A 55,773-nucleotide genomic window follows, 5' to 3' on the forward strand; every position below is an offset into this window, starting at 1 on the left:
GGGTTTCATCGGCCAGGTCGCCGGCAACGGGTTCTTCCTGATCGTCGCGAGCCTCGCGGTCTCGCTGCCGTTCTTCCTGCCGACCGCCATCACGGTGGTGTCGGGGGAGTCGCTGGCAGGCGAGGCGAGCCTCGGCACGTTCCGCAACCTGCTCACCGCTCCGGCCGGCCGGTCCCGGCTGCTCGCGGCGAAGATGGTCGCGCTCGCCCTGTTCTGCCTGGTCGCGACCCTGGTCATCTGGCTGTCCGGCCTGATCGCGGGCTTCGTGCTGTTCCCGGTCGGTGACGTCCTGCTGCTCTCGGGTACGACGGTCTCCCTCGGCGACGGCCTGGTCCGCGCGCTCGGCATCGCCGTACTGATCGGGCTGTCGATGCTCGGGCTGGCCGGGATCGGGTTGTTCGTCTCGTCGCTGACGTCGACCCCGCTGGCGGCGATGGCGGCCACGTTCGGCGCGTTCATCGTGTGCGGGATCCTCAGCGCGATTCCGCAGATCGACGTGATCCACCCGTGGCTGCTGATGTACGGCTGGCCGTCGTTCGCCGACCTGCTGCGCGACCCGCCGTACTGGGACGCCATCGGGCGCAACCTGCTCCTGCAGGGCGCCTACCTGGTCGTCTTCTACGCCGCCGCCTGGGCCCGCATCACCAGCCGCGACATCAACGGCTGAGACAATGGGCCGGTGGATGCCGACCTGGTCACCGTTCTGCGCTGTCCCGTGTGCAGCGACGCGTTGGCGCTGGCCGAGCGTACGGCGACCTGTCCGCGAGGCCACGCGTACGACCTGGCCAAGCAGGGCTACCTGAATCTGTTGCCGTCAGCATCGACTGGGATCGACGGCGACTCGGCCGCGATGGTCGGCGCCCGCACGGTGTTCCTCGGCGCCGGCCACTACGCGCCGATCCGGGACGCGCTGATCCTGGCCGCGGCCGGCATGGGGGAGAACGATCTGCTGGTCGAGGTCGGCGCCGGCACTGCCTACTACCTGTCCGGCGTCCTCGGCACCGCGCCCGGCCGCCGTGGGATCGCCTTGGACGTCTCCAGGTACGCCGCTCGCCGCGCAGCCAGGGTGGACCCGCGGATCGGGTCGGTGGTGTGCGACGCGTGGCAGGAGTTGCCGGTGCTCGACGACTCGGCGCAGCTGATGCTGAACGTCTTCGCCCCGCGGAACGCAGCTGAGATGGCCCGTGTGCTCGCGCCCGGCGGCACGCTGCTCGTGGTCACGCCGAACCAGGAGCATCTGGCCGAGCTCGTCGGCGTACTCGGGCTGGTGAAGGTCGATCAGGAGAAGGAACGCCGGCTACAGGAGTCGCTGGCCGGGAAATTCGAGCAGACCGGCACTGAGCTGGTCGAGTCATTGATGCGGCTCGACCGGACCGCGATCGAGCAGTTGGTGATGATGACACCGAGCGCGCGGCACCTGAACCACCACGAGCTCGCGGCGCAGATCGCCGTACTCCCGGAGCCCTCGGTCGTCACGCTGTCCGTCACGCTCTCCACCTGGCGGGTCGCCTGAGTGATGATGCCGGCTCGAGCTCGGCACCACCGCGAGGCGCTGTCAGCGGCAGGGGTCAGGCGGCGTTGGCCGTGAGCTCGCGAGCCACCACGGTCCCGTGCTGCTCAGCGGTGACGTGCGCCTCGGTCTCGGACACCTTCGAGGCGTCGATGAGCTCCTCCATGCCCGGGGTGACCGGGGCGAGGGTGAGCTCGGCAGCGGCGGTCCGGATGTTCATGCCGAACACGTCGCCGAAGATGCGCTCCAGGTACGGCGTGGCGTGGTCCCAGCCGTGCTTCGGGGTGCCGGGGCTGTAGCCACCACCCCGGGCGAGCGTGAAGATCGCCGGCCGGCCGGCGATCGGGCTCGGGCCGTAGACCAATTCGGGGTCGATCAGCAGCAGGTCGATCCAGGTCTTCACGTGCTGGGCGATGCCGTAGTTGTACAGCGGCACGGCGAGCAGGACCGCGTCGGCGGCCTTGATCTCGGCAGCGAGCTCCTCGGCCAGCGCCTTGGCCCCGGCGAGCTCCGGACCGGCGTCGCCGCCGAGCTTCGCGGTCACCAGCGCCGGCCACGCGGTCACCGGAAGCTGGTGCTGACCGAGGTCGCGGCGGACCACGACACCGTCCGGGTGCTCCGCTTTCCAGGCGGCCTCCGCGCTGTCCGCCAGGGCGCGGCTGACCGATCCGTCGAGCCGAAGGCTGGCGTCGACACGTAGCAGGGTGGACATCAGGTTTGTCTCCATCGTCGTGAGGGGGCGGCTTTTAATGAGCTGCTCTGAAGATAGTCTGTGTGGCAGAACATATTCAAGTCAGATCGTATTCCGGGTGGCGTACACCACGTACGATGGGGACATGACCAGTACTTCGCCCGACGTCAAAGGCCGGATCGCCCGTGAGGTGGCGCGCCGGGGCACTGGCGGGCTGGAGCCACGGGTCGCCAGCGGCGCACCGGTCGAGTCCGACCTGGGCTGGGCGCTGGGTGTGGTGTTCCGGCGGTACGCGAAGGCCGCCGCTGAGTCGCTCGACGACGTGCCCGGCGGGCCGCGGGGTTATCAGGTGCTGGCGACGACCGTCGCCGAGGGTCCGAGGCGGCAGCTCGATCTGGCTGCGCAGCTCGGCGTGGACCGGACCGTCATGACGTACCTCCTGGACGACCTGGAGAAGGCCGGCCTCGTGCAGCGTCAGGCGGACCCGGCCGACCGGCGGGCGCGGTTGATCGTGCCGACCGACGAAGGCAAGGAGACGCTCTGTGACCTGGAGCGGCGGCTGTCGACCGCCGAGGACGAGATCCTCGGCAGCCTGGACCAGGCCGAGCGCGCCAGCTTCCGGATGCTGCTTCAGCGGGTGGCGATGAAGGCCAACGCGGTCGACCCGCTGCACAACGCCTGCGCGCTGGCCGAGACGGACGACCCGGCCAGCACCTAGGCACCTAGATCCTGACGGCCTAGTGGAGCGGGACGAAGCCTGACTCGTAGGCGCGGATCACGGCCTGGGTGCGATCCCGGGCGTTCAGCTTGGCGAGCACGTTCGCGACGTGCGTCTTGACCGTCTGCAAGCCCAGGATCAGGTCGTCCGCAATCTCCGCGTTCGACAGCCCCTTGGCCATCAGGCGCAGGACCTCCTGCTCCCGCTCGGTCAGCTGGTACTCGTCCAGGCCGTTCTGCTTCGACTGCTCGGCGCCCACGTGCGCGAGGGCGAGCGCACGGATCGCCTCCGGGAACAGCAGCGACTCGCTGCTCGCGACGGTCCGGATCGCGGCGATGATGTCGTCCGGCGGCGTCCGCTTCAGCAGGAACCCGGACGCGCCGGCCCGCAGCGCGTCGTACACGTAGTCGTCGTTCTCGAACGTCGTCACGACCAGCACCCGCGGCGCCGGGTCGAGGTTCTCGAGCAGCAGGCGGGTGGCCTGGATGCCGTCGACGGCGGGCATCCGGACGTCCATCAGCACGACGTCCGCGCCGGTCCGGCGGACGATCGGCAGCACCTCGGCGCCGTCGCCGGCCTCCCCGACCACCTCCAGGTCGGGCTCGGCGTTGATGATGGCGCGCAGCCCGCTGCGGATCAACGGCTCGTCGTCGACCACGACCACCGACAGGTTCATCTCAGCCCTTCGTCGTCACTGCGACCGGAAGTGTCACCGCGAGCCGCCACCGGTCGCCGTCCAGGCCGGCGTCGACGGTTCCTCGCAGTACGGCGACTCTTTCACGGATCCCGGCCAACCCGCGGCCACCACCCGCGTGGTCCGAGCCGTCGCTCACCGGGTTGATCAGCTCGAGCCGCAGCCCGGTGTCGTCCAGCCGGATCGACAGGTCCACGGTGAGCTCGCCGGCCGGACGGCCCGCGTGCCGGATGGCGTTGGTCAGGCCCTCCTGGACGATCCGGTACGCCTCCCGGGAGACCGCCGCCGGAAGCCGGCCCAGGTCGCCGTCCTGCTGCACGTCGACCGTGATCCCGCCCGCCCGGGTGGCCTCGACCAGCCGGGGGAGATCGCCGAGAGTCGCCTGTGGCGCAGTCTGCGAACCCGGCCGGCGGTCGTCCCGGAGCAAGCCGAGCACGTGGTCGAGGTCGGCCAGCGCGTTGCGGGCCGACGTCTCCATCGCCGCCAGCGCGGTCTCGGCGAACTCCGGGTCGGTCGCCAGCACCCGGCGGGCGGCGGCCGCCTGGATCGTGACCAGGCTCAGCGCGTGCCCGACGCTGTCGTGCAGCTCCCGGGCCAGACGGTTGCGCTCGGCAAGTGTCGCCGTACGGCGCTCGAGCAACTCGATGCGCTCTGCCGACGTCGGCCCGAGGACGCGCGGGGCGAGGTAGGCGAGCAGCGCGCCGACCGCGGCGGACAGGAAGAACAGCCCGACGATCCCGCCCAGCGCGGCCGCAGGCATCCAGAGATCGGTCCAGTCGCCCTTGATCCGGTAGCTGAGGTCGGGCATCAGCTCGTGCCGGCCGGGGGAGCGGAAAGGGGCCGCGAGCAACACCGCGCCGAGGCCGAAGACGACCGTGCTGAGCGTGCCGACGATGCCGCCGGTGATCAGGTGCAGGCAGAACCAGGTCGTGGTCCGGCGGCGCTGCGCCCAGGTCCGGGCCGGGCCGAGCGGGCGCTCCTCGAACCGGACGCCGAGCAGCGACTCGACCGCGATGCCCTCGACCTCGCGGACCGCGGGCAGAATGCCGAGCGCGATCGGCGGGCCGACCACCAGGATGCCGATGAGGATGCCCTCGGCAACGACCGGCAGGTCCAGGTCCTGGGCGAGCGCGCCGAGCGCGCTGTCCACCAGGATGAACGCCAGCACCAGCGCCGCGCCGAGCAGCAGGTAGACCCAGCGCAGGTACGTCGACGCCCGGCCGAGGCAGCGGACGCCGCGGACCAGCGCGGACGCAGTACGCGCGAGCCTGCCCGCCGGACGCGCCGCTGCACGTCCGGAGGCCGCCGACTCAGGTACCAGCCCGTCCACCACCTCCCTATCGTCCCAAACCGCGGTTCGGCACACCTCCCTCCCCGGAGGGAACAGTTGTTCGAACGAATACGTGGGGTGCGTCACTCGCGACGGAGGGTTTACGTAAATTTGACGGGGGAAGGACCGGTTCGGAGCCGATCGGCGTCGCGATCTGCTGTCCAGGCAGGTACGGTCTGTGGTCGGGGCGGGATGCCCGTCCGGTGCGGACAGGTATGGGGAACGGCTCCAGGACGGGTGGCAAGCGGGCTCTGCGGGGACCCGGCGCAGTGGAGGTTAAGTCACTGTGAAGTCCCCGAGGGGCCGATTGACCACCTTTCCATATTTGATGTTTGATCAAATATCGGAGGAGAGAGGTCGATATGAGGTTGAGGCGTTCCGCCGTCGCTCTGATGGCGGTCCTGGGGCTCGCCCTGGTCAGTGCGTGCAACAACAGCGGCAACGAGGGCCAGAGCCAGGACTCGGGCCTGCAGAAGGTCAGCTATCTGACCTCGTTCAACACCTTCGGTCGTGAGGCCTACGCGTACGTCGCCCTGGAGAAGGGCTACTTCAAGGACGCCGGTTTCGACGTCACCATCAACCCAGGCTCCGGCACCGTCGACGTGATGAAGCTGGTCGCGGGCGGTCAGGCCGACTACGGCATCGGCGACTTCACCGCCACCGTCATCACGCTCGGCAAGCAGAAGCTGCCGATCACCACGGTCGGGATGATCCACCAGCGCTCGCTGGCCGCGATTGCGGTGCTCGAGGGCGGCCCGATCAGCAAGCCGCAGGACCTGGTCGGCAAGCGGATCGGCGACCAGCCGGGCTCGACCAACCAGGTCATGTTCCCGGTCTACGCCAAGGCCGCCGGCATCCCGGCCGACTCGGTCACCTTCGTCCCGTCGCCGCCGCCCGCGCTGCCGCAGCTGCTCGCCTCCAAGAAGGTGGACGGGATCGGCCAGTTCGTGGTCGGCGTCCCGCTGGTGGAGAAGGCGGCCAAGCAGAAGGTCATGACGCTGCCGTACGGCGAGAAGCTGCCGGACCTGTACGGCAACGCGATCATCACCCGCTCCGACCTGGCCAAGGACCACCCGGACCAGGTCAAGAAGTTCACCGAGGCGCTGCTCAAGGGCCTGCAGGACACCATCGACGACCCGGCTGCGGCGGCCGAGATCCTGAAGAAGCACGTGCCGCAGACCGACGTCACGGTGGCCACCAAGGAGCTCGAGCTGATGAAGAAGTACGTGAAGCCGGACGACTTCAAGGGCCCGCTGGGTGCGGTCGACCCGACCCGGGTGCAGAAGATCATCTCCGTGCTCGACGACGCCAAGGCGATCGAGCCGGCCGGCTCGGTGACGCCCGCCGACGTGGTCACCGTCGACCTCGCCCCGAAGGGCTGAGGCCGGCCCACGATGATTCGGCTGGACGGTGTGGGGCAGGTCTTCGACGGACGCGAGGGCCGGGTCGTAGCCCTCGAGGAAATCGACCTGCACGTCCGGCCGAACGAGTTCGTCACGCTGATCGGCCGGTCCGGGTGTGGCAAGTCCACCCTGCTCCGGCTGATCGCGGGACTGCTGCCGCCGACGTCCGGCACGGTCGCGGTGGCGGGGGAACCCGTCACCGGGCCGCGCCGGGACGTCTCGTTCATGTTCCAGCGCCCGGCCCTGCTGCCGTGGCGGTCGGTGCTGTCCAACGTGATGCTGCCGGTCGAGATCGACGGCGGCGAGGGCGACCGCGGGAAGGCGGCGTACCGGGACCGGGCGCATCAACTACTCGAGCTGGTCGGCCTGCGCGGGTTCGAGCGGCGGCTGCCGCACGAGCTGTCCGGCGGCATGCAGCAGCGGGTGTCGCTGTGCCGCTCGCTGATCCGCGATCCGCAGGTGATGCTGATGGACGAGCCGTTCTCCGCGCTCGACGCGCTCACCCGGACCGAGCTGTCCGAGGAACTGCAGCGGATCAAGATGGAGCTGTCCACCACGATCGTGTTCGTCACGCACTCGATCGAGGAAGCCGTCGTACTGGCCGACCGGGTGGTCGTGCTGACGCCGCGGCCGGGGCGGTTGCGTGAGGTCGTCGACATCGACATTCCGCGGCCGCGCAGCCTGGGCCAGAACTCGCACCTCACCGAGGTCGCGCAGATCAGCGGCCTGCTGCACGGGCTGCTGGCGGAGAAGGCCGGTCAACCGATGGATGAGCGCCCGGTCGACGAGGTGCGGCCGTGAAGAAGCGTTCCTGGCTGACCACGTCTCCGACCGCCGCCGTCCTGCTGCCGATCGTCGGCCTGATCGGTGCGATCGCGCTCTGGGGGGTCGCCACCGTCGTCTTCTCCATCGAGTCGTACCTGCTGCCCAGCCCGTCCGACGTGATCAGGACGTTCTTCGACCAGCCGGCGTACCTGCTGCAGCAGACCGGCATCTCGTTCCTGGAGACGGTCGAGGGCTTCCTGCTGGCGATCGTGATCGGCGTCCCGATCGCGTTGCTGATCGTCCGCTCGGTGATCCTGGAGCGCCTGGTCTACCCGCTGCTGCTGATGGTGAACGCGATCCCGAAGATCGCGATCGCCCCGCTGCTGGTGGTCTGGATGGGCTTCGGGCAGTGGCCCAAGGTCGTCATGGTGCTGCTGATGTGCTTCTTCCCGATCGTGATCTCGACCGCGCAGGGGATGAAGTCGACACCGGTCGAGCTGGTCGAGCTGCTCCGGTCGCTGAACGCGAGCCGGACCCAGGAGTTCTTCAAGCTGCGGCTGCGCTACGCGATGCCGCAGATCTTCACCGGCCTGAAGGTGGCCATCTCGCTGGCCGTGATCGGGTCGGTGATCGCCGAGTTCGTCGGCGCCACCCAGGGCCTCGGGTACGTGATCCAGCAGTCCGGTGCGAGTGCCGACACCGCGCTGGCGTTCGCCGCGATCACGCTGCTCAGCATCATGAGCATCATCTTGTTCTACGGCCTGGTCCTGCTGGAGCACCTGTTCCTGCCGTGGGCCCAGGAGACCCGATGACAGCGCAGGCTTCCGACGCCGATCGCCGGGTGCTGGTCCGGCCCGCGTGGCTCGAGGCCACCGTCTCGGCGGTGTTCAGCGCGCTCGGCTTCGACCCGGCCGACTCGGGCAAGATCGCCGCTGCCCTGGTCGAGGCGGACCTGCGCGGCGTGAGCTCGCACGGCATCATGCTCGTCCCGATGTACGTCGAACGGCTGAACGCCGGCGGTGTCACCAGGGAACGCGAGCTGGACGTTCTGTACGACGCCGGCGCCGCGCTGGTCGTGGACGCGCGGGGCGGAATGGGCCAGCTGTCGAGCCCGCAGGCGATGGGGCACGCGATCGAGCGCGCCGGCCGGTACGGGATCGGCCTGGTGTCGGTCCGCAACGCGCACCACTTCGGCGCGGCCAGCCGCTGGGCGATGCAGGCCGGTGAAGCAGGCTGTGTCGGCGTCGCGATGTCCAACACGACGCCGTTGATGCCTGCTCCCGGTGGGGCCGAACGGATCGTCGGCAACAACCCGCTGGCGGTCGCGGTGCCGACCTCGGCCGGCGTGGAGATCGTTCTCGACATGGCATTGTCGGCTGTTGCCCTCGGCAAGATCAGGCTCGCGGCGTCAGCCGGCCGGCCGATCCCGGACACCTGGGCGACCGACTCGGAGGGGACCCCGACCACGGATGCCGAGGAAGCCGTCCTCGGCATGCTGCTGCCCGCTGCCGGGCATAAGGGCTTCGGGCTGGCGCTGATGATCGACGTACTGACCGGAGTGCTGAGTGGCGGCGGCTGGGGCGACCAGGTGCGGCCGCTGTACCGGGAGCCGGGCCGGCCCAACGACTGCGCCCACCTGTTCCTGGCGATCGACCCGGAGTTGCTGGGCGGCGTGGAGAACTTCCGGCGCCGCTCGTCCGGCCTGGCCGCGCGGGTGCGCGGCAGCGCGACGGCGCCCGGGGTGGGCCGGCTGTACCTGCCGGGGGAGATCGAGGCGGAACGGGCCTCGCACCAGCGGCGGCACGGTGTGCTGATCGAAAGGTCCGGGCTGGACGGGTTGCTGGCGGCGGCACGCGCGGTCGGCGCCGTCGTCCCGGCGGGAGGGGTGCTCGACTGATGCCGAAGACACAGGTTTCGACGACCGACCTGCACAGCCCGAACGGCGTGTTCTCGCAGGCCACCACGGTGGAGGCGACCGGGCGGATGGTGTTCGTCTCCGGGATGACGGCACGCCGGCCGGACGGCAGCATCGCCGGCGTCGGCGACATCCGGGAGCAGACCCGGCAGGTCATCGAGAACGTGCAGGCGGCGGTGCGAGCGGCCGGTGGCACGCTCGCGGACGTCTGCCGGGTGGATGTGTACGTGCGCAACATGGAGGACTTCGCCAAGATCCACGAGATCCGGGCGCAGTACTTCACCGAGCCGCTGCCGGCCTCGACGATGGTCGAGGTCAGCAAGCTCGCGCACCCCGACTATCTGATCGAGATCAGCGCTATCGCGGTGGTTTCATGAACGAGCGTAGCGAGTTCATCATCAAGCACAGCCCGTTTCGTGCCTCAGCCGCGCTCGGAGCGAAGCGAGGACGCGGATGAGTTGGGGGGTTAGCATGCGTGGCGTCGAGTGGACCTGAGATGCGGTACGTGATGGTGGAGCACGGCGGCCGGGAACGGCCGGGCGTGCTCGACGGGGACTCGGTCTTGTTGCTCTCAGCAACGGATCTCGCTGCGATCATCTCGGGCGCCGACGCCGTCGGTGACGAGCGCATCCCTTACAGTGAAGAGATTCTGCGGCCGCCGCTGCGACGGTTCCGCCGGGACATTCTGTGCACCGGGTGGAACTACTGGGACCACTTCGAGGAGAGCCGCGGCAAGCGGGAGGGCCAGGACGTCGACCGGCCCGAGCACCCGACCTTCTTCACCAAGGGCCCGGACACCGTCATCGGCCCGTACGACGACATCGCCTGGGACCCCGCGATCTCGGCCAAGTGGGACTACGAGGCCGAGTTGGCGCTGGTGATCGGGAAGACGGGCCGCAACATCCCGGCCGCAAACGCGCTCGACTACGTGTGGGGCTACACGCTGGCCAACGACGTGTCGCAGCGGGACCTGCAGCGGGCGCACGGCGGCCAGTGGCTGAAGGGCAAGAGCATCGACGACACCATGCCGCTCGGCCCCTGGATCGTGACGGCCGACGAGCTCGGTGACCCGCAGAACGTGCGGCTGCAGTGCCTGGTCAACGGTGAGGTGCGACAGGACGCGTCGACGAAGCAGATGGCTTTCGACGTTGCGACGCTGATCAGCGAGCTGTCATTCGGTATGACGCTGCGGCCTGGCGACCTCCTGCTGACCGGGACGCCTGCAGGTATCGGCAATGCCCGCGAGCCGCAGGTCTTCCTGCAGGAGGGCGATGTGGTCGTCACCCGCGCCGACAAGATCGGTGAGCTCCGCAACAAGGTGACGCGGGCATGAGCGGTCCGTTGGAGTTGCTACCAGGTGGGGGTCGCGGCGGGCGCCGTACGCTCGCCGAGCATGCTGCGGCCGAGTTGCACCAGCTCATCCTGTCCGGCGAACTGCCCAGCGGTACGCCGTTGCGGCTGGTCGAGCTGGCGAGTCGCCTGGAGATGAGCCAGATGCCGGTCCGGGAGGGACTCCGCCGGCTGGAGGCGCTCGGACTGGTCGAGATCATCCCGCACCGGGGCGCCTGGGTCCGGGACCTGTCGCTGGCCGATCTGCGGGACACGCACGAGACCAGGCTGGCGTTGGAGAGTCTCGCCGTACGTGCGGCTGCGGAGCACTTCGCCGACGAGGACTTCCAGAAGGCGACTGCCGCTCTGGCCGAGCACCTCCGGCTGTCTCGTGCAGAGGACTCGGTGGGCGCGCGGCAGGCGCATGCGGACTTCCACTTCGCCATCTACCGGGCCGGTGGGTCGCAGTGGCTCGCTCGGGCGATCGAGCCGGTGTGGCAGAACAGTGAGCGGTACCGGTTCGGCAGCCGGCCGACCGCGGCCCTGATCGAGCGGAGCCGAGTGGAGCACCAGGCCATCCTCGACGCCTGCGTCGCCCGCAACCCGGAAGCCGCCGAGCAGGCGTTGCGTAACCACCTGGTCGGCGCCTTCCAGCGGATCACCCAAACGATGACGTCATCATCGAAGCAGAAGGAGACGTCTTGACGTCCTCCCACCACCCGAAGGCAGGGGATTCCAACCCTTGCGGGCTGAGGTTCGCGGTTCACAGCCGTGCCTTACTGCACAAGAAGGCTCCCCGCGCTGCCACGGCCCGCCCGGCCGCGGTTACTACTGGTCCTACTACTGCCAGTTGCTTGGCTATCGCAACCGGCGAAAATACTACCTGCGCCTACCGACAAAACCTGAAAGGAGGGAGATGGATGCCGCTCCTCGCCGTGAACGACGGGGTTCGCATGCCATCAAACTCATGAAGGTGAGCTTCGATGCGGCCGGTGAGGTCGTGGTGATCACAGGTGGTGCCCAGGGCATTGGGGCGGCGCTGGCCCGGGCTGTGACGGCCTGCGGAGGCACTGCGGTGGTCTTCGACGTGGTGAAGCCTGATGTGGGGGTCGACTACGTCGAGGTGGACGTTGCAGATCGCGCGTCAGTGGAGTCTGCCGTCGCGATGGTGATGGCTCGCTACGGGCGGATCGACGGGCTGGTCGCGGGCGCTGCGGTGCAGCCTCGGTCAACTGTGGTCGAGATGGACCCGGCCGAGTGGACCAGGACGCTGCAGGTGAACCTCGACGGAGTGGTGTGGGTGTGCCAGGCCGTCGTACCGCACATGGTGGCGCGGCGGTCCGGGTCGGTGGTCGTGTTCACGTCGGGTATAGCCGTCACCGGGTGGGCCGGTGCGGCGGCGTACGCGTCGAGCAAGGCTGCGCTGATCGCCTTCGCGAAGTCGCTGGCCGCCGAGGTGGCCGAGCACCGGGTGCGGGTGAACATCGCCGCGCCGGGCGTGATCGACACCGAGCAGTTCCGAGGAGCGAACGCCGGTGCGGACCGGGAGCACTGGCAGGACACCATAGGTATCGGAGACCCCGAGGACGTGGTCGGTCCACTGCTGTTCCTGCTGTCCGACGCGGCCGCGATGACCGGGTCGGTGCTGACCCGGGAACGGGCCTTTCCCAAGCTGACAACCTTCGCGGAGTGAATGAGTGACTGCTGATCAGTTGCCCGTCGCGATCGTCGGTGCAGGCCCGATCGGCCTGACGACGGCGCTCGGCCTGGCGCACTACGGCGTACCGTTCGTGCTGCTCGAGGAGGACGCGGTCCTGTCCTCGGACACCAAGGCCGGTACGACGCTCAGCCGCACCCTGGAGATCTGGAACCGGTACGGCGCGGTCGACGGCATCCTGGCCGCGGCGCTGCGGATCGACGAGATCGGTGACATCGACCGGGCCAGCAACACGCCCCGGGCCTCGGTGCGGCTGGCCGAGCTGGTCAACGACACCCAGTTCCCGTTCGTGATCAACCTGCCGCAGCAGAAGATGGAGCCGATCCTCGCGGCGGCGCTGTCGCAGCCCGTGCTCACGCAGCACCGGCTCACGTCCTTCGAGGTGCGGGACGACCGCGTCGTACTGCAGGTGGAGACGCCGGAGGGGCCGCGCACGCTGGAGGCCTCGCACCTGCTGGCGTGCGACGGCGGCCGGAGCAAGATCCGCGACGCGCTCGGTGTGACGGTGGTGGGGGAGACTCTGCCCGAGCGGTACATGCTGATCGACGTCGTGGTCGACCTGGACGTCGACAACGCCCGTGACTACCCCTACCTGGCGTACTTCGCGGACAAGTCCGAGTGGATGGTGCTGATCCGGCAGCCGGACAACTGGCGGTTCCTGTTCCCGCTCGGCCCGGGCGCCGAGCCGCCGGGGGACGAGGACCTGCTGGTCAAGGTCAAGCAGTTCATCGGCGAGGTGGATCGGATCGAGCTGCTCGGCTCAGTGGTCTACAACGTGCACCACCGGGTCGCGGACCAGTGGTCCGTGGACCGCAGGGTGTTCCTGATGGGCGACGCGGCCCACCTGATCACGCCGATGTGGGCGCTGGGACTCAACACGGGTGCGCTGGACGCGTCCAACCTGCCGTGGCGGCTCGCTTGGGTGCTGCGCGGCTGGGCGGACGAAGCCCTGCTGGACGGGTACGAGCAGGAGCAGCGGCCGGTGGCGATCAACGGCTCCGGTGAGATGGCGGAGGCCGCCCGCAAGTACATGTCCCACCAGCACGGTGCGGTGACCGCGTCCGGCAGTGACTGGGCGACGGCGTACACCCGGACCCTGCTGAGTGTGCGGCTGGACGTGACCGGCGAGGGGGACTGGTCGATGGTGGCCACCGCTCCCGAACCACCCGCCGTACGGGCCGGTGACCGGGCGCCGGATCTTCAGTTGCAGGGCCCGTCCGGTCGGGTGGCGATCCACGAGCTGTGCCGGCACTCGTTCGTGGCGCTCTACTTCACCGACGTACGGCGTCGGCCGGACATCCCGCCGAACGACTCGCCGGCGTTGAAGCACTACGCCGTCTCCCGGTGGGACGCACCGCACGACTCCGGCCTGCGCGACCGGGCGCTGTTCGACCCGGGAAGCATTGCCACCGACAGGTACGGCGTGGGCCCGGACACCGTCGTCCTGGTCCGGCCGGACGGCCACATCGCCGCAGTCGCGCCCATGCGACCCGGCGTGGCCGACGAGCTCTACTCCGGGATCACCGGCCGACCTGTGCCGCGGGAGGGTTGATGACTCTGTTGAATGCCGCGCTGCCGCGCGGCGGGTCATGGGGCTGGAACTCCCGGCCTTCCCTCGTCGCTCCAGTCGCTTCGCTCCCTCCACTCCTCAGTCCAGGCCGGGAGGCCCCATGACCGGGTTCGACGAGCCGCTGCGCGAGTTGCTGCTGCAGACGGAGGACCTGGAGTGGGTGGACAAGTCCCTCGGCGGGCTGTCCCACAAGATGCTGTGGCGTGACCCGGAGACCGAGGCGTCGATCGCGCTGGTGCGGTTCGAGAAGGGGTCCGGGATCCCGTCCGAGCACAAGCACGCGTCGAACCAGTTCATGTTCTGCCTGTCCGGGCGGTACGTGTACCTGCCGACCGGGACGACGCTGACCAAGGGCAGCTTCTACTGGAACCCCAAGGGCAACGTGCACGGGCCGACGCTGGCCGAGGAGACGTCCGTCCTGCTGGAGGTGTACGACGGGCCGCACTACCCGGAGCGGCCGTCGTTCTACGACAACGACGAGGACGCCCGCTGAGATGGCCGGTTGGGACGTCCACACCCACCTGATCCCGCCCACTGTGCTCTCCGCTGCGCACAAGGGCGAGTTCGGGCTGTCCGTCGACAACGGTTCGCTGGTCGTCGACGGACAGCGGCTGCCGTTGGGGCGGCTGGCCGACCCGGCTGCACTTCTGCGCTGGATCGACGAGCAAGACCTGGACGGTGCTGTGGTGTCCGTCCCGCCTGCACTCTTCCGGTACGACACCGGCGTCGAGTGGGCCGAGTTGGTGAACCAGGGGTTGCGGGAGCTCGCCACACCTCAGCTGCGGGTGCTGGGCCAGCTGCCGCTGCTTGATGCAGCTGCACCCTCGGTTGCTGCTGCTCTGGCCCGCGAGGGGGTCTTCAGCGGCTTTGCCCTGGGTACGCCGAGCTACGAGGGGCTGGATCCGGTGTGGGAGATGCTGCACGCACTGGAGGCCTTCACGCTGATCCACCCGGGGCACAGTGACGACAAGCGGCTCGAGTCGTTCTACTTGACGAATCTGTTGGGGAATCCGTACGAGACCGGGCTGGCTGCGGCGAGTCTGATCTTCGCGGATGTGCCGGGGCGGTTTCCGGGGATCCGGTTCTGCCTGTGCCATGGGGGTGGTGTGACGGCGGCGCTGGCCGGCCGTTGGCAGCGGGGGATCGACACGGCGCGGCCGGGGATCGAGCCACCGTCGCTGGCGGTGGCGGACGCGTTGCGCCGGTTCTACGTCGACGACTTGGTGCACGACGACGCCGTACTGGAGCTGCTCGGCTCCACGTTCGGGCCCGAGCGGGTGCTGGCCGGCAGCGACTGGCCGTTCCCGATGGGCAGCGACTCCGTGTCCGCGATGCGGGCGCTGGCGGCCGGTGAGCTGACCGTACCGCTGGCGAAGGAGGTCGTCGCGCCGTGAGACGGGCTTTTCGTCAGGACAAACGTGTGATCAGATATCAAATCGTGGGAACCGGGGTGAAGCAATGAGCGCGCGGACGGGGGCAGTGCTGCGCAGTCATGGGCCGGGTCAGCAGCTGAAGGCCGAAGAGGTCGAGCAGGTTGCCGGACCAGGGGAGACGCTGGTCGAGATGCGGCTGGCCGCGGTGACGCAGGCCGACCGGTCGGTCCTGGCTGGCAAACAACCGACGCAACCCTTCATGCCGGGGTCCGAAGGCGTTGGTGTCGCGGTGACCTCAGCGAGTCTTGCGGCCGGGACGCCCGTGCTGATCCGTGGCGAGGGTGTCGGGGTGACGAGGCAGGGCCTCTGGGGCCGGTACGCCGTCGTGCCCGATGCCGCAGTACACCGGCTGCCTGCCGAGCTGGATGCTGTGGTCGCTCTTGCTCTGCTGACGCCGGCGTTGACTGCCCATACTGCCGTGCGGCGCGTTGCCGCCGTGCTGGACGACGAGACCGTTGTGGTCACCGGGGTGACCAGTCTGCTGGGTCGTCTGTGTGCAGCGATGGCTCGCGCGGCCGGTGCGCGGAAGGTGATCGGGCTGGCCTGGGTCGGCGAGGCTGTGGACGCGGCTGCGCCGTTGGTCGACCAGATCGTGCGTGTGGACGAGCTAGGGCAGGTCGGGCGTGAGCTGCCGTGGTGCGACGCGGCGATCGACACTGTGGGCGGTCCGGTCACCAGTGGGGTGCTCGGCCAGATCACTCCGGGCGGGCGGATCGCCGTACTGGGTTACAAGGCTGGTGAGTTCACCACGATCGACCTGCACCAGCTGATCGGGCGAGACCTGCGAGTGCTGCCGGTGAACCTGCAACGAACAGTCCTCGAACCTGGTGCGGTCAGCGAGGCGCTCGCTGCGGTCGCGCCGGTGCAGGTGCGGCCGGACGTCGAGTTGGTGACCGCCGACCGGGCCGGCGACGCACTGGACCGGATCGCTCCCGATCGCAGGGTTTTCCTTGATCTGACGGTGTTCTGACGTAGCTGCCGGTTCGGGCCGCTGGACTAGACCAATCAGTGATACTGAGCAATCTGTTGTCGGAGTCCCGCAGATCACCCACCGGCCGCTACGGTTACCTCCCAGAGTTGTGCAGTGGAGGAGAGAGGTAGCCCGCACCCTATGACCCGACGACTCGAGCTCACGCCCGGGGGACCGACCGGCCGTCGTACCCTCGCCGAGGAGGCGGCCGCCGAACTGCACGAACTCATCCTGTCCGGCGAGCTTCCGAGTGGTACGGCGCTTCGGCTCGAGGAGCTCGCGAAGCGGCTGGACATGAGCCAGATGCCGATCCGCGAAGGGCTGCGGCGGATGCAGGCGCTCGGGCTGGTCGAGATCGTTCCGCACAAGGGCGCGTGGGTCCGCGAGCTGTCGATGGAGGACCTGCGCGACACGCACCAGACCCGGCTGGCGCTGGAGTCCCTCGCGGTACGGGCGGCCGCGACCCGCTTCTCCGACTCCGACGCCGCACTGGCCCGCACTGCGCTGGCCGAGCACGTGCGGCTCTCGAAGGCCGGCGACAACATCGCCTCCCGGCAGGCGCACACCGAGTTCCACTTCGCCATCTACCGGGCCGGTGGGTCGCGCTGGCTGCCGCGCGCGATCGAGCCGGTGTGGCAGAACAGCGAGCGCTACCGGTTCGGCTCGCGGCAGACCAAGGCGCGGATCGAGCAGACCCGGCGTGAGCACCAGGCGATACTCGACGCGTGCGTCGCGCACGACGAGGCCGGTGCGGAGGCCGCGTTGCGCGAACACCTCGAGGGCGCGATGCAGCGCATCACGCAAACGATGGAGCGTCGCTACCAGAAGAGTTGAGCACCTCGAAGCGGTCGGTCTGCCAGCCACCCGCGTCGAAGATCGCCCGCAGCAGCAGGGAGTCGCCGCGTCTGCCGTAGGTGGTGACCAGTTCGGTGATGTCCGTCGTACCCAGGCCGTCGTAGTACTGGTCCAACGCCTTGCGACGGCGTTGGGCTGCTTCCGGGGTGCTGGTGATCTCTTGCAGTTCCGTTTGGCAGCCGACGACCTGCCCGGAGCCCACCTTCTCTCCGGGCAGGTGTCGTTGCAGGTGGTTGTGGCCTGCCTGCACGTCCTGTGCTCGCAGCCTTGCGCCCAAGGCGTGAGTCTGCTGCTGTTGCACGGCTCGTGAGATGGCGATGTGGTCCGGGTGTCCTGTGAGCCCGTCCCTTCCGACCGTCAGCACGAGCTGCGGTTGGACCTCGCTGACGGCGCGTGCGACCTCTGCCGCGACCTCATTGGGCTGTGCACTCGCCAGCGTGTGCGGGCCGCCTGATCCACCGTCGTCGACCCAGCGGCCCTTGGTGCTCAGCCAGTTCCACTCGTCGATGCCGAGCAGGTCGCATGACGCTTGCAGTCTGTCTGCCGCGTTGCCGATTCCTGCTGTGGCGACCCGCAGTACGACGTGCCACCCCGCAGCGCTGAGCACTGCGGTGGCGGCGCCGGTAGCGAAGACCTCGTCATCCGGATGCGCGTGGATAACGAGCGCCGTACGCAACTAGTCGGCCAGCCGGGCCGGGAAGCCGCCTGTCGCGACCGGGCCCCAGCGCTCCGGGGTGACGCGGATCAGGCACTTGCCCTGCGTCCGCATGGCCTCGCGGTACTCGTCCCAGTCCGGGTGCTCACCGGAGATCGACCGGTAGTACTCAACCAGCGGCTCCACCGCGTCCGGCAGCTGGATCACCTCGCCAGTGCCGTCCACCTGCACCCACGGACCGTTCCAGTCGTCCGACAGCACCACGACACTGGTCTGCGGGTTCCGCTCCACGTTCGTGCTCTTGGCCCGCTCCGGGTACGACGAGATGACGATCCGGCCCTCGCTGTCCACTCCACCCGACACCGGCGAGGCCTGCGGCGTCCCGTCCGCCCTCGTGGTGATCAGCAACATGTGATGGCGCGGCCGCACGAACTCCAGCAGCTCCTCGACCCCGACCGTCGTATTCGTGGCAACTGTTCTCGGCATGCCCCCACCCTATGTTCGCTCACACCACCCCCGTCTCCTCGTCGTCCATCAGGTGGCCTTCCTCAGCAGGTCGTCGGGGGTGAGGAGTTGTTCCAGCTCCTCGTCGGGGAGGTGGTTGATGAGGTCCTTGGTGCGTTGGGCCTGTGGGGTGGTCGGGAGGGCGCCGGCGAGGAGCTCGGGGAGGAAGAGCTCGTAGCCGGCGCGGGCTCGGGGTGTGTACCTGTGCCTGGTCCTGGCGACCGCAGAGGAGACCCGGATAGCGTGCTCGTTGCCCGGCGGTACGTCGGGACGGTCGACCTCACGTGCAGCGAAGCGGAAGCCGTTCGCCTTGTCGCAACTCGCACAGCCGACCGGACCGGCGCCAAGCCCCGAGCCGCACTCACCACACGTCAACTGCTTGAGCGCCCCGTCCACAACCCGCCAGTCGAACTCGGACGTGTCCTGCAGAACGACCTCGGCCAGCTCCCGGGCCTCCGCCGTACCAACTGCCACGCCCGACTCCGCGCAGAACCCTCGCCAGGCCTCGTCGATACTGTCCTCGACCACTCGAAGCGCGTCCACCAATCGCGCGTGCTCCACCCGCCGCATGCGCTGGACTCTAGTGTCCCGGTGAGCTGTGGACGACCGGATTGACATGTTCGAACAGGTGTTCGAACATGGATTCATGACGGGGAGAAAGGCAGCGGATCGGGCGCCGGCGGTGACGGCGCTGGATCAGGCGCGCACGCTGCTCGCCCGAGCCAAGGCGCAGAAGGCGGCTCGGCTTCAGGCCGAGGACGAAGAAACCCTCGACTCACCCGTCCCCCTCCGGATTTCCGCCCAGGCGACCGCGGGTGGTGGGGTGCGGCGGTTGGTGGCGGCGCCGCGGACCACCGAGACGCGGGTGCAGCAGGCGCTGGACACCGCGAGTGTGGATCGGGTGCTGCCCACGTTGCCCGCGGTCTCCGAGCTGCTGGCGGGGGCTGGGTTGCGCGGCGGATCGGCGTACTCCGTGCGGGGATCGTCGGCGCTGGCGATGGCGATGATGGCCGGTCCGTCCGCGGAGGGTGCGTGGTGCGGGGTGGTCGGGCTGCCGTCGTTCGGGGCGGAGGCTGCGCGGGCGCTCGGGGTGGACCTCGAGCGCCTGGTCCTGGTGCCGGATCCGGAGCATGACTGGCTCAACGTCGTCGCTGCTCTGGTCGATGCGCTGACGGTGGTGGTGGTCCGTCCGCCGGGGGAGGTGACGCCGGGGGAGGCGTCCCGGCTCGCCGCGCGTCTGCGGACCCGGGGTGCGGTGCTGATCGCGGTTGGCTCCTGGCCGGGGAGTGAGGCGCGGCTGGAGGTGGAGAGCAACGTCTGGACCGGCTTGGGGGCCGGTGAAGGCCTGCTCGCCGCCCGGCAGGCGACCGTCGTGGTCACCGGCCGGCGAGCCGCCGTGCGCCAACGCCGGCACCAGCTCTGGCTCCCCGGACCGGACGGCGCCATCCGCTCGATCGACACCGCGGCGGACAGCACCTTTCGCCCGGTGGACTCCGCGGATGCCGCTGTTCGCGCGGTCGGCTCCGCGTCTGACGGTGCCTCCCGTTCGGTCGACTCCGGAGGTGGCGCTGTTCGCGGGGTCGGCTCGGCGGCGGACGGCGCCTTCCGGCCGGGTGTTGGCGAGGCTCCGGGCTGGCAGGACGAGGCGGTGGGGTGATGGGGCGTGGGCTGACTCGCACGATGGTGGTCTGGGTGCCGGACTGGCCGGTGACAGCGGCCGCGGTGGCGGCCGGGCGCTCTCCGGACGAGCCCATCGCCGTGCTGGAGAAGGGCAAGGTGCTCGCCACCTCCGCCGCGGCCCGGGCCGGCGGGGTGCGCCGCGGTCTGCGGGCCCGGGACGCGCAGTCGCGCTGCCCGGAGCTCGTCGTGCTGAAGTACGACCCGGTGATCGACGCGCGCTCGTTCGACCCGGTGATCGGCTGCCTGGAGGCGCTCATCCCGGGCATCCAGGTGATCCGGCCCGGGATGTGCGCGTTGAAGGCGCGCGGTCCGTCCCGGTTCTACGGCAGCGAGCCGGCCGCGGCCGCGAAGCTGCTCGACCGGCTCGAGACGTTCGACGTGCCGGGGAGCCGGGTGGGGATCGCCGACGGTCCGTTCGCCGCCGAGCAGGCGGCCCGGTCGAGCTCGGCGGAGACGCGGATCCTGGTGGTCCCGCCGGGGGAGTCGGCGGAGTTCCTGGCGCCGTTCAGCGTCGACACGCTCGAGCAGCCGACGCTGACCGACCTGCTCCGCCGGCTCGGGCTGCGGTCGCTGGGTGCGTTCGCGGGGCTGTCTCCCACCGAGGTGCTGACCAGGTTCGGCCCCGACGGCGCCTACGCCCACCGGCTGGCCTGTGGGTTCGACGATCGCTCCGTAGCCGGCCGCGAAGTCCCGCCGGAGCTCGTCCGCACCCTCGACTTCGAGCCGGCGGTGGACCGGGTCGACCAGGTCGCCTTCGCGGTCCGGTCGGTCGCCGACGAGCTGATTGCCCGGCTGACCGAGCTCGGCCTGGTCTGTACGACGCTGCGGGTCGAGGCCGGCACCGAGTCCGGCCGGATCCACGAGCGGGAGTGGTTGCACCCCCGCTGGTTCACCGCGGCGGACGTGGTGGATCGGGTCCGCTGGCAGCTGCAGGGGAGCGGTACGGCGACCACCGAGCTGACGTCACCCGTCGTACGGCTCCGACTCGTGCCCGAGCAGGTCGACCCGGTCGGCGCGCACGTCGACGGGCTGTGGGGCGGCGGGCCGGACGAGCGGATCCACCGGGCGCTGTCGCGGGTCCAGAGCATGCTCGGTCATGGGGCCGTCGCGTCGGTGGTGATCGGTGGCGGCCGCGGGTACGCCGAGCGGCAGACGCTGGTCCCGTGGGGCGACCGCCCGGTGCCGGCCCATCCCGCGGATCAGCCGTGGCCGGGCTCGATCAGCTCCGCCGACGCCACGCGCTGGCCCGCCCTCGCGCCGACCACCATCTTCCCCACCCCGCTTCCCGCGCAGGTCCTCGCCGAGGACGGCAGCGAGGTCTCGGTCAGCGCCCGCGGCGCGCTCTCCGGCACGCCCACCGCCTTCCGCCTCGGCCCAGCCGCTCAAGTTGCACCCGATAGCAACAAGCTGCACCCGATCACTGCCTGGGCCGGCCCCTGGCTGGTCGACGAGCGCTGGTGGGACCCGGACACCGAGTCCCGCCGCGCCCGCTTCCAGTTCACCACCGCCGACACCCGGGCCTGGCTCTTCACCCTCCACCAAACCACCTGGCAGGCCGAAGCCACCTATGACTGACGATCGAGAGGAACAGGAGCGCCATCAGGACCGCGCCCGCCCACATGGATTGCTGCCAGCCACTGACGAAGGAATCCTGAGCGGCCCGGATCAGGGCCTCTGCTTGGGGTCCCGCTTCGGGGGCGACTGCGATGGCGTTGGCGATGCCTTCGCGGGCGGTGTCGGCGGCTGGTTCGGGGATTCCGGCGAGTTGCTGGTCGATGGCATTGCGGTAGCCGGCGGACAACACTGCTCCGAGCAACGCGACACCGAGCGCGGTGCCGAACTCCCGCGTCACGTCGTTGAGCGCGGACGCGACGCCTTGGCGCTCACGCGGCAGCGCACTCGTGATCACCTCGGTGGACGGAGTCATCGACAGGCCCATGCCGAGTCCCATCGCGAGCATGCCCGGCAGGATCGCGACGTAGCCGCCGTCCGCGGAGACGAGCGTCGCCATCAGGACCAGGCCGACGCCCCCGAGCAGGATCCCGGCCGCCATCGTCGCGCGGCCTCCGATCAGCGCGGCGAGCCGCGGCGCGAGCCCGGAGGCGAACATCATCAGCAACGCCATCGGCATCAGCGCGAGCGTCGAGCGCAACCCGGACCAGCCGAGCACAGCCTGGAAGAACGGGAACAGTACGACGAAGATCCCGGCCTGCACACCGAACACCGTCAGCAGCGACACGGACCCACTCGCCAGACCCCGCTTGCGGAACAGTCGTACGTCGAGCAGCGGAGCCGCCCGGCGCAGTTCCCACGCCACGAAGGCGACTGCGCCGACCACACCCACCGCAAGACTCACCAGCGTCAGCGGCGCGCCCCAACCCCGCTCCGGCCCCTCGTGCAACGCGAGGACGAAGCCGAACACAGCCACCACGGACGCCAGCGAGCCGACGACGTCGAAGCGGTGCGCCGACTCCTCACGCGAGTTGGGCACAGCTCGCAGTGCCATCACGATCGCCACAACGACCAGAGCGACCGGCAGCACGAAGAGCCAGCGCCAACTCGCGAGGTCGACCAGGACGGCGGACAGGTACATGCCGAGGATGCCGCCACCACCGGCGACCCCGGTCCACACGCCGATCGCCTTCGAACGGTGCTCGTCCGGGAAGGCCGACGTGATGACGGCGAGCGTGACCGGCATGATCATCGCCGCGCCGACACCGCTGACGAACCGGGCCGCGAGCATCATCTCGGCCGACGTGGCCAAGCCGGCTGCGGCACTGGCCACCCCGAACAGGAGCAGACCGGCCAGCAGTACCGGCTTGCGGCCCCACCGATCACCGGCCGCTCCAAGTGGCAGCAGCAGCGCGGCCAAGCTGATCGTGTAGAGGTTGATGAACCACAGGACCTCCGTCTGGGAGGCGTCGAACGTGACCGCGAGCTCCGGCTGCGCGACGTTCAAACCGGACACCGAGGCGATCACCGCCATCAGCGCGACGCAGACCGCGACCAGGATCGCGCGCCGCCGGCGGGGGTCGTCGATGGTCGGCGCAGCGGCCGCCACGTGGGTACTCATGGGCTTCCCTTCACAACGTCGAGAGTCAGCACCGATGGTGGCGAGGAATCTGCCGAATCGGCAAAGCTTGTTGCCGAATGGCAAACTGGAATGCATGAGCCAAGCAGTGAACAGAACGCTGGACGCGGTCGGGCCCCGGCTGAAGCAGCTGCGGCTGCGTCGCGAGGTCACGCTCGCCGACCTCGCCGACGAGACCGGCATCTCGATCAGCACGTTGTCCCGCCTCGAGTCAGGGCTGCGGCGGCCGACGCTGGAGCAGTTGCTGCCGCTCGCGGGCGCCTACGGGGTCACGCTCGACGAGCTGGTCGACGCGCCGCCCACCGGCAACCCGCGCATCAACCTGCGCCCGATCGCCTGCGGCGACGGGATGGTCGTGCTGCCGCTCACCCGTCGGCCCGGTGGCATCCAGGCGTACAAGTTCGTGCTCCCGGCCGGGCGCGACGACCAAGTGCCCGACCTTCGCACCCACGAGGGGTACGACTGGGCCTACGTTCTCAACGGCCGGCTCCGGCTCGTCCTCGGCGACCAGGAGCTCATCCTCGAGCCGGGGGAGGCCGCGGAGTTCGACACCCGCACCCCGCACTGGTTCGGCGCCACCAGCGCCGGCCCGGTCGAGTTCCTCAGCCTGATCGGCAAACAAGGCGAACGCGCCCATGTCCGCGCGGCCCCGAAGCGTAAGTCGGCAGGCAGCTGACGCGGTCTCCTCGACAGGCGGGCGGAATTGTCGGCGGTAGGGGTGAGAATGGCGCGATGAACGAGCTGGGGCAGTTCGGTCCGCATCGGTGGTCGCCGGGATACCACGGTGCGGACGAGAGGTTTCGCGGGGCGACGTTCATGGTGGCGGACCTGCGCGGCGCGCGGTTCGTCGACTGTGATCTGACCGGGGTGAAGATCGTCGACGCGGCGCTGGTCGACGTCGACATCTCCGGGTGGGTGAGCAGCCTGGTCGTGAACGGTGTCGACGTCACGGAGTACGTCGAGGCCGAGCTCGACCGGCGGCACCCCGAGCGGGTGCAGTTGCGGGAGATCCAGGACGCCGACGGCTTCCGCGCGATGTGGGCGACGCTGGACGGGCTGTGGTCGGAGCTGACCGCCCGGGCCGAGCGGTTGCCCGAATCCGCTCGCCACGAGCGGGTCGCCGGTGAGTGGTCTTTCGTCGAGACGTTGCGCCACCTCATCTGGATCACCGACTCCTGGGTGAGCCGCACGATCCTCGACCAGGAGCGACCGTTCCATCCGCTCGCACTCCCGCAAACCGCCTACAACCCCGCAGACGCGGCGGCGCTGGGCATCGACCTCGACGCCAAACCGACGTACGCCGAAGTCGTCGAAGCCCGCGCAGACCGGCAAGCAGTGGTCAACGCCATCCTCGAGGACCTAACCAACGCCGACCTCGGCCGCCGTTGCCCACGCTCACCCGCACCCGGCTACCCCGAGGAGGACCGCGCGGTAGCCGACTGCCTCGGCGTCCTCATGGACGAGGAAGCCGAGCACTACCGCTTCGCCCTCCGCGACCTGACCACCCTGGAGTCCCGTCAGTAGCGTCAGGGCGCGACCACGATCATCGTCACGGTGCTGCCCAGCGGCACCATCGTGCCCGCCTCGGGCATGACTCTCATCAGTTCGCCCGGGGTGTAACTGGGCCACTTCCTGGTCTGGATGTCCGGCTTCAGCCCCAGGGCGCGGAGTGCCTCGGCGTACTTCGCCGCCGACAGCCCGTTCCCAGGTTCCAAGTAGCGGAAGGGCGGTACGCCGACCCGGTCCGGGACGATCGTGACGCGGTCGAGGATCCGGTCGACCTCGGCTGCGTTCGTCGACGACTGCGCGTAGAACTTCACGTCGAGCGACGGGAGATACACCGCGCCCGAGCACACCGTGACCTTTTTGAACGACTCGCTGACGCAGCTGGTGCGCTGACGTTCGGCCCGGACACCGTCGAGCTGGAAGGTTTCGTCGGCGACGAACTTGAAAAACCGGGTCTTGCCGTCAAGGATCCAGACGCTTTCGACGCCGGCGGGGCGAGGCGACAGGCAGAGATGGACGGCTCCCACGTCGAACATGACCGTGTCGGCCGTCGGCGTCCCGCAGCGTTCCTTGTTGGTGCCCCACTCGGCGGGGACGGCGATGGCCGCGTGACCGACGCCGACCAAGCGGGTGTCGGCGGGCGCGACGTGGGGGCTGGTGGAGGCGACGGGTGGTGGGGTGACTGACGAGGTCGGGCTGGTGAGGAGGGCGGTTGCGCCGCCGGCGGCTGCGACGGCGACGGCGGCGGTGACGCAGACCGCCAGGGTGCGGCGGCGGCGTGCTCGGGTGGCGTGGGCGTGCATCGCGTCGATCGGGGGCGGCCCGACGGTGGTGCGCTCGGCGGCGCGGTCGAGGAGGTCGGTCAGCTTGGATTCGTTCATCGGGATCCTCGCAGTTCGGCCAGGTCCGGGTCCTGGGCCAGGGCCTTCACGGCTCTGGACAGCCGGCTCTTCACGGTGCCGGAGGCGACGTCGAGCACGGTGGCCATCTGCTGCTCGCTCAGATGGGCGTAGTACCGCAGTACCACTGCAGTGCGCTGGTCGCCGGGCAGTCTGTCGAGGGCGCGCATGATCGCGTCTGTGTCGTCGATGCCGGTGGTGTGGTCGGCTCCGCCGTACTCGGGCAGCGTCGCGGTCGGCTTCTCACCGGTCCAGCGGCGGCGACGCGTGGACAGGAAGGTGTTGACCAGGATCCGGTGCACGTAGGCGTCCCGGTCGTCGGCCGCCTGCACCTTGCGCCACTTCAGCAGGCACCGCTCGAGCACGGACTGGACGAGGTCCTCAGCTTCGGCATGGGTGCACCCGAGCAGCACCGCGGAGCGCACCAGCCCCGCCCACCGCGCCGCCACGTACTCGCTGAAGTCGTCGCTCATGCCACCCCCTCTCACCGTATAGACAGGCGAGGCCCGGGCCGAGGTTCCGAGCGCGAGGTCAGAAGTCGATGCGCATCACCGTACGGCGCACGGTCGGCCGAGTGACCTCCTTGAAGCCGGCCTCTTCGAAGGCCTGGCGCGGGCCGACGTGTAACTCGCCCCAGGTGATCTGCTTGCCGGCCTGCGTGACCATCGGATAGGCCTCGAGCGCCCGGGCGCCGCGCGTACGGGCGTGCTCGATGGTGGCGCGGGCCAGCAGATAGGTGAGACCGCGGCCGCGGTAGCCCTTCCGGACGACCATGCAGGTGACCGACCACACCCCGTCGTCGTCCTTGTCCTCAGACCGGCCGGTCCACGGGATGCGCGAGGTCCGGAGCTTCGGGTACGCCGTTCGCGGCTCGACTGCGACCCAGCCGACCGATGTGCCGTCGACGTACCCGACGAGACCGCTGGTCGCCGAGGCAGCCGGGTCGCCGCAGGCCGTCTGGTCCTGCAGCATCGCGGTCCGCTCGTCCTGAGTGGAGTCACGCCAGATCCAGCCGCGGATCTTGAACCGCTGGCACTGGCAGTGCCCCGCATCGGCGGTCCCGAAGACCGCCTGCAGGTCCTCCCAGGACGCCTCGTTCGCGGGGACGACGGTCAACTGCTCCGCCTCGATCGGCGTGCTCACGCTGTTCATACCCGGCACGCTAGCCCGGGTTCCGGACGCTCTACTTCCGGAACACCTGCGCGAGCCGCTCCGCGAAGTCCGCCGGGAACTCGTGCCCCACACCCGGCAACCACTCCACGGCGACCCCGAACGCGGTCAACCGGTCACCCTCGACCACCTCACGCAGGTCGTCGTCCGTCCCCATCAACACCACCGCCGGCTCCAGCGGACCCCGCGCGGCCTCCGGCAGCTGCCGAAGCGCAGGAGCCAGTACGACGACGCCGGCAACCGACTGCGGTTGTCCGGTGAGAGCCCAGTCGAGCGCCACCCGACCACCTGCGGAGAACCCGGCAGCGATCAGCGGCAGCGACTGCAGATCGGCAGGCATGGTCGCGAGCCCCGAAGACACGTCGTCACGAGACTGCTCCGGAGACGGCCACGTGCGGTACATGGGCGACATTTGCTGCGACGACTCCACGCACAGCAGCGCGTAGCCGAGTGCCGTCACGCTCGCCCAGTCGCGCGCCGCACGCGTCGCCCGCTGCCCAGCACCATGTAGCGCCACCACAACGCCCTGCGCGGCACCATCCGGCAGCTGCAAGATCGGTGCCGCAGGAGGTGTGGCAGTGCGCTGCGTCCGAGACACCTCGCGAAGCTCAGCGAAGCCAGGCAGCTCCTGCAGACTGGCCAGGTCGTCGTCCTCGGTCAGCAGCGAGTCGTCCCACCAGGCGCCCGCCGCCGCGGCGGACTGGAGAGCAGCCAGGCCTTCCTCCGGTCGGCCGAGCACTCCGAGGAGACAAGCCCGCGTGTGAGTCAGCTCGGCCAGCCACGGGAGCACGGAGTCATCGGCCTCGTCGAGCACAGCCAGAGCCTCCCGGTGGGAGCCCTGCTGGTAGAACACGTCAACACGATCGATCAGATCGTCGTACGTCGCTTCCGGTGTCTGCACTGGTCGATTCTGACCCACTCAGAGGGCCCACCTCAGAGGGCATCGGCGCGGGACTGCAGATAGCGCTGCTCAGGCACGCTGCCGGTGAGCCGGGCGGCGTCCTGGTAGGCGGCGCGCGCCGCGGGCAGGTCGCCGGACAGCTCCAGCAGATGCGCGCGTACGGCGGCCACCCGGTGATGGTCCTTCAACGCCGGATCCACGTCATCTAGCAGCGCGAGCCCACGATCAGGCCCGTGCACCATCGCGACGGCGACGATGCGGTTGAGGGTGACCATCGGCCCGGGCGCAGCTGACTGGAGCAGTTCGTACAGCATCAGGATCTGCCGCCAGTCGGTGTCCTCGGCCCGGCGAGCCTGGTCGTGTACGGCGGCGATCGCGGCCTGCAGCTGGTACGGCCCGACCGGCGCCGTGCGCAACGTCGACTCGATCAGCTCGGTGCCCTCCGCAATCGCGTCGGCGTTCCACAGCGACCGGTCCTGCTCCGGCAACGGCACCAGCGCGCCGTCGGCCGTCGTACGGGCCGGTCGCCGTGCGTCCGTCAGCAGCATCAGCGCCAGCAGCCCGGCGACCTCGCCGTCGGCCGGCAACTGCTCGCGGAGCTGCCGGGCCAGCCGGATCGCCTCGGCGCTCAGCTCGACTCGGTGCAGCGACGCACCGGACGACGCGGTGTACCCCTCGTTGAAGATCAGGTACAGCACATGCAGTACGGCGGCCAGCCGCGACGGCAGCTCGTCCGCCGGCGGCAGCGCGAAGCGGGCGTCCCGCAGCTTCGCTTTCGCCCGGCTGATCCGCTGCCCGATGGTTGCTTCCGGCACCAGAAAGGCGCGGGCGATCTCACCGGTGGTCAGCCCGCCGACCGCCCGCAGGGTCAGCGCCACCTGCGACTGCGACGTGAGCGCCGGGTGGCAGCAGAGCATCAGGAGCGTCAGCGAGTCGTCGACCGACGACGACTGCTCCGTCTCCGGCCACGCCGCCACCGTCTCCTCACGCCGTACCCGGGCTGCCTCGCTGCGCAGCACCTCGATCCGCCGCCGGGAGGCGACCGTGATCAGCCAGCTGCGCGGGTTGTCCGGCACGCCGTCCGCCGGCCACTGCTGCGCCGCGGCCAGCAGCGCCTCCTGTACGGCGTCCTCGCAGGCGTCGAAGTCGCCGTACCGGCGGACCAGCGGGCCGAGCACCTGGGGAGCGAGCTCGCGCAGCAGCTCCTCGATCACATCAGCGCGCCGAGGTCCCGGACCGGGCGGATCTCGACGACGCTGAACGGCGCCTCCGGGATCTGCGGCACGATCTCGACCGCGCGCTCCATGCTCTCGCAGTCGAGCAGGTAGAACCCGGCCAGCTGCTCCTTCACCTCGGCGAACGGCCCGTCGGTGGTCAGTGCCTGGCCGTCCTGCACCCGCACCTGCTTGGTCAGCCCGGGGTCGTCGAGCGACTCCGAGGCGAGCAGCTCGCCGCGTACGGCCAGTGCCTCGTGCAACGCCGTGTAACCGGCCATCCCCTCCCGCTTCTGCTCGTCGGTCAGCGAGTCCCACACCTGCCGGGACTCCGGATTGCCGTAGATCAGCACCAGGAACTTCACCAGCTCTCCTCCCGTTCAGGTCAGCGTAGAGGCACCACAAGCATCACCCTCTGATATCGATCGGGTCACCGGTTCGCACCAGGCGTAGCGGGGATCGGGCCGGGGCGTTCAGGTATCAGGGGAAAGGCAGGGACTGCCCCGGAGTGGCCGGGCGTAAACCTGTCGGGGCGGACAAGTAGAGTTACGACGGGTATCAGGGTGAGAGAGGGAGGGGTCGCGTGCCGGACTTGGAAGTGTCCGACCGGATACTGACGATCCCGAACGCGCTCAGCTTCATCCGGTTGCTGGGTGTGCCACTGTTCCTATGGCTGATTCTCGGGCCGGAGGAGGACGGCTGGGCGATCCTGGTGCTCGCCATCTCCGGGTTCACCGACTGGGCCGACGGCCAGATCGCCCGGCGGATGAACCAGACCACCCGGCTCGGCCAGATGCTCGACCCGGTCGCCGACCGGCTCTACATCTTCGCCACCGTGCTCGGCCTGGCGCTGCGCGACATCATCCCGTGGTGGCTGGCGATCGCGCTGCCGCTGCGCGACCTGCTGCTGACCTTCACCCTGCCCGCCCTGCACCGCCGCGGCTTCAACGCGCTGCCGGTGCACTTCCTCGGCAAGTCGGCCACGTTCTGCCTGCTGTACGCGTTCCCGCTGCTGCTGCTCGGTGACGGCGACAGCACGCTGAACCTGCTCGCCCGGGTGTTCGGCTGGGCGTTCGCAATCTGGGGCACCGGGCTGTACTACTGGGCCGGCGCGCTGTACTTCGCTCAGCTGCGCCACCTGGTCCAGACGGTGAAACCGATCAAGGACCCGGCCGGGTAGACCCGTGACACAGCAAGCCCCACCGCAGGAAGGCCCACCGAAGCGGCGTGTCGACGCGTCGATGTCGCTGCTGAACAACCTGATGGCCCACCCGCTCGACGAGGGGTACGCCGTCGCCGCCCGCCGCCCGAAGCAGGACGGCAAGCCGGCCCGGACCAGGCACCGCGTCATGCTGGTGGCCGCCACCCTGGTGCTCGGCTTCCTGCTCGCCATCGCCGCCTCGCAGAACTACCGCAGCGCGCCCGAGGCGGAGAAGCAGCGCAAGGAGCTGATCACCCGCATCAACCAGGCCGACACCCGGCTGACCGGGATGCGCACCGAGCAGACCCAGTTGGCCGACCAGGTACGGCGCTTGCAGGCCAGCGGACTGAGCAATACCAGCTCGGGCGCCGCCCTGCAGCAGCAGCTGGACACCCTCGAGCTGCAGACCGGCGCGGTCGCCGCCACCGGCCCGGGGATCAAGGCGGTGGTGGACGACGCGAAGGACTCCGGCAAGGAAGGCCGGCTGCTCGACGTCGACCTGCAGCAGCTGGTCAACGGCCTGTGGACGTCCGGCGCGGAGGCGATCTCGGTGAACGGTCACCGGCTCACGTCGATGACTGCGATCCGCGGCGCCGGCAGCGCGATCACGGTCGACTACAGCTCGCTGACCCCGCCGTACACGGTGCTCGCGATCGGCGACACCGCGACCATGCCGGCCCGGTTCGCGCAGAGCTCGGGCGGGCAGTGGATGCAGTACCTGGTCAGCAACTTCGATGTCCGGATGACGATCACGACGGAGGACTCCTTGCTGGTGCCGGCCGATGCGACCATCGCGTTGCGCTACGCGAAGGTGGGACCGAGATGATCGCCGTACTCGGACTGGTGATCGGCGTCGTGGTCGGCCTGCTGGTCGCGCCCGACGTCCCCGAGTGGGCGCAGCCGTATCTGCCGATCGCCGTGGTGGCGGCGCTGGACGCGGTGTTCGGGGCGCTGCGCGCGTTCCTGGACGGGATTTTCGACGACAAGGTGTTCGTCGTCTCGTTCATCTCCAACGTGCTGATCGCGGCGCTGATCGTCTACCTGGGCGACCAGCTCGGCGTCGGCTCCCAGCTGTCCACGGGCGTGGTCGTCGTCCTGGGCATCCGGATCTTCACCAACATGGCCGCGATCCGCCGGCACATCTTCAGGGCCTGACATGACTGACGAAACACCGGAACGCAAAGCCGAGCCGAAACCTGAGGCCAAGCCCGAGGTGAAGCCCGAGGCCACGTCTGAGGTGAAGCCCGAGGCCAAGCCTGAGCCGAAGCCCGAGGCCACGTCTGAGGTGAAGCCCGAGGCCAAGCCTGAGCCGAAGCCTGAGGTGAAGCCCGAGCCCGCCGCGGAGGCGGCGCACCCGGCGGAGCCGACGCCGATGCCGCAGCCGAAGAAGCCGCGGACGCCGAACCTGGCCTGGCGGCGGCTCAAGGCCGGGTTCAAGCCGTCCCGCGGCCAGGCGATCGTCGCCGTCGTGCTCGCGCTGGTCGCCTGCATGGCGGTCGTCCAGGTCCGGGTGAACCGGGCCGACGACGGCTACCAGAACGCCCGCCGCGAGGACCTGATCGCGATCCTGGACGGCCTCGGCCAGAACACCCGCCGGCTGGAGAGCGAGATCGCCGAGCTCGAGGAGCGCAAGAACACCCTCGAGTCCAGCGCGGACAAGGCGCAGACCGCCCGCGAGCAGGCCGAGGCGCAGATCCGGGTGCTCGGCATCCTGGCCGGCACCCTGCCGGCCCAGGGCCCCGGGGTGCGGATCACGCTGAACGACCCCGAGGGCAAGATGACCTCGAGCAACCTGCTGGACGCGATCGAGGAGCTCCGCGACGCCGGCGCGGAGGCGATCCAGATCAACGGCTCGGCCCGGGTGGTCGCCAGCACCGACTTCGTCGACGACTCGCCCGGCATCCGGATCGACGGCCAGAAGGTCACCTCGCCGTATGTGATCGAGGCGATCGGCGAGTCGCACAACCTGGCCGAGGCGGCCAACTTCCCCGGCGGCCTGGTCAGCGAGGTGACCGGTCCGCAGGTGGGCGGCACGGCCGAGGTGAACGAGCTGAAGCAGGTGTCGATCACCGCCTTGCACGCGCCCGAGGAGCATCGTTACGCTCGCCCGGCGCCCAGCCCGACCAAGTAGCTGACCCACAGATCCGTACTTGAGCGAAAGAGGAACAAAGGTGTACCCCGAAGACCTGAAGTACACGGCCGAGCACGAGTGGGTGAAGGCCGACGGCGACGGACCGGTGCGGATCGGCATCACCGACTTCGCGCAGGACGCGCTCGGCGACATCGTGTACGTGCAGCTGCCCGAGGTCGGCAGCAAGGTGCGGGCCGGCGACGCCTGCGGCGAGCTGGAGTCGACCAAGAGCGTGAGCGACCTGTTCGCCCCGGTGAACGGCACCGTGACCGCGGTGAACGAGTCCCTGGCCGACCAGCCCGACCTGGTCAACACCGACCCGTACGGCGAGGGCTGGCTGCTCGACATCGAGGTCGAGGACGCCGAGGAGGTCGAGGCGCTGATGGACGCCGAGACCTACCAGGGCCAGCTCGACCAGAGCTGACCTCCACCCGCCGCCAGGGTGCCTGGGCACCGCCCGTAACGGGCTTGGCGGCTCCTGATAGGTTGGCCGGACCTCAACCGCTGGTAGAGGGTTGAGGTCCGCGGTTTGGCGTCCACACTTGTTCATACGGGGTCTATCGAAAACGTCGCCGGACCGCCGGCGATCGGGAGGATCACAGCATGCCGTTCTGCAACCAGTGCGGGCACGAGAACTCCGAGGGCAGCCGGTTCTGCTCGCAGTGCGGAGCGATGCTCCCTGGCGCGGACCGCCCGGCGGCAACCCCGGCAGCACCCGGTGTCACACCCGGTGTCACCGACACCGCGATGCTCACCCCGATCGGTGTCGAGCCCGAGCCGACCGGCACCGGTGAGCCGCTGTCGGCCGACGACGAGGCCGCGGTCGGCGCGCTGCCGGCCGGGTCCGCCCTGCTGATCGTCCAGCGCGGCCCGAACGCGGGCAGCCGGTTCCTGCTCGACGTCGACGTGGTCACCGCCGGCCGGCACCCGGACAGCGACATCTTCCTCGACGACGTGACCGTGTCGCGCCGGCACGCCGAGTTCCGCCGGGACGCGTACGGCGTGAAGGTCCGCGACGTCGGCAGCCTGAACGGCACCTACGTGAACCGGGACCGGATCGACGAGGTCCAGCTCAACAACGGCGACGAGGTCCAGATCGGCAAGTACCGGCTGGTGTACTACGCCAGTGGCCAAGCCTGAGCCGTCCGCCGAAGGCCCTGTCGACGGCAGGGGCATCGGTGACGTGCTGCAGCTCCTGCAGGCCGAGTTCGACGGCGTCACCATCTCCAAGATCCGGTTCCTGGAGGCCGAGGGGCTGGTGACGCCGGCCCGGACCGCGTCGGGCTACCGCAAGTTCAGCGACGCCGACGTCGACCGGCTCCGGTACGTGCTGACCGCGCAGCGCGACCAGTACCTGCCGCTGCGCATCATCAAGGAGCACCTGGCCGCGATGGACCGCGGCCTGCGCCCGGCGGCCGCTGGCCCGCCGGTGGCGCCGAGCTCCTTGCCGGAGACACCCGGCCTGCCCGCCGCCGAGGACTTCGGTGCCTACGGCACCGAGCTCAAGCTGACCCGGGACGAGCTGCGGGCCGCGGCCGGTGTCGAGCCCGAGCTGCTCGACCAGCTGGAGAACCACGGCCTGGTGGTGGCCCGCGGCAACCACTACGACGGCGACGCGATCGTGGTCGCCAAGCTCGCCGGCGAGTTCGCCGGGCACGGCATCGAGCCGCGGCACCTGCGCCTGTTCCGTACCGCGGCCGACCGCGAGGCCGGCCTGATCGAGCAGGTCACCGGGCCCCGCCGTACCGCGCAGACCGAGGAGTTGGCGGCGCTGGCCGTCCGGTTGCATGCGGCACTGGTCCGCTCCCGGCTGCCGCGCTGAGCCCTTGGTTGTGCCCTTGGTCGTGCACGTCCTGTCCACCGGCGCACCCGCGGGCCTGCCCGGGGCTGTCCCGCGGAGTAGGCTGAAGGTGTGCGCGAAGTCGATGTCATCGGAGTCCGGGTAGAGATGCCCTCGAGCCAGCCGATCGTGCTGCTCCGGGAGGTCGGGGGCGAGCGGTACCTGCCGATCTGGATCGGCGCTGCCGAGGCGAGTGCGATCGCTTTCGCCCAGCAGGGAATGGAGCCACCCCGGCCACTGACGCACGACCTGTTCGCCGAGACGATCCGGGTGCTCGGGCACACCCTCAGCCAGGTCCGGATCGTGAACCTGACCGACGGCGTGTTCGAGGCGATCCTGGTGTTCGACGACAAGACCGAGATCTCCGCGCGGCCGTCGGACTCGATCGCGCTGGCGCTGCGCACCGGGACGCCGGTGTTCTGCGCGGAGGAGATCCTGGCCGAGGCCGGCATCCCGGTGCCGGACAGTGAGACGGCCGGCGCGGACGAGGTGGAGGAGGAGGAAGAGGTCGAGCGGTTCCGCGAGTTCCTGGACCAGGTGACCCCGGAAGACTTCGACAAGAGCTGACCTACTGACCGGTCAGCACAGGCAGATTTGAACGGTCTGGTACAAGGCACGCAAGGTAACGATTGAGGTCAGGGTTGCGACACGCTCTCGGACCAGGGCGGTGATCGTTGACCCTCCCTGATCGGCGGCTTACCTTGAAGGAGTTGTGGGGTGTTGTCACTCCACGGATGTGACCCGTTCCAGTCGGTACCCAGGGAGGCTCAGGCGTGACACGCACCGGCGACACGGATCTGACGGCGCAGTCGACGTCCGAAGCACACGCCGAGGCGGCCGCTGCCGCGGGCGTCCAGGGTCTGCTCTTCGACGACGACCTGCGGCCGATGCCGGAGGACGTCGGGTTCCGCGGCCCGACGGCGTGCGCCGCGGCCGGGATCACCTACCGTCAGCTCGACTACTGGGCCCGCACCGGCCTGGTCTCCCCGTCGGTCCGCCCGGCGACCGGCTCGGGCACGCAGCGGCTGTACGGCTTCCGCGACGTCTTGTTGCTGAAAGTGATCAAGCGCCTGCTGGACGCCGGGATCTCGCTGCAGCAGATCCGGACCGCGATCGCGCACCTGAGCAAGCGCGGGATCGACGACCTGACCCAGATCACGCTGATGAGCGACGGCGCCTCGGTCTACATGTGCACCTCGCCGGACGAGGTCATCGACCTGCTGGCCGGCGGCCAGGGCGTGTTCGGGATCGCGCTCGGCGGCGTCTGGCGCGAGGTCGAGGGCTCGCTGTCCGAGCTGCCCACCGAGCGCGCCGACGGTCACGACGACGGCGACCACCACGCGAACGACGAGCTCGCCGCCCGCCGCCGCGCCCGCATGACCGGCTGACCGACTCCGAACCCCGACTCCGAACCATAGTGCGCCCACTCACCGCTGAATCGCTGCGCGGTGTGTGGGCGACTTTGTTGTTACCCCTGAATGCGGACGACACCATCGACTTCACCCGCCTGGAGGCCCAGGCGGCGACCCTAGCCACCACCGAGCTGGATGGGCTCTACGCACACGGCACGGCGGGGGAGTTCCAGACCCTGACCGAGGACGAGTTCGACCGGGTCAACGAGGTGCTGGCCGGGGCGGGCAAGCCGTTCCAGATCGGCGCCAGTCACCCGTCGGCGCAGGTCCAGCTGGCGCGCGTGCAACGGGCAGCCGTGCTCGAGCCGGGCGCGATCCAGGTGATCCTGCCCGACTGGTTGCCGCTCAACGACCGCGAGGCCCTCGACTTCGTCCGGCGGGTGGCGGACACGGCAGGCGACGTACCGCTCGTGCTCTACAACCCGCCGCATGCGAAGACACCGGTCGGGCCGCAGTTGCTGCAGCAGTTGGCGCCGAGCCTGATCGGCTTGAAGACCGCCGGCGGGGACAAGGCATGGTTCGACGAGGCAACGAAGTCCGGGCTGTCGATCTTCGTGCCCGGTCACTTCCTGGCGAGCATGTCGCTACTCGGTGCGCACGGCAGCTACTCGAACGTCGCGGCGCTGTCACCGAACGGTGCTTTCAGGTTTGCGCGCGACCTGGATGTCGAGCGGCGGATCGGCGAGTTCTTCGCGCAGCACGTCGTACCGCTGCAGAAGGCCGGGCTGTCCAACCCGGCGCTGGACAAGTTCCTGGCTGCGGTCGGTGACTGGGCGGACGTCGGGACGCGAGTCCGCTGGCCGATGACGTCTGCCACCACAGCTCAGGTCGAGGCCGCCCGGCCGGTCGCCCGGAGGCTGCTACCCGAACTGTTCGAGGATTCCTGGTAGCCTCGGGACAGCCGTACACAGCACTCGGGAGAGACCCGTTGACCCGGGCGCCGAAGGGGCAATTCCTCCCCGGAACCTCTCAGGCCCATGGACCGAGTGCCACAGGCGACTCTGGAGCGCGCACCGGGCGTGACAGAGGGGGAGGCCACCGGCAGCACTGTCAGCAACGGAGCCTCTAGTGAACGACATTCCACAGGTCTCGGCGGCCTTCGCCGACCGCCACATCGGACCGCGCCCGGACGAGGTCGCGCGGATGACCCAGCTTCTCGGGTACGACGACGTCGACGCGCTCGTGGACGCCGCCGTGCCCGCGTCGATCCGGTCCGCCGAGGCGCTCCGGCTGCCTGACCCGGCCTCCGAGGTGGACGCGCTGCACGAGCTGCGCCAGCTCGCCGCGCGCAACAACGTCGCCACCTCGATGATCGGCCAGGGGTACTACGGCACCTTCACGCCGTCCGTCATCGTCCGCCGCCTGGTCGAGAACCCGGCCTGGTACACGGCCTACACGCCGTACCAGCCGGAGATCTCCCAGGGCCGGCTCGAGGCGCTGCTGAACTTCCAGACCGTGGTCTCCGACCTGACCGGCCTGCCGACCGCGAACGCGTCGCTGCTCGACGAGGGCACCGCGGCCGCCGAGGCGATGACGCTGGCGCACCGATCCAACAAGAAGAGCAAGTCGGACCGGTTCCTGGTCGACGCGGACTGCTTCGCCCAGACCATCGCAGTGGTGCAGACCCGGGCCGAGGCGCTCGGGATCGAGGTCGTGGTCGCCGACACCACCGACGGCCTGCCCGAGGGCGACTTCTTTGGCTTCCTGGTGCAGTACCCGGGCTCCGGCGGCGTGGTCCGCGACCTGAAGCCGCTGATCGCCGCCGCGCACGAGCGCGACACCCTGGTCGCGGTCGCGTCCGACCTGCTCGCGCTGACCCTGCTGGAGGCTCCGGGTGAGGCTGGCGCCGATATCGTGATCGGGTCGTCGCAGCGCTTCGGCGTACCGCTGTTCTACGGCGGTCCGCACGCCGGGTTCATGTCCGTGCGCTCCGGTCTCGAGCGGTCGTTGCCGGGTCGTCTCGTCGGGGTCTCGGTGGACGCCGACGGCGCCCCGGCGTACCGGCTGGCGCTGCAGACCCGCGAGCAGCACATCCGCCGCGAGAAGGCGACCTCGAACATCTGTACGGCGCAGGTCCTGCTGGCCGTGGTCGCGTCGATGTACGCCGTCTACCACGGGCCGGACGGCCTGAAGGCGATCGCGGCGCGCGTCAACGACTACGCCGGCAAGCTGGCCGAGTCGCTGCGGGCCGGCGGCGTGGAGGTAGTCCACGACAACTTCTTCGACACCGTGCTGGCCCGGGTCCCGGGTCGCGCCGCGGACGTGGTCGACGCCGCCCGGCAGAACGGGATCTGGCTGCGGCTCGTCGACGCCGACCACGTCGGCATCTCCTGCGACGAGAAGACCGACGCGCACGCGCTCCGCTCGGTCTGCGACTCCTTCGACCTGCGGTACGACGGCGCGCTGTCCGCGACCGCATTGCCCGAGGCGGTCCGCCGTACGTCGGACTACCTGACCCACCCCGTGTTCAACACGCACCGGTCCGAGACCGCGATGCTGCGGTACCTGCGCAAGCTGTCGGACTACGACTACGCGCTGGACCGCGGGATGATCCCGCTCGGCTCGTGCACGATGAAGCTCAACGCGACCACCGAGATGGAGCCGGTCACCTGGCCGGAGTTCGCCGACCTGCACCCGTTCGCGCCGGTCGAGGACGCGGCCGGGTACGTGAAGCTGATCGGCCAGCTGGAGCGCTGGCTGGCCGAGGTGACCGGCTACGCGAAGGTGTCGATCCAGCCGAACGCCGGCTCCCAGGGTGAGCTGGCCGGCCTGCTGGCGATCCGCGGCTACCACCGGGCGAACGGCGACCAGGACCGCAACGTCTGCCTGATCCCGGCCAGCGCGCACGGCACCAACGCCGCCTCCGCGGTGATGGCCGGCATGAAGGTGGTCGTTGTCAAGGGCAACGACGACGGCACCATCGACCTGGACGACCTGCGCGCGAAGGCGTCCGAGCACGCGGCCAAGCTCGCGGCGATCATGATCACCTACCCGTCCACGCACGGCGTGTACGAGGAGAGCGTGACCGAGGTCTGCCAAATCGTCCACGACCACGGCGGCCAGGTGTACGTCGACGGCGCGAACCTGAACGCGTTGCTCGGCCTGGCCAAGCCCGGTGAGTTCGGCGGCGACGTCAGCCACCTGAACCTGCACAAGACGTTCTGCATCCCGCACGGCGGCGGTGGCCCGGGGGTCGGCCCGGTGGCGGTCGCCGCGCACCTGGCGCCGTACCTGCCGAACCACCCGCTGCTGGACCAGGCCGGGCCGGAGTCCGGCGTCGGCCCGATCAGCGCGGCGCCGTTCGGGTCCGCGGGCGTGCTCGCGATCTCGTGGGCGTACATCCGGATGATGGGCGCCGAGGGGCTGACTGCGGCGACCAAGGCCGCGGTGCTGACGGCGAACTACGTGGCGAAGCGGCTCGAGGACGTCTTCCCGGTGCTGTACACCGGCGAGAACGGCCTGGTCGCGCACGAGTGCATCCTCGACCTGCGGCCGATGACGAAGGAGACCGGGATCAGCGTCGACGACGTCGCGAAGCGGCTGATCGACTACGGCTTCCACGCGCCGACGATGTCGTTCCCGGTGGCCGGCACGCTGATGGTCGAGCCGACCGAGTCCGAGGACCTCGGTGAGCTGGACCGATTCTGCGACGCGATGATCGCGATCCGGCACGAGATCGACCGGGTCGCGGCGGGGGAGTGGCCGGCCGCGGACAACCCGCTGGTGAACGCGCCGCACACCGCCGAGTCGGTCATCAACGACAAGTGGGAGCACGCCTACACCCGCGAGGAGGCCGCCTTCCCGCGCTCGGTGGACCGCACGTCGAAGTACTGGCCCCCGGTCCGCCGCATCGACGGCGCCTACGGCGACCGCAACCTGATCTGCTCCTGCCCCGCCCCGGAGGCCTTTGAGTGACCGAGGTTCGCCCTGATACCGCCGCTGCTCTGTTTGCCGAGGTTGCGGCGGCGCAGAGCGAGTGGAAGTTGCCGTCGGTCAACGCCGGGGTGGTCCGGGACGGGGCGCTGGTGTGGACCGGGTCGCGCGGGCAGTTCGCCACGGTGGACGGTGGGGCGCCCGGTCCGGACGTGCAGTACCGGATCGGGTCGATCACGAAGACGCTGACCGCGGTGCTGGTGATGCAGTGCCGCGACGACGGGCTGCTGGCGCTGAACGATGCTGTGGGCAAGCACCTGCCGGGAATCGCCTTCGGGGACAGGACGATCCGGCACCTGCTCGCGCACAGCGGCGGTATGAACGCCGAGCCGGAAGGCCCGTGGTGGGAGCGCAACCCCGGTGTCTCGTTCGACCAGCTCGCGGCGGCGATGGACGAGTCGCAGGCCGCCGGTCCCGCCGACCGGCGGCACCACTACTCGAACCTCGGTTACGGCCTGCTCGGTGAGCTCGTGGCCCGGCTGCGGGGTGCGTCCTGGCTCGAACTGGTCCAGGAGCGCATCCTCGACCCGCTGGAAATGCGGCGTACGTCGTACTTCCCGGCTGGGCCGTCTGCGCAGGGGTTCTCGGTGCATCCGTTCAGCGGGCAGCTCGCGGAGGAGCCCGCGTACGACGCCGGTGCGATGGCGCCGGCCGGTCAGTTGTGGAGCACGATCGAGGACCTGGCGACGTACGCGCGGTTCTGGATCGACCCGGTGTACGAGGTGCTCAGCCGGGACACGGTGGAGGAGATGGCGGCGCCGTCGGCGGCGGATCCACGGGAGGGGCTGACCGCGTCGTACGGACTCGGCCTCCGGCTGATCGCCGACGACCCGCACCTGCTGATCGGCCACACCGGCTCGATGCCGGGCTTCCTGGCCGGGCTGTTCGTCGACCGGGCCCGCCGGATCGGTGCGGTGACGTTGGGCAACGCGACGTACGGCCGGGTCGCGTCACTGCCACCGGACCTGCTGCGCATCCTGGTCGCCCACGAGCCGTTGCTGCCGCAGGAGTGGGTGCCGGAGCCGGCGCTCGAGCATGGCTCCGACCTGCTCGGCCAGTGGTACTGGGGCAACTCGCCGCTCACCATGTCCGTCTCCGGCGGAATCCTCCAACTCACCGGCGCCCTGACCTCCCGCTTCTCACCGCTGGGCCCCGACCTCTACCAGGGTCGCGACGGCTACTTCGCCGGCGAGAAGCTCCGCGTCATCCGCGCCGACGGCACCACCCACCTCAACCTCGCCACCTTCGTCCTGACCAGGACCCCGTACGGCGCCTGATCAGTCGTCCAGCGTCTCGAGCTCGTGCTCCGCAGTGCGTGCTTCGTCGAAGCGGCCGACAGCGCGGAGGTCGTCGGAGAGCAGGCTGAGGGCCCAGGCCAGCCGTTCGGCGGCCTTCTCGTGCGGCTTGCCGGAGTGCAGATCCGCACGCAGGATCACGACGGCTTCCTGGTCGAGCGGCACGGCTTCGTCGTACCGCTGCAACTCGCGCAGGCTGCCGGCGAGGTTGACGAGCCGGGCTGCCAGCTCGGTCGGCCCGGTCGCATCGGCTTCGCGCGCGAGCTCCAGGACTTCCGCATGCGCCGCTCGGGCTCGTTCGTGGTCGCCGAGATCCGTCAGGCAGTGCCCGAGGTCGGTGAGACCGTTGATGAGTTTCGAGCACCGATCAGAGTCTGTCGCCGCGAGCGTGCGGCGGATGCGGACGATCTGCTCCAGGAGTGGCAGTGCTGCGGCGTAGTCCTGCTGCGCCACGTGGTGTTCGGCGGCGAGGGTGAGTGAATGCGCGTGTTTGCGGCTCGCCTCGTCCGCCAGTTCGGAGCGTAGCCGCAGCAGCTCGTCCGTTGCCGGGTGCCGGCCGACGATCCCGGCCATGGATCGACTGCCCTCGAGCATGTCGAGCGCCTGCGCCAGGTAGAGGCGGTGGTAATGGTTCGCGGCGAGGATCTGCCAGACCGCGACGTTCTCCTCCGCGACCACCAGGGCTTCGGCGGTGCGCTTCAACCGGAACAGCGTCAGCCATTGCGCCATCAGGCCGTCGCCGAGGCGCTTGAGCTCGTTCGGCCGGACGAACGCGAGTTTGCGCAAGTACTTGACCGTTTTAGCCAGTTGGTCGGCGGCATCCTCGAGCCGTCCGGCCGCCGTACTGCGGGTGGCGACCCAGTTGGCCCCGAGGGCGCGGCCGAGATACGTGACCGCAGCCGCCAGGCCGAGCCAGCGCATCGCATAACGCCGCAGCATGACGTCACCCCCTTAGCAGATTTAGATGCTCGCCGGCCGCTGCTGGTTGCCGCGGTGTGGCCGGTGGGAAATCACGGGTCGTGGACGTGGTGCGGAGATCAGCCACGTGAACCTCGCCACACCTGTGTGGGTGTGTCGTTGGCTTCCTTTGCAGCGTTGAGGTTTCAGGTGCGGGACCGACACGGACCGGAGTTGACACGGTACTGAGCGGGCAGTCTAAGTTAGGTGCGCCTTACTAAGGTTTACCTAACAACTTCTTCGGGAGATCTGGATGCCGCAACCTGCGCGTCTGACTGCGCTGCCCTCCCCGGTGCGCAGCCCGTTCACTTCGTGGCCGCTGGCCTCGACTGTCTCCGACCCGGGCCGTGGACCGTTGCCGGCCGGTTCGCCCGCCGACGTGCTGCGGCGGACCGCCGACGTCCTGGGGGAACCGCGCATTCCCTCGACCGGGGTCGGTGAGTCGGCCGCGCTGGACCTGATCGCGGGGCTGCTCGCGGACAACGGAATCGACCTCAGCCACCCGCACGCCGCGGCCCACCTGCAGCCGCCGGTCCTGCAGGTCGCGGTCGACGCCGACGCCTTGGCCTCGGCGAGCAACGCCTCGATGGACACCTACGACTCCGGCCCGGCGACGCTGGCGATCGAGCGCTGGGTGGTCAAGGCGCTGGCCGGCCTGGCCGGATTCGGTCCGGACGCGGACGGCGTACTCACTCCGGGCGGTTCGATCTCCAACCTGCTCGCCGTACTGATCGCCCGTGACAGCGCGGCCGCCGCGATCGGCGTCGACGTACGGCGCAACGGCCTGCAGGGTCTCGACCACCCGGTCGTGTTCTGCTCCGAGCTCGCCCACTTCTCGGTCCAGCGGGCCTGCGCGGCCCTCGGGCTCGGGGAGGAGGCCGCGGTCACCATCGCCGCCGACGAGAACTTCCGGATGCGCACCGACGTGCTGGCCGACGAGCTCGCCAAGCCCGGCCGCACCCCGGTCGCGGTGGTCGCCACGGCCGGTACGACGGACTTCGGATCGGTCGACCCGATCGCGCCGATCGCCGAGCTGGCCCGGCAGTACGGCGCCTGGGTGCACGTCGACGCGGCGTACGGGTTCGGTGCGCTGTTCTCCGACCAGCTCGCGCCGCTGCTGGCCGACCTTTCGCACGCGGACTCGGTGACGCTGGACCTGCACAAGATCGGCTGGCAGCCCGCCGCGACCAGCGTGCTGCTGGTGGCGGACAAGAACCGGTTCGCCTCCTTCGGCCGCTCGGTCGACTACCTGAACCCGACCGACGACATCGACTCCGGTCTGGACGGTCTGCTCGGCCGGAGCCTGCAGACCACCCGGCGTCCGGACGCGGTCAAAGTCGCCACCACGTTGACGGCATACGGGCGGGCCGGACTGGGCACAATGCTCGACACCTGTCACGAGCTCGCGCACGCCGCCGCGGCCCGGGTCGTTGCCGACAGCAACCTCGAGTTGCTGGCGCCGGTGACCCTGACCACGGTGTTGTTCCGGGTCGCGGGGGAGGGCCTGGAGGCGGCCGAGGCGGACGCCCTCCAGGGGGAGGTCCGGCGCCGGTTGCTGACGTCCGGGCGGGCGCTGATCGGCCGGACCAAGCTGCCGGCGCGGGGCGGCCGGCCGGCCGCGGTCGCGTTGAAGCTGACGCTGCTGAACCCGAACGCCACCGCGACGGACATCGAGGAGCTGCTCGACCAGGTCGTCGCCACCGGCCTGGACGTCCGGGCGGAGGGTGGCGAAGGAGCGGCGTGACAGTACCGTTGGCAGTTGCTGCCCATCTCAACGCGATCCTGCGGTGCTACACGCGGGAGACACCGGTCCAGGTCGCGGTCGGTCCGCTGACGTTCGACGTCGGCGAGTCGACTGTGACCGCGCGGGTCGAGCACGCGTCCCGGACCGGCCTGCACCAGTTCACCGACGTACTGGTGGACGGCGTGCCGCCGACGCCGGAGGACCTGGTCCGGTTGCTGTCCACCGGCGCGGACCCGGCCGAGGTCGACGACCTGGCGACGCGTACGGCGGAGTCGGTCCGCAACGTCGACCGGTTCGTCGCCGAGGCCGACGGCGAGCGTGGTCCGGGCCGGTTCCTCGAGATGGAGCAGGCACTGCTGTTCGGTCATCTGAACCACCCGGCGCCCAAGAGCCGGGACGGCCTGAGCGGTGACGAGCTGGCGGCGTACTCGCCGGAGCTCGGCGGCCGCTTCGCTGTGCACTGGTTCGAAGCCGACGCCGAGCTGGTGTCGTCGGACCACGTGGCCGGCGCGCCCGCACTGCAGGGACTGGACGCTCTGCAGCTGATGGGCGCGCTGGCCGGCATCACTCCGTCGGCGGGCCGCGTGCTGATCCCGGCCCACCCGTGGCAGGCGGCGTCCGTGCTGCAGCGGCCACGGGTGGCCGAGCTCATCGCGGCCGGCCGCGTCAAGGCGCTGGGCCCGCAGGGCGCTCAGTGGTACCCGACGTCGAGCCTGCGGACCGTCTACCACCCGGACCTGCCGGTGATGCTGAAGCTGTCGCTCGGTCTGCGGATCACCAACTCCCGCCGCGAGTCGACGCCGACCGAGCTGCGCCGCGGCCTGGAGATCAACAGGTTGCTGGACGCGGCGTACAACGCCGGTACGGCGACCGCCCATCCGCGGTTCACCATCGTCCGCGATCCGGCGTGGGTGGCCCTGGACGAGGGCGGACCCACGCTGACCGGGCTGGACGTCGCCGTACGGGAGGTGCCGGCCGATGTTGACAGCTACGCGTGCCTGGCCGGACTGGTCGCGCCACGGCCCGGTGGCGTCAGCCGGTTGAGCGAGTACGCCGCTGAGGACCCGGCTGGGTGGGTGGCGTCGTACATCGACAACGTGCTGATCCCGATGCTGCACCTGTACGCCGAGACCGGGATCGGGCTCGAGGCGCATCAGCAGAACACGCTGGTGCGACTGGACGGCGCGGGGCGGATCAAGGGTGGTGCGTATCGGGACAACCAGGGCTACTACCTGGCTTCGTCGTACCTGCGTGGTCTGTTGAGCGTGACCGGGATGCGGGACTCGACGTTGGCGGTTGTCGATGATCCGATTGTCGACGATCGACTGACCTACTACCTGCTGCACAACCAGGCTCTGGCTGTCGTGGGGTGTCTGGCCAACGACGTGATCGCCGACGAGGACGCGCTGCTCGGTGTGGTGCGCGATCGGCTGACGCTCGCGTTGCCGTTGCTGAAGGCTGCGGGGCCGGACGGCGATCGGCTGGCTCGCCGGTGGCTGGAGGCGGAGACGCTGCCTTGTAAGGCGAACATGCTGACGCGGCTGCGTGGCATCGACGAGGTCGTTGCGCCTTTGGATGCTCAATCGGTCTACCTCGACATTCCGAATCCGCTGCGATGAGGTGCGACGTCCGACCGATGTTGCATCTGGACAACGGCTTCGACCTTCGACCCGCAGGGCCTGACGACGCCGCCACGATCGCGCTCTGGATGGCGCAGCCGCACATCAAGCGCTGGTGGCACCAGGACTGGTCGGTCGAGCGGTGGGTGGAGGAGCTCAGCACGCAGACGGCGGGGGAGCACTCGACGCCTTGTGTGGTGTCGGTCGACTCGGAGGACTTCGGGTACGTCGAGCTCTACCGGGTGCGGTACGACCGGCTGGCCGAGTACTACCCGAGCGACGACCACGACTGGGGCGTCCACGTCGCCATCGGCGACCACACGCGGATCGGCCGCGGCCTCGGCCGCCGGTTGCTGCGCGCACTGGCCGACGCCCTGCTGGAGTCCGACCCGGACTGCCGGCGGGTCGTCGCCGAACCCGACATCGACAACACGCAGTCCGTCCGGGCGTTCGCCGCGGCCGGCTTCGTCCGGCAAGGGGAGCTACAGCTTCCCGACAAGACAGCACTACTGATGGTCCGCACCCGGACCGTGGAGGCATGACATGTATGACGTGATCGCGATCGGCTGCGGGCCCTTCAACCTGGGCCTCGCCGCGCTGGCCGACGGCGTGGACGACGTACGCATCGCCGTGCTGGACAGCCGTCCGGAGTTCACCTGGCACCGCGGGCTGATGTTCGACGACGCGATGCTGCAGGTGTCGTTCCTGGCCGACCTGGTCAGCCTGGTGGAGCCGGCGCACCCGCTGTCGTTCCTGTCGTACCTGCGGGACAACGACCGGCTGTACCAGTTCTACGTCCGGGAGAAGTTCCACCCGACCCGCCGGGAGTACGAGGCCTACCTGCGCTGGTGCGCGGCGCAGCTGGACTCGCTGCACTTCGGCCACCACGTCCAGGACGTCTCGTGGGACGGCTCGGTGTTCCATTTGACCGTGGAGCGCGCTGACGGGGTCGAGGTGTTGGCGGCGCGGCATCTGGTGGTCGGTGTGGGCACTGAGCCGTTTGTGCCTGCTGCGTTGAGCGGTCTGCCGCAGGAGCGCTTCCTGCACTCTGCCGACTACCTGTTCCGCCGGGACGACCTGCTGCGGGCAGGGCGTGTGTCCGTCGTCGGCTCAGGACAGTCCGGCGCCGAGTGTGCACTCGACCTGCTGCGTGCCAACGGCTCTGGTGGGCCTGCTGTGTCGTGGCTGACCCGTACGCCGTCGTTCGCGCCGCTGGACTACTCGAAGCTCGTGCTGGAGATGACGACACCGTCGTACGTCGACTACTTCCACGCACTGGAGGAGCCGACGCGCGACAAGCTGGTCAAGGAGCAGTGGCGGCACTACAAGGGCATCTCGTCCGACACGCTCGACGACATCCACGACGTGCTCTACCAGCGTGACCTCGGTGCTGGGCCAGTCGCTCCGGTCGAGCTGCAGTGCGGCGTAGGCGTCGTGTCCGCCGTGGCCCGTGCCGACGGCATCGAGCTGACGCTGCACCACGCCGACAGCGGCAAGAACTTCCAGCACTTCACCGACGCGGTCGTGGCCGCGACTGGCTATCGCAACCGCCCGCTGCCCTTCATGACTGCGGTGGAAGAGCAGGTACGGCGCGACGCGGCCGGCCGGTGGATCATCAACAGGGACCACAGCGTCGCCACCGAGGACACCCTGACCGGCCGGCTCTTCGTCTCGAACGCTGACCTGCACAGCCACGGTGTCGCAGCGCCGGACCTCGGGATCGGCGCCATCCGCAACGCCACGATCCTCAACGCCGTGGCCGGCCGCGAGGTGTTCCGGCTGCCGAAGTCCACCGCCTTCACCAACTTCACCATCCCCGGATGAACCACTGGACCCGGTGTTCGTCGGAGCTGCTGGCGAAGCTGATCTCCCAGTTCTGCACCGAGAACCTGCTGCAGCCGGTCGACAATCGCTTGGACCTCGGCGCGGTGTCTTACACCTTCACCGCGACCCGGGGCGCGTTCGGTAGCTGGCGGGTGGCGCCGGACTCGGTACACCGTACGACGGCCGGCATCCTCGGCAACGACGAGAGTGAGGTCGCGACGGACCCAGTGCAGTTCCTGGTCGACGCGGCCGACGTACTGGGGCTGGACGGGTCCACTGTGGCTGGGTACGTGGCTGAGTTGGCCAGCACGTTGGCGGCCGACGTACGGATGGCGTCTACGGCTGCCGCGCGGTCCGAGTTGCTGGACCTCCACCACAGCCGGCTGGAAGGTCATCTGACCGGACACCCGTTGCTGGTGGCCAACAAGGGTCGACTGGGGTTCTCTGCCGAGGACAGCCTGCGGTATGCGCCGGAAGCACGCACCCCGCTGCGTTTGGTGTGGCTCGCCGTACGTCGGGGGCTTGCAGAGTTCCGTGGTACGCCGGACCTGTCGGAGCACGCTGTGGTCGGGCGTGCGCTCGGTCCGGAGGCGCTAGAGGCGTTCCGGGGTCAACTGGTCGATCCGGACTCGTACGTTTGGTTGCCTTGCCACCCGTGGCAGCTGGACCACGTCGTACGGACGCAGTGGGCGCGTGAGTTGGCCACCGGGGAGATCGTCGTCCTGGGGGAGGGGCCGGACGACTACCTGCCGACGCAGTCGATCCGGACGATGGTGAACATCTCCCAGCCCCTGCGCTACCAGGTGAAGCTGCCGCTGAAGATCCTCAACACGTCGGTGTACCGCGGCATCCCCGAGCACTGCACGCTGGCGGCGCCGATGATCACCCAGTGGCTGCGCGGCCTGTGGTACCGCGACGAGGTCCTCGGCCGGCTCGGCACCGAACTGCTCGGCGAGGTCGCGTCCGTCACCGTCCGGCACCCGCAACTCTCGAGTGCCCCCGGCATCCCGTACCAGTGGACCGAGACCCTCGGCTGCATCTGGCGCGACCCGCTGGACCCACGCCTGCTCCCGAACGAGACCGCTTGGGCGCTGGCCGCCGTACTGCACACAACCCCTGAAGGCCCCCTGGTCCAGGCCCTCATCGAGAAGTCCGGCGCCACTCCGCGCGAATGGATCTCACACCTTCTCTCCGCCGTCCTCCGCCCCCTCCTGCACCTGATGCACCACTACGGCATCACCGTGAACCCCCACGGCGAGAACCTGGCCGTCATCTGCGGCCCCGAGGGCCTCCCCGCCCGCATCGTCATCAAAGACCTCGTCGACGACATCAACATCTCCACCACCCCCATCCTTGCCCGAGGCCCCGAACCCGACTCCCACACCAGAGTCCTCCCCCGCAAACCCTGGCCCATCCTCCGCCAATACCTGGTAGACGCCCTCCTCCTAGGCGTCCTCAACCCCCTGTCCAACCTCCTAGAAGAAACCAACCTCCTCACCCCCGAAACCTTCTGGGGCCTGGCTCGAGGCGAGGTCGACCTCTACGCCAACACCTTCCCCGAACACACCGACCGCCTATCCGCCACCGCCCTCCTCGGCGAAACCTTCACCCGCTACCCCCTCAACGCCTACCGCCTAACCCTCGGCTACACCGACCTGGACACCCGCCCACCCATCCCCTCCACCGGCACCATCCCCAACCCGCTGCACACCGCCGACTCGATCCCGCCATTGCGACAGTGGTAGTGCGACCCCTTCCTGGGTAGGAATCATTTCGCGGGCCTTATCTGTTCGCACTCTGGGGAGGGGGATCCGTGGACAGATTGTTGCTTCTCTCGTCCGACAACAAACGGCGTTACGCCGAGGACATCCAGACGGTGCTGGCGGCGCCGGAGGGTGTACTCGTGCAGTTCCGCTATCGCGACCGATGGGTCACTCCCGCGGTGCGGCGGGCTGTGTCGAGTCGGCAGGTCGAGGGCATCCGCGCAGTACTCGGCTTCGCTGCGAACACGTCGACCAGCGATCCCTTCGTGGTGCCGATCCGCTATGCCACCGTCGCCAAAGCCGAGAAGGTGGCGCATATGTTCATCTTCCAGTTGCGCATCGGCGGCTACACGAATCTGCAGGGCTATCCAGACTCGTTACCGGGCATCGTCACCCAGAGCCGGATCGCTATCGACCAGTTGACTGCCTTCGAGAATGGCGTGTTCCATTCCGCCACCTCGAACTTCCCACGGATGCCGGAGGAGACTTCTGACAACGCACCCGACCGCTGGCTTGCAGCGGCGGAGCGGCTGGCCCTTCACCCAACCTATGAGAACGCATTCTTCCTGCGCGTCGCTTCGATCGAGACCTACCAGGGGAAGGTGGTGCGATGCGACAAGGACGGGCGACTCGAGGCAATCGACGGTCAGTCGCTGCGTATCGTCACGAACATCTACACCAAGCGGTACGTACCGGACTCCGGCTTCAAACTGACCTGCACCCCCGGCGGGCCGAATCTGCGAATCGCGTCGGACGAGGTCTACGACGTTGCGCTGAAGTACGACGCCGTCGATTTCTGGCTGTTCCCTGCGGTGCAGAACTACGACACGTTCTCGCGGGTCAAGATCAGCCTGGCCAGCGAGACGACGCGCGTGCCAACGGTCCCCGCACACGTCCCCCTGTCATTCCGCATCAATCGGTCGAGATCGCGGACTGTTCGTCGCTGGTTCGCGGCCAGCTCTGGAGCCGTACTGGTCGCACTACCGGCCATTCTTGGAGACGGGTCGCCGCTGTCCCTGCGGATCGCCGCTGCCTTGGCCGGCGCCGGCCTGCTCGCGATGAGTGGCGCCGCGCAGAACTCACCGAAGTAGGAGCCGACGATGCGTCTATTGCTGCTGTCCTCCGACGATCGCCAACGGTATGCCGAGGACATCCAGACCGCTCTCGCCGCGCCGCCCGGCGCGATCCTGCAATTCCGCTATCGCGAGAGATGGGTGGAACCGGCGATACAGCGCGCGGTTCCGAGCCATCAAGCCGACGGCCTCCGCGCCGTCCTGGGCTTCGTCGCGAGCGGCAGCGACCCGTTCATTCTGCCGATTCGATACGCCACAGTCGTCCGGGCCGAGTGTGTCGCTGATATGTTCATCTTCAAGTTGCGGGTTGGTGGCTACTTGAACCTGCAGCACGAGTATCCGCTGTCGTTTGCCGACATCGTCGCCAAGAGCCGGGTTACGTCGAGTCAGCTGACGAGGAACGAGAATGCGCGGTTCTATCCGGCCACGTCGAGCTTCCCGCAGATGCCGGAGGAGATCACCGACGATGCCCCCGAGAGGTGGCTGGCCACTGCTCGGCGGCTCGCCCTGCATCCCACCTTCGCGAACTCGTACTTCCTTCGAGTCGCACCGGTCGAGACTCAGCAGGACAGGTCGCTACAGTTCGACGACGAGGGGCGAGTCCGTGCGGTCGACGGCCAGTCGCTCCGGATCGTGACCAACATCTTCGCCGAGACGTACGCGCCGAAGGCGGAGTACAAGCTGACCTGCACGACCGGTGGCACCAACGTGCGGGTTGCCTCCGACGAGGTGTACTACGTCAGGCTCCGGTACGACTCGGTCGAGTTCTGGCTGCACCTGGCCGCGCAGAACTACGACACGCTGTCCGGTGTGAAGGTCAGCCTGGCGAGCGAGAAGGACGGCGCCAAGACGATTCCGGCGCACGTCGGGATTCCCTTGCTGGTCAGCCGGTCGAGGTCGCGGATGCTTCGGCGGTGGAGTGCGGCCAGTGCGGGCGCGGTTCTGGTGGCGTTGCCGGCGATTCTCGGGGAGGGGTCTCCTCTGGGCGTGCGGATCGCGGCGGCGTTGGTCGGGGCTGGTCTGTTGGCCTTGAGCGGTGCCGTGCTCAGCTCTCCGAAATAGCCGTGCTCAGCTCTCCGAAAGTGAGGTCGGGGGGCCGTGGCGCCAGAGTTTCAGGTCTTCGTCTATGCGGATGGCGAGGGCTAGGAGGTTGGCTTCGTGTTCGGGGAGGGTGGCCAGGGAGAGGCCTACGGGGAGGGAGCGGGCGTCGAAGCCGGCGGGGACGCTGAGGGCGGGGAAGTCGGCGATGGACCAGGGGACCGAGAGGCGGATGCGGGGGCCTTTGGGTGGGCGACTGTGGTCGATCAGTGGGGGAGCGGCGTCGATCGTGGGGTGGGCGATCGCGTCCAGGCGATGGGACCGCATGAGTTGTCGCCAGTCGCGGGTCCACTGCTCGCGGAGGCGGAGCGCCTCGTTGTAGCGCTGCGGGCTGATGCGTTCGCCCTTCCGGACGCGTTCGCGGACCTGGGGCGTGTAGAGGTGGCTGTGCGGGACCAGCGCGTCGTGGATCTGGTGAGCTTCGCTCTCGTTGATGGTGTCGAAGACGCCGGTGGACTTCTCCAGGACGCCCTTGGTGCTCGGCGGGTTCTCGATCTCGACCAGTACGGCGCCGCGGCCGACGAGCAGGTCGAGCGCTTCCCGGCAGACCACCGCGATGCGTTCGTCGACGCGTTGCCACGACATCTCGATCGGCAGGCCGATGCGGACACCGGTGAGGTCGTCCGGTGGCCCGAGCGGGTACGGCGGGCAGGGTTCGTTCAGCGAAGCCGGGTCCCGCGGGTCGTGGCCGGCCAGGACGCGCATGAGGAGCGAGATGTCGAGCATCCGGCGGGCCATCGGGCCGGCGACGTCGAACGACGGGCTCAGCGGGATGACGCCGTACCGGGAGATGCGGCCGCGGGCGCTGCGCAGGGTGGAGACGCCGCAGGCGGCCGCCGGGATGCGGAGCGAACCGCCGGTGTCGGTCCCGGTCGCGATCGGGACCATGCGCCCGGCGAGCGCGGCCGCAGATCCACCTGACGATCCACCAGGAGTACGGCGGACGTCCCACGGGTTGGCCGTCGGAGTGGACGCCGTGCCGTAGGCGAACTCGTGGGTCGTCGTCTTGCCGAGCATGCCGGCGCCGGCGGCGGCGAGTCGTTCCCAGACGGCGGCGTCCTCGGCCGGGACGTAGGTGGCCAGCACCTGGCTGCCCGCGGTCGTGAGCACTCCTTTGGTGAGGAACACGTCCTTCACCGCAACCGGTACGCCGGCCAGCGGGCCGACCGGCTCGCCCGTCGCCCGGGCCTCGTCCGCTCGGAGTGCGGCCTCCAGCGCCAGCTCGGGTGTGAGGGTGACGAAGGCACGGACGGCAGGCTCCACCAGGTCGATCCGGCGCAGGCAGTCCTCGACGAGCTCGCGCGCGGAGAGCCGGCGCTGCTCCAGTAATCGGAGCACCTCGGTCAGGCTGAGATCCGCGGCGGAGTCACTCACGTCTGCGAGCCTACGAAAAAATACCCGCCCGGGGAGCCCCGGGCGGGTGTCGAGCAGTTGGGATTGCCGGTCGAGATCAGCGTCCCATCGCGGCGGCCACGTTGTAGAGGCCGAAGCAGAAGACCATGACCACTCCGAAGAGCAGAATGAACAGGATCTGTTTCCAGAAGGAGATCAGGAGTATCGCACTGGCCAGCACGACGACGGTCGCGACGAATTCGTTGGGAGGCATGGCGTTTCCTCTTTTCCTTCGGTTCACTTCCCTTGGTTGCTTGTCTTTCGCCGCTCCTGGGTTAGAGTGAGTCGGCGTATCGGCGGTTCTGGTTACGCTTTCAGTGAACGTCACGACAATCGGTTGTCAATCCAGAAAGATTGGCACCACCGGCTATGTCCGGACATGATTTTGGCATCGTGTCCGCAGCGGTGGCTGCGGCTTTGGCGGCGGCTGGCAGTACGCCGGCGCGTTTCGGCGTACCGTTTCGCGCCAGTTGGCACACCGGACCTGCCAACTGGCAGCCAGGAGATCAACACGCCGCCAAAACTCGCATGTTTGGGAAGTTGCGACGACGCCGCAACGGTCGGTTAGCATGCAGGCGTGGTGATCAGCGCCGCCGGCCCGGCGGCTTCCGCGGTTGTCCCACCGCCTCCAGCCTCAGCAGCAGCGCCTCCCCGAGCCGCCCGGTTCTTCCTCGATGATTGCCGAAGGCCCGCCCCGGAGTTCGCCGACCTGCTGGCCGATGCCGTGCGCCGGCACCGGGTGCCGCACCGGGCGCTGACCGTTCGCACCCTGCTGCACCTGCCACGGCTGGCCCGTCCCAACGGCACCGTCGGCCGGAACCAGGTGATCGCCGAGCTGAATCGCAACGCGGGCCGGTTGGCACACGACCAGCGGAGTATCCAGAATCTCATTCCGCAGGACGAGTACGCGCTCTCGGATCTGCGTTTCGTGCGGCTCGGACATCTCGAGGCGGATCAGATCTTCAGCCGCCTGCATTACCTGCGCAGCGCCCGCCCGGGATCACTCAACTTTGCCCTGGTCGATCCGGTGAACAAGCTTCCGGTGACGTTGTGCAGTGTCTCGTCGCTGGAATGGATGCGGGTCGGACGACAGTTGCAGGCGCAGTTCGGGGTCCCGCTGGGCGCGGCCTGGGACGTGTCCCGGGTGTATTCGTTCGACGTCGCGCCGCCGAATGCGATCTCCTTTCTGCTGGCGAAAGTCCGGCAGGTGATCCGGCGGGAGATTCCGGCGGTTCAACTGCTCACCACCGCGGTCGATCCGAATTTGGGATTCGTCGGCTCGAGCTACCGGGCGGCCAACTGGCAGCAGTGGATGTCCATCGAGGCACGGCCCTACCTGTACGTCGACGGCGTCTACGCCAGCCCCCGTCAGCTCCGGACTCGGTTCGGCGGCGCCAACCTCGCCGAACTGCGCGCCGCCTACCCGCACGGCCGCTTCGAGCAGAGCCGGGCCAAGCTGCTCGACTCGGTCATCTACTGCTGCCGCATCCGCGGCGAGACCGAGCCTGTTCCCGTGGTCGAGCAGCGCCGTCTCCGCCGCTGACCTTCAGGCGGTGCCGCCGTTCGCGCTGAACGGAGAGCGCGCGAGAAGACCCTCGATACGCTTGCGGTCGGGCATGGAGTTGGACAGCGGGAAGTCGGCGGTGGCGCACGACATGGCGGCGGCGGCCCAGATCGCCACCTTCTCGTTGAACTTCCGGTTGTTGTCGATGAGCTTGGCCGCGAGCGCCGCGCAGAAGGCGTCCCGGGCCGCCGACGACTCCTTATAGATGGACGGGATCGTCGGCACCATCAGGACGTCGTGGGCCGGGCCGGAGTAGACCGTGCAGCCGCCGTTGACCAGCATGCAGAGCGTCTCGACGCCGAAGGCGAGCAGGTTCCGGGCGACCGGGTCCGGGTCGAACGGGCCGTGTCCCTGCGAGGCGAAGCTGCCGAGCTCCCAGGGGTGCGCGACGAGGTAGTCGATCCGGCCGAATGTGTCACCCGAGATGCGCTCGTCCTCGTACGGCTGGCCCGGGGTGACGATCGCCACCGGGCGGTTGTCCGGGTCGCGGTGGGCGATCGCCAGCGTGTGCTGCATCGTCGCGCGCGGCACCTCGAACGTCATCAGCAACGCGTCGCACGCGATCAGCTGCTCGTACCGGTCGTTCATGTCCTCCGGGGCCAGGAAGACCTCGGCCTGGTTGCGCCAGTTGACCGCGATGCTGTCGCCGAGCTCCTTCTCGAAGACTCCGGTGAACGGCGTACGGCCGTCGCGCACCCGCTTGACAAGTGAGGTGTCGACCCCTTCGTCCCGCAGGTACTGCACGATCTCGTCGCCGAAGCGGTCGTCGGCGACTGCGGCGATCAGGGAAGTGTGCAGGCCGAGACGGGCCGCTGCGACCGCCTGGTTCAGGCCTTTGCCGCCGGGGGACAGGTCGAAGCTGTACGCCTCGCTCGACGTCTCCGGCGCAGGCAGGGTTCGCATCCGGAAGGTCGCGTCCATCACCGCGCCGCCGACCACGACGATCCGGCCGGCCGGTGCGACGTCGACGGCCGGGGCGGCGTCGAGCATCACGACGGTCTTCGAGCCGACCGAGTAGATGTCGCGGCGGATCAGTTGGTTGGCGAGCTCCCGCAGTACGGCGGGTTCGGTCGTGCCGCGGAGCGCACGGTCGCTCGGGGCCTCGCCGGGCTGGTGGCCGAGGGCCTGGTGCAGGCGGTGCCAGTTGCCGAGCAGGGTCTCGCGGCGGCGGCCGAGCGAGGTGCTGTAAAGCGAACGTGTGATCCGGTCCTCGATGCCGGCCTGGCTGTGGTTGTCGGCGTGCAGTCCGAGGGCGAGGATTGCGTCGGCGACGATCTGCTGGGTGCCGTGGAGGTCGTCGCGGACGCAGGTGGCCACCAGGTCGAAGGCGGCCGAGGCGACGTCGAGCTCGTGGACGGTGGCGAACCGGCGGGTCGCGGCCAGCTCCATGAGTGGGGCCGCGATGCCGGTTCGGGTCGCGTGCAACCGGGCGACGGTCAGGCCGTCGTGGGTGCGCAGCTTTTCGAGCACGCTGGCAAGCAGCAGCACATCCGCGGTCTGCTTGTCGCTGCGGTTGGTCATCCGGCCCCCGGGCTCCTGATCCGTCTCGAACCAAGTATGCGGATCAGCGGGCCACCGGGGAAACCGGATGCGCGCGTCAACGGAGGGCGGTGAGCCAGGTGGCGGCTTGTTTGGCTTGGGTCAGGCGGCGTTCGTAGGTGGCGCCGACGGCGAGGAGGATGGCGCCGGCGGTGCCCAGGGTGATCCAGTGGGGGATCAGCGGGGCTACCTCGAGGAACTGCCAGATGCCGATCTTGGCCAGGACGGCGGCGCCGATGACGAAGGGCGCCTGGAGGCCCAGTTGGGCGCCCAGGACGATGACGGCCACGGCGGCGGCCACGACGAGGGTGAGGCGGATCCAGCTGTCGTTGCCATCGGCAATCAGTTCGGAGGGGACCAGGCCGATCAGCAGGCCGGGGCCGAGGAAGATCCAGCTGGGCTGGTCGCGCCAGGCCAGCACGCCGATCGCGATCATAACGATCGCAGGCGGGACGGTGAACCACTCGATCGTGGTGGCGCCGGCGGACAGGACGAACGCGGTGTTGGCGACCATCAGCAGCAGGCCGGCCACCAGCAGGGCGGGGCGCCGGGCCTGGTTCATGCCATACGCAACCAGCGGTGCGGCGGCGATCGTGAGCACGACCCCGGTGGCGGACTCGGTGGACACCAGGACGGCGACGACCTCAGCGATCAGTACGGCGCTCGCCGACGACCACATCAGCACGCGCTCCAGCGGCCGGCCGATGTACCGGCAGGCGAGGCCGATGCCGCACGCCCCGATTACGGCGAGGCTGACCGCACCCGCCCACAGGCCGATCAACTCGTCCAGCACGAACATCACGACCGCGAATTGCGCGCCCGCACTCGCCACCCCTGCGGCCGGGACCGCGTCGACCACCTTGCGCAG

58 protein-coding genes and 1 riboswitch (2 of these 59 running past the window's edge) are annotated in these 55,773 nt (G+C 69.4%); of the genes, 40 read left to right on the forward strand and 18 right to left on the reverse strand.

The annotated features are described in order from the left end of the window. Both ACIBGM_RS20230 and ACIBGM_RS20235 read left to right on the forward strand, forming a co-directional pair. Positions 1-667: the 3' portion of an ABC transporter permease gene (locus ACIBGM_RS20230; protein WP_360536052.1), read on the forward strand. It extends 200 nt beyond the left edge of the window; the window shows 667 of its 867 coding nt (coding positions 201-867); the start codon falls outside the window, past its left edge; its stop codon occupies positions 665-667. A gap of 12 nt (positions 668-679) precedes the next feature. Then, positions 680-1,513, forward strand: a complete 834-nt coding sequence (locus tag ACIBGM_RS20235) for a putative RNA methyltransferase (protein ID WP_396386421.1) — start codon at positions 680-682, stop codon at positions 1,511-1,513. 55 nt (positions 1,514-1,568) lie between these two features. On the opposite strand, the gene ACIBGM_RS20240 is transcribed toward ACIBGM_RS20235, so the two are convergent. Next, complete coding sequence (locus ACIBGM_RS20240) at positions 1,569-2,222, reverse strand: NAD(P)H-dependent oxidoreductase (RefSeq protein ID WP_360536048.1); 654 nt, start codon at positions 2,220-2,222, stop codon at positions 1,569-1,571. A 124-nt stretch (positions 2,223-2,346) separates the two neighbouring features. On the opposite strand from ACIBGM_RS20240, the gene ACIBGM_RS20245 reads away from it, so the two are divergent. Beyond that, positions 2,347-2,919, forward strand: a complete 573-nt coding sequence (locus ACIBGM_RS20245; RefSeq protein WP_360536046.1) for a MarR family transcriptional regulator — start codon at positions 2,347-2,349, stop codon at positions 2,917-2,919. A gap of 19 nt (positions 2,920-2,938) precedes the next feature. Here the strand turns inward: ACIBGM_RS20245 and ACIBGM_RS20250 are convergent, their stop codons facing one another. Together ACIBGM_RS20250 and ACIBGM_RS20255 are read right to left on the reverse strand one after the other, a co-directional pair. Further along, complete coding sequence (locus ACIBGM_RS20250) at positions 2,939-3,595, reverse strand: response regulator transcription factor (RefSeq protein WP_360536044.1); 657 nt, start codon at positions 3,593-3,595, stop codon at positions 2,939-2,941. A 1-nt stretch (position 3,596) separates the two neighbouring features. Beyond that, on the reverse strand, positions 3,597-4,946 hold the full coding sequence (locus tag ACIBGM_RS20255) for a histidine kinase (RefSeq protein ID WP_360536042.1): 1,350 nt from the start codon (positions 4,944-4,946) through the stop codon (positions 3,597-3,599). 359 nt (positions 4,947-5,305) lie between these two features. Between ACIBGM_RS20255 and ACIBGM_RS20260 the strand changes: the two genes are divergently transcribed. The 13 genes from ACIBGM_RS20260 to ACIBGM_RS20320 all read left to right on the forward strand — a co-directional run bounded on the left by ACIBGM_RS20260 (position 5,306) and on the right by ACIBGM_RS20320 (position 16,879). Continuing rightward, positions 5,306-6,325, forward strand: coding sequence for an ABC transporter substrate-binding protein (locus tag ACIBGM_RS20260; protein WP_360536040.1), 1,020 nt, complete (start codon positions 5,306-5,308; stop codon positions 6,323-6,325). Between the two features lie 12 nt (positions 6,326-6,337). Continuing rightward, on the forward strand, positions 6,338-7,147 hold the full coding sequence (locus tag ACIBGM_RS20265; RefSeq protein ID WP_360536038.1) for an ABC transporter ATP-binding protein: 810 nt from the start codon (positions 6,338-6,340) through the stop codon (positions 7,145-7,147). Next, positions 7,144-7,923 carry an ABC transporter permease gene (locus tag ACIBGM_RS20270; RefSeq protein WP_360536036.1) on the forward strand — a complete coding sequence of 260 codons (780 nt, stop codon included), beginning with the start codon at positions 7,144-7,146 and terminating at the stop codon, positions 7,921-7,923. Before ACIBGM_RS20265 ends, ACIBGM_RS20270 begins: the two co-directional genes overlap by 4 nt. After that, positions 7,920-9,008, forward strand: a complete 1,089-nt coding sequence (locus tag ACIBGM_RS20275; RefSeq protein WP_360536034.1) for an Ldh family oxidoreductase — start codon at positions 7,920-7,922, stop codon at positions 9,006-9,008. Before ACIBGM_RS20270 ends, ACIBGM_RS20275 begins: the two co-directional genes overlap by 4 nt. Beyond that, on the forward strand, positions 9,008-9,403 hold the full coding sequence (locus ACIBGM_RS20280; RefSeq protein ID WP_396386422.1) for a RidA family protein: 396 nt from the start codon (positions 9,008-9,010) through the stop codon (positions 9,401-9,403). The genes ACIBGM_RS20275 and ACIBGM_RS20280 overlap by 1 nt, the downstream gene beginning before the upstream one ends. A 119-nt stretch (positions 9,404-9,522) precedes the next feature. After that, a complete protein-coding gene (locus tag ACIBGM_RS20285) occupies positions 9,523-10,359 on the forward strand; it encodes a fumarylacetoacetate hydrolase family protein (RefSeq protein WP_396386423.1) in 837 nt (278 codons plus the stop codon). Further along, positions 10,356-11,060 carry a GntR family transcriptional regulator gene (locus ACIBGM_RS20290; RefSeq protein WP_360536028.1) on the forward strand — a complete coding sequence of 235 codons (705 nt, stop codon included), beginning with the start codon at positions 10,356-10,358 and terminating at the stop codon, positions 11,058-11,060. Before ACIBGM_RS20285 ends, ACIBGM_RS20290 begins: the two co-directional genes overlap by 4 nt. A 262-nt stretch (positions 11,061-11,322) precedes the next feature. Beyond that, entirely contained in the window at positions 11,323-12,048 is a 726-nt protein-coding gene (locus ACIBGM_RS20295) for an SDR family NAD(P)-dependent oxidoreductase (RefSeq protein ID WP_396386424.1), read from the forward strand. 4 nt (positions 12,049-12,052) lie between these two features. Then, positions 12,053-13,624: an FAD-dependent monooxygenase gene (locus tag ACIBGM_RS20300; protein ID WP_360536023.1), complete on the forward strand. Its 1,572-nt coding sequence runs from the start codon at positions 12,053-12,055 to the stop codon at positions 13,622-13,624. A gap of 118 nt (positions 13,625-13,742) precedes the next feature. Next, positions 13,743-14,135 carry a cupin domain-containing protein gene (locus ACIBGM_RS20305; protein ID WP_360529356.1) on the forward strand — a complete coding sequence of 131 codons (393 nt, stop codon included), beginning with the start codon at positions 13,743-13,745 and terminating at the stop codon, positions 14,133-14,135. 1 nt (position 14,136) lies between these two features. Beyond that, on the forward strand, positions 14,137-15,036 hold the full coding sequence (locus ACIBGM_RS20310; RefSeq protein WP_360529353.1) for an amidohydrolase family protein: 900 nt from the start codon (positions 14,137-14,139) through the stop codon (positions 15,034-15,036). 64 nt (positions 15,037-15,100) lie between these two features. Beyond that, on the forward strand, positions 15,101-16,045 hold the full coding sequence (locus ACIBGM_RS20315; RefSeq protein ID WP_396386425.1) for an alcohol dehydrogenase catalytic domain-containing protein: 945 nt from the start codon (positions 15,101-15,103) through the stop codon (positions 16,043-16,045). Between the two features lie 141 nt (positions 16,046-16,186). Further along, positions 16,187-16,879 carry a GntR family transcriptional regulator gene (locus tag ACIBGM_RS20320; RefSeq protein ID WP_360529347.1) on the forward strand — a complete coding sequence of 231 codons (693 nt, stop codon included), beginning with the start codon at positions 16,187-16,189 and terminating at the stop codon, positions 16,877-16,879. Here ACIBGM_RS20320 and ACIBGM_RS20325 read toward each other — a convergent pair. From ACIBGM_RS20325 to ACIBGM_RS20335, 3 genes are read right to left on the reverse strand one after another with little or no spacing between them, the layout of a single operon-like run. Further along, the gene (locus ACIBGM_RS20325; RefSeq protein WP_396386426.1) at positions 16,842-17,576 is read right to left on the reverse strand and encodes a PIG-L family deacetylase; all 735 of its coding nucleotides are present in this window, start codon (positions 17,574-17,576) and stop codon (positions 16,842-16,844) included. The genes ACIBGM_RS20320 and ACIBGM_RS20325 overlap by 38 nt on opposite strands. Then, positions 17,577-18,041 (reverse strand): PPOX class F420-dependent oxidoreductase, encoded by a 465-nt coding sequence (locus tag ACIBGM_RS20330; protein ID WP_396386427.1) that lies wholly within the window; start codon positions 18,039-18,041, stop codon positions 17,577-17,579. Between the two features lie 48 nt (positions 18,042-18,089). Next, entirely contained in the window at positions 18,090-18,629 is a 540-nt protein-coding gene (locus ACIBGM_RS20335) for a hypothetical protein (RefSeq protein WP_360529338.1), read from the reverse strand. A gap of 76 nt (positions 18,630-18,705) precedes the next feature. Here ACIBGM_RS20335 and ACIBGM_RS20340 point away from each other — a divergent pair, with 76 nt between their 5' ends. Next, a complete protein-coding gene (locus ACIBGM_RS20340) occupies positions 18,706-19,716 on the forward strand; it encodes a hypothetical protein (RefSeq protein ID WP_360529335.1) in 1,011 nt (336 codons plus the stop codon). Next, positions 19,716-21,314, forward strand: a complete 1,599-nt coding sequence (locus ACIBGM_RS20345; protein ID WP_396386428.1) for a DNA polymerase Y family protein — start codon at positions 19,716-19,718, stop codon at positions 21,312-21,314. Before ACIBGM_RS20340 ends, ACIBGM_RS20345 begins: the two co-directional genes overlap by 1 nt. Here ACIBGM_RS20345 and ACIBGM_RS20350 read toward each other — a convergent pair. Next, on the reverse strand, positions 21,268-22,812 hold the full coding sequence (locus tag ACIBGM_RS20350) for an MFS transporter (protein WP_396386429.1): 1,545 nt from the start codon (positions 22,810-22,812) through the stop codon (positions 21,268-21,270). The two genes, ACIBGM_RS20345 and ACIBGM_RS20350, sit on opposite strands and share 47 nt — an antisense overlap. Positions 22,813-22,906: 94 nt before the next feature. Here ACIBGM_RS20350 and ACIBGM_RS20355 point away from each other — a divergent pair, with 94 nt between their 5' ends. Together ACIBGM_RS20355 and ACIBGM_RS20360 are read left to right on the forward strand one after the other, a co-directional pair. Continuing rightward, positions 22,907-23,506, forward strand: coding sequence for a helix-turn-helix domain-containing protein (locus tag ACIBGM_RS20355; protein WP_396386430.1), 600 nt, complete (start codon positions 22,907-22,909; stop codon positions 23,504-23,506). Between the two features lie 56 nt (positions 23,507-23,562). Further along, positions 23,563-24,354 (forward strand): DinB family protein, encoded by a 792-nt coding sequence (locus ACIBGM_RS20360; RefSeq protein WP_396386431.1) that lies wholly within the window; start codon positions 23,563-23,565, stop codon positions 24,352-24,354. Between the two features lie 2 nt (positions 24,355-24,356). On the opposite strand, the gene ACIBGM_RS20365 is transcribed toward ACIBGM_RS20360, so the two are convergent. From ACIBGM_RS20365 to ACIBGM_RS20390, 6 genes are read right to left on the reverse strand one after another with little or no spacing between them, the layout of a single operon-like run. Continuing rightward, entirely contained in the window at positions 24,357-25,217 is an 861-nt protein-coding gene (locus ACIBGM_RS20365) for a PASTA domain-containing protein (protein ID WP_360529320.1), read from the reverse strand. Continuing rightward, on the reverse strand, positions 25,214-25,708 hold the full coding sequence (locus ACIBGM_RS20370) for a SigE family RNA polymerase sigma factor (protein ID WP_360529317.1): 495 nt from the start codon (positions 25,706-25,708) through the stop codon (positions 25,214-25,216). The genes ACIBGM_RS20365 and ACIBGM_RS20370 overlap by 4 nt, the downstream gene beginning before the upstream one ends. A gap of 58 nt (positions 25,709-25,766) precedes the next feature. Then, entirely contained in the window at positions 25,767-26,387 is a 621-nt protein-coding gene (locus tag ACIBGM_RS20375; RefSeq protein WP_360529314.1) for a GNAT family N-acetyltransferase, read from the reverse strand. Positions 26,388-26,418: 31 nt separating this feature from the next. Then, positions 26,419-27,306, reverse strand: coding sequence for a serine aminopeptidase domain-containing protein (locus tag ACIBGM_RS20380; protein ID WP_360529311.1), 888 nt, complete (start codon positions 27,304-27,306; stop codon positions 26,419-26,421). Positions 27,307-27,338: 32 nt separating this feature from the next. Continuing rightward, positions 27,339-28,520, reverse strand: a complete 1,182-nt coding sequence (locus tag ACIBGM_RS20385) for a sigma-70 family RNA polymerase sigma factor (protein WP_360529308.1) — start codon at positions 28,518-28,520, stop codon at positions 27,339-27,341. Further along, positions 28,517-28,885: a YciI family protein gene (locus ACIBGM_RS20390; protein ID WP_360529305.1), complete on the reverse strand. Its 369-nt coding sequence runs from the start codon at positions 28,883-28,885 to the stop codon at positions 28,517-28,519. Before ACIBGM_RS20390 ends, ACIBGM_RS20385 begins: the two co-directional genes overlap by 4 nt. 218 nt (positions 28,886-29,103) lie before the next feature. On the opposite strand from ACIBGM_RS20390, the gene ACIBGM_RS20395 reads away from it, so the two are divergent. From ACIBGM_RS20395 to ACIBGM_RS20450, 12 genes are all read left to right on the forward strand, one after another. Further along, entirely contained in the window at positions 29,104-29,700 is a 597-nt protein-coding gene (locus ACIBGM_RS20395) for a CDP-alcohol phosphatidyltransferase family protein (RefSeq protein WP_360529302.1), read from the forward strand. Positions 29,701-29,704: 4 nt separating this feature from the next. Further along, the gene (locus ACIBGM_RS20400; protein ID WP_360529299.1) at positions 29,705-30,547 is read left to right on the forward strand and encodes a DUF881 domain-containing protein; all 843 of its coding nucleotides are present in this window, start codon (positions 29,705-29,707) and stop codon (positions 30,545-30,547) included. Further along, complete coding sequence (locus ACIBGM_RS20405) at positions 30,544-30,876, forward strand: small basic family protein (protein WP_360529296.1); 333 nt, start codon at positions 30,544-30,546, stop codon at positions 30,874-30,876. Before ACIBGM_RS20400 ends, ACIBGM_RS20405 begins: the two co-directional genes overlap by 4 nt. 1 nt (position 30,877) lies before the next feature. Continuing rightward, positions 30,878-31,852: a DUF881 domain-containing protein gene (locus ACIBGM_RS20410; RefSeq protein WP_360529293.1), complete on the forward strand. Its 975-nt coding sequence runs from the start codon at positions 30,878-30,880 to the stop codon at positions 31,850-31,852. Between the two features lie 40 nt (positions 31,853-31,892). Continuing rightward, on the forward strand, positions 31,893-32,276 hold the full coding sequence (gcvH, locus tag ACIBGM_RS20415) for a glycine cleavage system protein GcvH (RefSeq protein ID WP_396386432.1): 384 nt from the start codon (positions 31,893-31,895) through the stop codon (positions 32,274-32,276). Between the two features lie 179 nt (positions 32,277-32,455). After that, entirely contained in the window at positions 32,456-32,992 is a 537-nt protein-coding gene (locus ACIBGM_RS20420) for an FHA domain-containing protein (protein WP_360529287.1), read from the forward strand. Beyond that, positions 32,979-33,674 carry a MerR family transcriptional regulator gene (locus ACIBGM_RS20425; protein WP_360529284.1) on the forward strand — a complete coding sequence of 232 codons (696 nt, stop codon included), beginning with the start codon at positions 32,979-32,981 and terminating at the stop codon, positions 33,672-33,674. Before ACIBGM_RS20420 ends, ACIBGM_RS20425 begins: the two co-directional genes overlap by 14 nt. Positions 33,675-33,764: 90 nt before the next feature. After that, positions 33,765-34,259, forward strand: coding sequence for a bifunctional nuclease family protein (locus tag ACIBGM_RS20430; protein WP_360529281.1), 495 nt, complete (start codon positions 33,765-33,767; stop codon positions 34,257-34,259). Between the two features lie 206 nt (positions 34,260-34,465). Next, the gene (locus tag ACIBGM_RS20435) at positions 34,466-35,080 is read left to right on the forward strand and encodes a MerR family transcriptional regulator (RefSeq protein WP_396386433.1); all 615 of its coding nucleotides are present in this window, start codon (positions 34,466-34,468) and stop codon (positions 35,078-35,080) included. 62 nt (positions 35,081-35,142) lie between these two features. After that, positions 35,143-35,994: a dihydrodipicolinate synthase family protein gene (locus ACIBGM_RS20440; protein ID WP_396386434.1), complete on the forward strand. Its 852-nt coding sequence runs from the start codon at positions 35,143-35,145 to the stop codon at positions 35,992-35,994. A 15-nt stretch (positions 35,995-36,009) separates the two neighbouring features. Further along, positions 36,010-36,099, forward strand: a riboswitch (glycine riboswitch). 148 nt (positions 36,100-36,247) lie between these two features. After that, complete coding sequence (gene gcvP, locus ACIBGM_RS20445) at positions 36,248-39,019, forward strand: aminomethyl-transferring glycine dehydrogenase (RefSeq protein ID WP_396386508.1); 2,772 nt, start codon at positions 36,248-36,250, stop codon at positions 39,017-39,019. Beyond that, positions 39,016-40,314 carry a serine hydrolase domain-containing protein gene (locus ACIBGM_RS20450; RefSeq protein WP_360529272.1) on the forward strand — a complete coding sequence of 433 codons (1,299 nt, stop codon included), beginning with the start codon at positions 39,016-39,018 and terminating at the stop codon, positions 40,312-40,314. Before gcvP ends, ACIBGM_RS20450 begins: the two co-directional genes overlap by 4 nt. On the opposite strand, the gene ACIBGM_RS20455 is transcribed toward ACIBGM_RS20450, so the two are convergent. After that, entirely contained in the window at positions 40,315-41,271 is a 957-nt protein-coding gene (locus ACIBGM_RS20455) for a tetratricopeptide repeat protein (protein ID WP_360529269.1), read from the reverse strand. Positions 41,272-41,542: 271 nt separating this feature from the next. On the opposite strand from ACIBGM_RS20455, the gene ACIBGM_RS20460 reads away from it, so the two are divergent. From ACIBGM_RS20460 to ACIBGM_RS20490, 7 genes are all read left to right on the forward strand, one after another. Then, on the forward strand, positions 41,543-43,033 hold the full coding sequence (locus ACIBGM_RS20460; protein ID WP_396386435.1) for a pyridoxal phosphate-dependent decarboxylase family protein: 1,491 nt from the start codon (positions 41,543-41,545) through the stop codon (positions 43,031-43,033). Then, positions 43,030-44,652 carry an IucA/IucC family protein gene (locus ACIBGM_RS20465; protein WP_396386436.1) on the forward strand — a complete coding sequence of 541 codons (1,623 nt, stop codon included), beginning with the start codon at positions 43,030-43,032 and terminating at the stop codon, positions 44,650-44,652. Before ACIBGM_RS20460 ends, ACIBGM_RS20465 begins: the two co-directional genes overlap by 4 nt. Positions 44,653-44,669: 17 nt before the next feature. Beyond that, positions 44,670-45,194: a GNAT family N-acetyltransferase gene (locus ACIBGM_RS20470; RefSeq protein WP_360529259.1), complete on the forward strand. Its 525-nt coding sequence runs from the start codon at positions 44,670-44,672 to the stop codon at positions 45,192-45,194. A 1-nt stretch (position 45,195) separates the two neighbouring features. Continuing rightward, positions 45,196-46,476, forward strand: a complete 1,281-nt coding sequence (locus ACIBGM_RS20475) for a lysine N(6)-hydroxylase/L-ornithine N(5)-oxygenase family protein (protein WP_396386437.1) — start codon at positions 45,196-45,198, stop codon at positions 46,474-46,476. Further along, the gene (locus ACIBGM_RS20480; protein ID WP_396386438.1) at positions 46,473-48,221 is read left to right on the forward strand and encodes an IucA/IucC family protein; all 1,749 of its coding nucleotides are present in this window, start codon (positions 46,473-46,475) and stop codon (positions 48,219-48,221) included. The genes ACIBGM_RS20475 and ACIBGM_RS20480 overlap by 4 nt, the downstream gene beginning before the upstream one ends. Before the next feature lie 68 nt (positions 48,222-48,289). Next, positions 48,290-49,330: a hypothetical protein gene (locus tag ACIBGM_RS20485; RefSeq protein ID WP_360529250.1), complete on the forward strand. Its 1,041-nt coding sequence runs from the start codon at positions 48,290-48,292 to the stop codon at positions 49,328-49,330. A 9-nt stretch (positions 49,331-49,339) separates the two neighbouring features. Next, positions 49,340-50,374, forward strand: coding sequence for a hypothetical protein (locus ACIBGM_RS20490; RefSeq protein WP_396386439.1), 1,035 nt, complete (start codon positions 49,340-49,342; stop codon positions 50,372-50,374). Between the two features lie 6 nt (positions 50,375-50,380). On the opposite strand, the gene ACIBGM_RS20495 is transcribed toward ACIBGM_RS20490, so the two are convergent. Together ACIBGM_RS20495 and ACIBGM_RS20500 are read right to left on the reverse strand one after the other, a co-directional pair. Further along, entirely contained in the window at positions 50,381-51,784 is a 1,404-nt protein-coding gene (locus ACIBGM_RS20495) for an amidase (RefSeq protein ID WP_396386440.1), read from the reverse strand. Positions 51,785-51,860: 76 nt separating this feature from the next. Beyond that, on the reverse strand, positions 51,861-52,016 hold the full coding sequence (locus ACIBGM_RS20500; RefSeq protein WP_360529241.1) for a hypothetical protein: 156 nt from the start codon (positions 52,014-52,016) through the stop codon (positions 51,861-51,863). Between the two features lie 609 nt (positions 52,017-52,625). On the opposite strand from ACIBGM_RS20500, the gene ACIBGM_RS20505 reads away from it, so the two are divergent. Next, the gene (locus ACIBGM_RS20505) at positions 52,626-53,345 is read left to right on the forward strand and encodes a hypothetical protein (RefSeq protein WP_360529239.1); all 720 of its coding nucleotides are present in this window, start codon (positions 52,626-52,628) and stop codon (positions 53,343-53,345) included. Between the two features lie 3 nt (positions 53,346-53,348). Here ACIBGM_RS20505 and ACIBGM_RS20510 read toward each other — a convergent pair whose 3' ends face one another. Next, entirely contained in the window at positions 53,349-54,887 is a 1,539-nt protein-coding gene (locus ACIBGM_RS20510) for a PfkB family carbohydrate kinase (RefSeq protein ID WP_396386441.1), read from the reverse strand. Between the two features lie 76 nt (positions 54,888-54,963). Continuing rightward, positions 54,964-55,773: the final stretch of an SCO7613 C-terminal domain-containing membrane protein gene (locus ACIBGM_RS20515; protein WP_396386442.1), read on the reverse strand. 1,014 nt of this gene lie beyond the right edge of the window; 810 of the gene's 1,824 nt are visible here — the last part of the coding sequence; its start codon lies off the right edge, out of view — the gene reads right to left on this strand; the stop codon is at positions 54,964-54,966.

This window comes from Kribbella sp. NPDC050470 (assembly GCF_044458365.1).
Taxonomy (GTDB): domain Bacteria; phylum Actinomycetota; class Actinomycetes; order Propionibacteriales; family Kribbellaceae; genus Kribbella.

Excerpts from the sequence above, each read along its gene's own strand:
- ACIBGM_RS20490 (WP_396386439.1), top strand. The coding sequence starts at position 49,340 with ATGCGTCTATTGCTGCTGTCCTCCGACGATCGCCAACGGTATGCCGAG.
- ACIBGM_RS20280 (WP_396386422.1), top strand. The coding sequence starts at position 9,008 with ATGCCGAAGACACAGGTTTCGACGACCGACCTGCACAGCCCGAACGGC.
- ACIBGM_RS20345 (WP_396386428.1), top strand. The coding sequence starts at position 19,716 with ATGGGGCGTGGGCTGACTCGCACGATGGTGGTCTGGGTGCCGGACTGG.
- ACIBGM_RS20410 (WP_360529293.1), top strand. The coding sequence starts at position 30,878 with ATGACTGACGAAACACCGGAACGCAAAGCCGAGCCGAAACCTGAGGCC.
- gcvP (WP_396386508.1), top strand. The coding sequence starts at position 36,248 with ATGACCCAGCTTCTCGGGTACGACGACGTCGACGCGCTCGTGGACGCC.
- ACIBGM_RS20370 (WP_360529317.1), bottom strand. The coding sequence starts at position 25,708 with ATGAGCGACGACTTCAGCGAGTACGTGGCGGCGCGGTGGGCGGGGCTG.
- ACIBGM_RS20365 (WP_360529320.1), bottom strand. The coding sequence starts at position 25,217 with ATGAACGAATCCAAGCTGACCGACCTCCTCGACCGCGCCGCCGAGCGC.
- ACIBGM_RS20340 (WP_360529335.1), top strand. The coding sequence starts at position 18,706 with ATGACGGGGAGAAAGGCAGCGGATCGGGCGCCGGCGGTGACGGCGCTG.
- ACIBGM_RS20500 (WP_360529241.1), bottom strand. The coding sequence starts at position 52,016 with ATGCCTCCCAACGAATTCGTCGCGACCGTCGTCGTGCTGGCCAGTGCG.
- ACIBGM_RS20260 (WP_360536040.1), top strand. The coding sequence starts at position 5,306 with ATGAGGTTGAGGCGTTCCGCCGTCGCTCTGATGGCGGTCCTGGGGCTC.
- ACIBGM_RS20355 (WP_396386430.1), top strand. The coding sequence starts at position 22,907 with ATGAGCCAAGCAGTGAACAGAACGCTGGACGCGGTCGGGCCCCGGCTG.
- ACIBGM_RS20420 (WP_360529287.1), top strand. The coding sequence starts at position 32,456 with ATGCCGTTCTGCAACCAGTGCGGGCACGAGAACTCCGAGGGCAGCCGG.
- ACIBGM_RS20320 (WP_360529347.1), top strand. The coding sequence starts at position 16,187 with ATGACCCGACGACTCGAGCTCACGCCCGGGGGACCGACCGGCCGTCGT.
- ACIBGM_RS20330 (WP_396386427.1), bottom strand. The coding sequence starts at position 18,041 with ATGCCGAGAACAGTTGCCACGAATACGACGGTCGGGGTCGAGGAGCTG.
- ACIBGM_RS20290 (WP_360536028.1), top strand. The coding sequence starts at position 10,356 with ATGAGCGGTCCGTTGGAGTTGCTACCAGGTGGGGGTCGCGGCGGGCGC.
- ACIBGM_RS20455 (WP_360529269.1), bottom strand. The coding sequence starts at position 41,271 with ATGCTGCGGCGTTATGCGATGCGCTGGCTCGGCCTGGCGGCTGCGGTC.
- ACIBGM_RS20375 (WP_360529314.1), bottom strand. The coding sequence starts at position 26,387 with ATGAACAGCGTGAGCACGCCGATCGAGGCGGAGCAGTTGACCGTCGTC.
- ACIBGM_RS20240 (WP_360536048.1), bottom strand. The coding sequence starts at position 2,222 with ATGTCCACCCTGCTACGTGTCGACGCCAGCCTTCGGCTCGACGGATCG.
- ACIBGM_RS20315 (WP_396386425.1), top strand. The coding sequence starts at position 15,101 with ATGAGCGCGCGGACGGGGGCAGTGCTGCGCAGTCATGGGCCGGGTCAG.
- ACIBGM_RS20295 (WP_396386424.1), top strand. The coding sequence starts at position 11,323 with ATGAAGGTGAGCTTCGATGCGGCCGGTGAGGTCGTGGTGATCACAGGT.
- ACIBGM_RS20275 (WP_360536034.1), top strand. The coding sequence starts at position 7,920 with ATGACAGCGCAGGCTTCCGACGCCGATCGCCGGGTGCTGGTCCGGCCC.
- ACIBGM_RS20360 (WP_396386431.1), top strand. The coding sequence starts at position 23,563 with ATGAACGAGCTGGGGCAGTTCGGTCCGCATCGGTGGTCGCCGGGATAC.
- ACIBGM_RS20470 (WP_360529259.1), top strand. The coding sequence starts at position 44,670 with ATGTTGCATCTGGACAACGGCTTCGACCTTCGACCCGCAGGGCCTGAC.
- ACIBGM_RS20475 (WP_396386437.1), top strand. The coding sequence starts at position 45,196 with ATGTATGACGTGATCGCGATCGGCTGCGGGCCCTTCAACCTGGGCCTC.
- ACIBGM_RS20335 (WP_360529338.1), bottom strand. The coding sequence starts at position 18,629 with ATGCGGCGGGTGGAGCACGCGCGATTGGTGGACGCGCTTCGAGTGGTC.
- ACIBGM_RS20250 (WP_360536044.1), bottom strand. The coding sequence starts at position 3,595 with ATGAACCTGTCGGTGGTCGTGGTCGACGACGAGCCGTTGATCCGCAGC.
- ACIBGM_RS20265 (WP_360536038.1), top strand. The coding sequence starts at position 6,338 with ATGATTCGGCTGGACGGTGTGGGGCAGGTCTTCGACGGACGCGAGGGC.
- ACIBGM_RS20405 (WP_360529296.1), top strand. The coding sequence starts at position 30,544 with ATGATCGCCGTACTCGGACTGGTGATCGGCGTCGTGGTCGGCCTGCTG.
- ACIBGM_RS20480 (WP_396386438.1), top strand. The coding sequence starts at position 46,473 with ATGAACCACTGGACCCGGTGTTCGTCGGAGCTGCTGGCGAAGCTGATC.
- ACIBGM_RS20305 (WP_360529356.1), top strand. The coding sequence starts at position 13,743 with ATGACCGGGTTCGACGAGCCGCTGCGCGAGTTGCTGCTGCAGACGGAG.
- ACIBGM_RS20460 (WP_396386435.1), top strand. The coding sequence starts at position 41,543 with ATGCCGCAACCTGCGCGTCTGACTGCGCTGCCCTCCCCGGTGCGCAGC.
- ACIBGM_RS20510 (WP_396386441.1), bottom strand. The coding sequence starts at position 54,887 with ATGACCAACCGCAGCGACAAGCAGACCGCGGATGTGCTGCTGCTTGCC.
- ACIBGM_RS20285 (WP_396386423.1), top strand. The coding sequence starts at position 9,523 with ATGCGGTACGTGATGGTGGAGCACGGCGGCCGGGAACGGCCGGGCGTG.
- ACIBGM_RS20245 (WP_360536046.1), top strand. The coding sequence starts at position 2,347 with ATGACCAGTACTTCGCCCGACGTCAAAGGCCGGATCGCCCGTGAGGTG.
- ACIBGM_RS20310 (WP_360529353.1), top strand. The coding sequence starts at position 14,137 with ATGGCCGGTTGGGACGTCCACACCCACCTGATCCCGCCCACTGTGCTC.
- ACIBGM_RS20350 (WP_396386429.1), bottom strand. The coding sequence starts at position 22,812 with ATGAGTACCCACGTGGCGGCCGCTGCGCCGACCATCGACGACCCCCGC.